At 70.9% G+C, this 55,341-nt stretch carries 56 protein-coding genes (2 of these 56 only partly in view); 23 read left to right on the forward strand and 33 right to left on the reverse strand.

Annotated features, from left to right (window positions below; all coding sequences use genetic code 11):
• A protein-coding gene (gene ychF / locus A6P39_RS16950; protein WP_067047394.1) for a redox-regulated ATPase YchF crosses the window boundary here: on the reverse strand, positions 1-708 show its 5' portion. The gene continues 381 nt to the left of window position 1, outside the view; 708 of the gene's 1,089 nt are visible here — the first part of the coding sequence; it begins with the start codon at positions 706-708; its stop codon lies beyond the left edge, outside the window.
• Positions 709-892: 184 nt separating this feature from the next.
• On the opposite strand from ychF, the gene A6P39_RS16955 reads away from it, so the two are divergent.
• Positions 893-1,429: a DUF6542 domain-containing protein gene (locus A6P39_RS16955; protein WP_067047397.1), complete on the forward strand. Its 537-nt coding sequence runs from the start codon at positions 893-895 to the stop codon at positions 1,427-1,429.
• 33 nt (positions 1,430-1,462) lie between these two features.
• On the opposite strand, the gene ppgK is transcribed toward A6P39_RS16955, so the two are convergent.
• Positions 1,463-2,212: a polyphosphate--glucose phosphotransferase gene (gene ppgK, locus A6P39_RS16960; protein ID WP_067047400.1), complete on the reverse strand. Its 750-nt coding sequence runs from the start codon at positions 2,210-2,212 to the stop codon at positions 1,463-1,465.
• A 29-nt stretch (positions 2,213-2,241) separates the two neighbouring features.
• Positions 2,242-3,267 carry a 4-hydroxy-3-methylbut-2-enyl diphosphate reductase gene (locus A6P39_RS16965; protein WP_107304377.1) on the reverse strand — a complete coding sequence of 342 codons (1,026 nt, stop codon included), beginning with the start codon at positions 3,265-3,267 and terminating at the stop codon, positions 2,242-2,244.
• A gap of 119 nt (positions 3,268-3,386) precedes the next feature.
• On the opposite strand from A6P39_RS16965, the gene xseA reads away from it, so the two are divergent.
• From xseA to A6P39_RS16980, 3 genes are all read left to right on the forward strand, one after another.
• Entirely contained in the window at positions 3,387-4,592 is a 1,206-nt protein-coding gene (gene xseA, locus A6P39_RS16970; RefSeq protein WP_067047403.1) for an exodeoxyribonuclease VII large subunit, read from the forward strand.
• Between the two features lie 14 nt (positions 4,593-4,606).
• A complete protein-coding gene (locus tag A6P39_RS16975; protein WP_067047408.1) occupies positions 4,607-4,849 on the forward strand; it encodes an exodeoxyribonuclease VII small subunit in 243 nt (80 codons plus the stop codon).
• A gap of 135 nt (positions 4,850-4,984) precedes the next feature.
• Positions 4,985-5,575 carry a malonic semialdehyde reductase gene (locus A6P39_RS16980; protein WP_067047411.1) on the forward strand — a complete coding sequence of 197 codons (591 nt, stop codon included), beginning with the start codon at positions 4,985-4,987 and terminating at the stop codon, positions 5,573-5,575.
• Positions 5,576-5,635: 60 nt separating this feature from the next.
• Here A6P39_RS16980 and A6P39_RS16985 read toward each other — a convergent pair whose 3' ends face one another.
• Positions 5,636-6,160: a DUF4245 domain-containing protein gene (locus A6P39_RS16985; protein ID WP_067047414.1), complete on the reverse strand. Its 525-nt coding sequence runs from the start codon at positions 6,158-6,160 to the stop codon at positions 5,636-5,638.
• A gap of 127 nt (positions 6,161-6,287) precedes the next feature.
• On the opposite strand from A6P39_RS16985, the gene glpX reads away from it, so the two are divergent.
• Positions 6,288-7,322 carry a class II fructose-bisphosphatase gene (glpX, locus tag A6P39_RS16990; RefSeq protein ID WP_067047417.1) on the forward strand — a complete coding sequence of 345 codons (1,035 nt, stop codon included), beginning with the start codon at positions 6,288-6,290 and terminating at the stop codon, positions 7,320-7,322.
• Positions 7,323-7,517: 195 nt separating this feature from the next.
• Here glpX and A6P39_RS16995 read toward each other — a convergent pair whose 3' ends face one another.
• Both A6P39_RS16995 and A6P39_RS17000 read right to left on the reverse strand, forming a co-directional pair.
• Positions 7,518-7,895, reverse strand: a complete 378-nt coding sequence (locus A6P39_RS16995) for a WhiB family transcriptional regulator (protein WP_079133472.1) — start codon at positions 7,893-7,895, stop codon at positions 7,518-7,520.
• 175 nt (positions 7,896-8,070) lie between these two features.
• Positions 8,071-8,814 (reverse strand): DUF1707 SHOCT-like domain-containing protein, encoded by a 744-nt coding sequence (locus A6P39_RS17000; protein ID WP_067047423.1) that lies wholly within the window; start codon positions 8,812-8,814, stop codon positions 8,071-8,073.
• Between the two features lie 168 nt (positions 8,815-8,982).
• Here A6P39_RS17000 and A6P39_RS17005 point away from each other — a divergent pair, with 168 nt between their 5' ends.
• The 4 genes from A6P39_RS17005 to A6P39_RS17020 all read left to right on the forward strand — a co-directional run bounded on the left by A6P39_RS17005 (position 8,983) and on the right by A6P39_RS17020 (position 13,838).
• Positions 8,983-10,653, forward strand: a complete 1,671-nt coding sequence (locus A6P39_RS17005; protein ID WP_067047426.1) for a fumarate hydratase — start codon at positions 8,983-8,985, stop codon at positions 10,651-10,653.
• 198 nt (positions 10,654-10,851) lie between these two features.
• Entirely contained in the window at positions 10,852-11,520 is a 669-nt protein-coding gene (locus A6P39_RS17010; protein ID WP_067047429.1) for a hypothetical protein, read from the forward strand.
• A 21-nt stretch (positions 11,521-11,541) separates the two neighbouring features.
• A complete protein-coding gene (locus A6P39_RS17015) occupies positions 11,542-13,146 on the forward strand; it encodes a hypothetical protein (protein WP_067047432.1) in 1,605 nt (534 codons plus the stop codon).
• Positions 13,143-13,838, forward strand: a complete 696-nt coding sequence (locus A6P39_RS17020) for a TIR domain-containing protein (RefSeq protein WP_067047436.1) — start codon at positions 13,143-13,145, stop codon at positions 13,836-13,838. Before A6P39_RS17015 ends, A6P39_RS17020 begins: the two co-directional genes overlap by 4 nt.
• 76 nt (positions 13,839-13,914) lie before the next feature.
• On the opposite strand, the gene A6P39_RS17025 is transcribed toward A6P39_RS17020, so the two are convergent.
• Positions 13,915-14,754, reverse strand: a complete 840-nt coding sequence (locus tag A6P39_RS17025; protein WP_067047438.1) for a macro domain-containing protein — start codon at positions 14,752-14,754, stop codon at positions 13,915-13,917.
• 191 nt (positions 14,755-14,945) lie between these two features.
• Between A6P39_RS17025 and A6P39_RS17030 the strand changes: the two genes are divergently transcribed.
• The 4 genes from A6P39_RS17030 (at position 14,946) to A6P39_RS17045 (ending at position 21,070) form a co-directional block, all read left to right on the forward strand.
• Positions 14,946-16,307, forward strand: coding sequence for a macro domain-containing protein (locus tag A6P39_RS17030; protein ID WP_234378951.1), 1,362 nt, complete (start codon positions 14,946-14,948; stop codon positions 16,305-16,307).
• Positions 16,308-16,440: 133 nt separating this feature from the next.
• Complete coding sequence (locus A6P39_RS17035; RefSeq protein WP_067047441.1) at positions 16,441-17,826, forward strand: class II fumarate hydratase; 1,386 nt, start codon at positions 16,441-16,443, stop codon at positions 17,824-17,826.
• A gap of 84 nt (positions 17,827-17,910) precedes the next feature.
• The gene (gene fomD, locus A6P39_RS17040) at positions 17,911-18,600 is read left to right on the forward strand and encodes a cytidylyl-2-hydroxypropylphosphonate hydrolase (RefSeq protein ID WP_067047444.1); all 690 of its coding nucleotides are present in this window, start codon (positions 17,911-17,913) and stop codon (positions 18,598-18,600) included.
• 280 nt (positions 18,601-18,880) lie between these two features.
• Positions 18,881-21,070, forward strand: coding sequence for an ATP-binding SpoIIE family protein phosphatase (locus tag A6P39_RS17045; RefSeq protein WP_067047447.1), 2,190 nt, complete (start codon positions 18,881-18,883; stop codon positions 21,068-21,070).
• Positions 21,071-21,154: 84 nt separating this feature from the next.
• Here A6P39_RS17045 and A6P39_RS17050 read toward each other — a convergent pair whose 3' ends face one another.
• Positions 21,155-23,530 (reverse strand): transglycosylase domain-containing protein, encoded by a 2,376-nt coding sequence (locus tag A6P39_RS17050; RefSeq protein ID WP_067047450.1) that lies wholly within the window; start codon positions 23,528-23,530, stop codon positions 21,155-21,157.
• Positions 23,531-23,764: 234 nt separating this feature from the next.
• Between A6P39_RS17050 and A6P39_RS17055 the strand changes: the two genes are divergently transcribed.
• The 5 genes from A6P39_RS17055 to A6P39_RS17075 all read left to right on the forward strand — a co-directional run bounded on the left by A6P39_RS17055 (position 23,765) and on the right by A6P39_RS17075 (position 28,568).
• Positions 23,765-24,700: an SPFH domain-containing protein gene (locus A6P39_RS17055; RefSeq protein WP_067047453.1), complete on the forward strand. Its 936-nt coding sequence runs from the start codon at positions 23,765-23,767 to the stop codon at positions 24,698-24,700.
• Complete coding sequence (locus A6P39_RS17060) at positions 24,697-24,930, forward strand: hypothetical protein (RefSeq protein ID WP_107304379.1); 234 nt, start codon at positions 24,697-24,699, stop codon at positions 24,928-24,930. The genes A6P39_RS17055 and A6P39_RS17060 overlap by 4 nt, the downstream gene beginning before the upstream one ends.
• 94 nt (positions 24,931-25,024) lie before the next feature.
• The gene (locus A6P39_RS17065) at positions 25,025-25,549 is read left to right on the forward strand and encodes a PadR family transcriptional regulator (protein WP_067047459.1); all 525 of its coding nucleotides are present in this window, start codon (positions 25,025-25,027) and stop codon (positions 25,547-25,549) included.
• Positions 25,546-26,235 (forward strand): ABC transporter ATP-binding protein, encoded by a 690-nt coding sequence (locus A6P39_RS17070; RefSeq protein ID WP_067047462.1) that lies wholly within the window; start codon positions 25,546-25,548, stop codon positions 26,233-26,235. Before A6P39_RS17065 ends, A6P39_RS17070 begins: the two co-directional genes overlap by 4 nt.
• On the forward strand, positions 26,232-28,568 hold the full coding sequence (locus A6P39_RS17075) for an ABC transporter permease (RefSeq protein ID WP_067047465.1): 2,337 nt from the start codon (positions 26,232-26,234) through the stop codon (positions 28,566-28,568). Before A6P39_RS17070 ends, A6P39_RS17075 begins: the two co-directional genes overlap by 4 nt.
• A gap of 51 nt (positions 28,569-28,619) precedes the next feature.
• On the opposite strand, the gene A6P39_RS17080 is transcribed toward A6P39_RS17075, so the two are convergent.
• Positions 28,620-29,564 carry a LysR substrate-binding domain-containing protein gene (locus A6P39_RS17080; protein ID WP_067047467.1) on the reverse strand — a complete coding sequence of 315 codons (945 nt, stop codon included), beginning with the start codon at positions 29,562-29,564 and terminating at the stop codon, positions 28,620-28,622.
• 136 nt (positions 29,565-29,700) lie between these two features.
• Between A6P39_RS17080 and A6P39_RS17085 the strand changes: the two genes are divergently transcribed.
• Both A6P39_RS17085 and A6P39_RS17090 read left to right on the forward strand, forming a co-directional pair.
• Positions 29,701-30,255 carry a peroxiredoxin gene (locus tag A6P39_RS17085; RefSeq protein WP_067047469.1) on the forward strand — a complete coding sequence of 185 codons (555 nt, stop codon included), beginning with the start codon at positions 29,701-29,703 and terminating at the stop codon, positions 30,253-30,255.
• 3 nt (positions 30,256-30,258) lie between these two features.
• Positions 30,259-30,792, forward strand: a complete 534-nt coding sequence (locus A6P39_RS17090) for an alkyl hydroperoxide reductase (protein ID WP_067047472.1) — start codon at positions 30,259-30,261, stop codon at positions 30,790-30,792.
• A 21-nt stretch (positions 30,793-30,813) separates the two neighbouring features.
• Here A6P39_RS17090 and A6P39_RS17095 read toward each other — a convergent pair whose 3' ends face one another.
• The 6 genes from A6P39_RS17095 to A6P39_RS17120 all read right to left on the reverse strand — a co-directional run bounded on the left by A6P39_RS17095 (position 30,814) and on the right by A6P39_RS17120 (position 38,448).
• Complete coding sequence (locus A6P39_RS17095) at positions 30,814-32,208, reverse strand: AI-2E family transporter (protein WP_067047474.1); 1,395 nt, start codon at positions 32,206-32,208, stop codon at positions 30,814-30,816.
• Between the two features lie 141 nt (positions 32,209-32,349).
• A complete protein-coding gene (locus A6P39_RS17100; RefSeq protein ID WP_275883868.1) occupies positions 32,350-33,054 on the reverse strand; it encodes a transglycosylase SLT domain-containing protein in 705 nt (234 codons plus the stop codon).
• 406 nt (positions 33,055-33,460) lie between these two features.
• Positions 33,461-34,786, reverse strand: a complete 1,326-nt coding sequence (locus A6P39_RS17105) for a PhoH family protein (RefSeq protein ID WP_067042012.1) — start codon at positions 34,784-34,786, stop codon at positions 33,461-33,463.
• A gap of 373 nt (positions 34,787-35,159) precedes the next feature.
• A complete protein-coding gene (locus A6P39_RS17110) occupies positions 35,160-35,933 on the reverse strand; it encodes an isoprenyl transferase (RefSeq protein ID WP_067042010.1) in 774 nt (257 codons plus the stop codon).
• Between the two features lie 726 nt (positions 35,934-36,659).
• The gene (locus A6P39_RS17115; RefSeq protein WP_067042008.1) at positions 36,660-37,445 is read right to left on the reverse strand and encodes a methyltransferase domain-containing protein; all 786 of its coding nucleotides are present in this window, start codon (positions 37,443-37,445) and stop codon (positions 36,660-36,662) included.
• Between the two features lie 112 nt (positions 37,446-37,557).
• The gene (locus A6P39_RS17120; protein WP_067042006.1) at positions 37,558-38,448 is read right to left on the reverse strand and encodes an LLM class flavin-dependent oxidoreductase; all 891 of its coding nucleotides are present in this window, start codon (positions 38,446-38,448) and stop codon (positions 37,558-37,560) included.
• Between the two features lie 76 nt (positions 38,449-38,524).
• On the opposite strand from A6P39_RS17120, the gene A6P39_RS17125 reads away from it, so the two are divergent.
• Positions 38,525-38,908: a DUF192 domain-containing protein gene (locus A6P39_RS17125; protein ID WP_067042004.1), complete on the forward strand. Its 384-nt coding sequence runs from the start codon at positions 38,525-38,527 to the stop codon at positions 38,906-38,908.
• Positions 38,909-38,926: 18 nt separating this feature from the next.
• On the opposite strand, the gene A6P39_RS17130 is transcribed toward A6P39_RS17125, so the two are convergent.
• The 6 genes from A6P39_RS17130 to A6P39_RS17155 all read right to left on the reverse strand — a co-directional run bounded on the left by A6P39_RS17130 (position 38,927) and on the right by A6P39_RS17155 (position 43,159).
• Positions 38,927-39,538 (reverse strand): OmpA family protein, encoded by a 612-nt coding sequence (locus A6P39_RS17130; protein ID WP_067042002.1) that lies wholly within the window; start codon positions 39,536-39,538, stop codon positions 38,927-38,929.
• 7 nt (positions 39,539-39,545) lie between these two features.
• The gene (locus tag A6P39_RS17135; protein ID WP_067041999.1) at positions 39,546-40,127 is read right to left on the reverse strand and encodes a hypothetical protein; all 582 of its coding nucleotides are present in this window, start codon (positions 40,125-40,127) and stop codon (positions 39,546-39,548) included.
• A 34-nt stretch (positions 40,128-40,161) separates the two neighbouring features.
• A complete protein-coding gene (locus tag A6P39_RS17140; protein WP_067042038.1) occupies positions 40,162-40,767 on the reverse strand; it encodes a pilus assembly protein TadG-related protein in 606 nt (201 codons plus the stop codon).
• A complete protein-coding gene (locus tag A6P39_RS17145; protein WP_067041996.1) occupies positions 40,767-40,964 on the reverse strand; it encodes a Flp family type IVb pilin in 198 nt (65 codons plus the stop codon). The genes A6P39_RS17140 and A6P39_RS17145 overlap by 1 nt, the downstream gene beginning before the upstream one ends.
• Before the next feature lie 134 nt (positions 40,965-41,098).
• Positions 41,099-41,839 (reverse strand): response regulator, encoded by a 741-nt coding sequence (locus tag A6P39_RS17150; protein ID WP_067041993.1) that lies wholly within the window; start codon positions 41,837-41,839, stop codon positions 41,099-41,101.
• 12 nt (positions 41,840-41,851) lie between these two features.
• Positions 41,852-43,159, reverse strand: a complete 1,308-nt coding sequence (locus tag A6P39_RS17155) for a sensor histidine kinase (RefSeq protein WP_199840727.1) — start codon at positions 43,157-43,159, stop codon at positions 41,852-41,854.
• On the opposite strand from A6P39_RS17155, the gene A6P39_RS17160 reads away from it, so the two are divergent.
• Positions 43,158-43,364: a hypothetical protein gene (locus tag A6P39_RS17160; protein ID WP_199840726.1), complete on the forward strand. Its 207-nt coding sequence runs from the start codon at positions 43,158-43,160 to the stop codon at positions 43,362-43,364. The genes A6P39_RS17155 and A6P39_RS17160 overlap by 2 nt on opposite strands.
• Here the strand turns inward: A6P39_RS17160 and A6P39_RS17165 are convergent.
• From A6P39_RS17165 to A6P39_RS17200, 8 genes are all read right to left on the reverse strand, one after another.
• On the reverse strand, positions 43,347-44,234 hold the full coding sequence (locus A6P39_RS17165; RefSeq protein ID WP_067041988.1) for a DUF5936 domain-containing protein: 888 nt from the start codon (positions 44,232-44,234) through the stop codon (positions 43,347-43,349). The two genes, A6P39_RS17160 and A6P39_RS17165, sit on opposite strands and share 18 nt — an antisense overlap.
• A 16-nt stretch (positions 44,235-44,250) precedes the next feature.
• Positions 44,251-45,195: a type II secretion system F family protein gene (locus A6P39_RS17170; protein WP_067041985.1), complete on the reverse strand. Its 945-nt coding sequence runs from the start codon at positions 45,193-45,195 to the stop codon at positions 44,251-44,253.
• A gap of 10 nt (positions 45,196-45,205) precedes the next feature.
• Positions 45,206-46,543, reverse strand: a complete 1,338-nt coding sequence (locus A6P39_RS17175; RefSeq protein ID WP_067041981.1) for a CpaF family protein — start codon at positions 46,541-46,543, stop codon at positions 45,206-45,208.
• Between the two features lie 10 nt (positions 46,544-46,553).
• Positions 46,554-46,907: a TadE/TadG family type IV pilus assembly protein gene (locus A6P39_RS17180; RefSeq protein WP_067041979.1), complete on the reverse strand. Its 354-nt coding sequence runs from the start codon at positions 46,905-46,907 to the stop codon at positions 46,554-46,556.
• Between the two features lies 1 nt (position 46,908).
• Complete coding sequence (locus tag A6P39_RS17185; RefSeq protein ID WP_067041967.1) at positions 46,909-47,286, reverse strand: TadE/TadG family type IV pilus assembly protein; 378 nt, start codon at positions 47,284-47,286, stop codon at positions 46,909-46,911.
• A gap of 7 nt (positions 47,287-47,293) precedes the next feature.
• Positions 47,294-48,526 (reverse strand): AAA family ATPase, encoded by a 1,233-nt coding sequence (locus A6P39_RS17190; RefSeq protein WP_067041964.1) that lies wholly within the window; start codon positions 48,524-48,526, stop codon positions 47,294-47,296.
• A 12-nt stretch (positions 48,527-48,538) separates the two neighbouring features.
• Positions 48,539-49,246, reverse strand: a complete 708-nt coding sequence (gene cpaB / locus A6P39_RS17195; RefSeq protein WP_067041961.1) for a Flp pilus assembly protein CpaB — start codon at positions 49,244-49,246, stop codon at positions 48,539-48,541.
• A gap of 114 nt (positions 49,247-49,360) precedes the next feature.
• Entirely contained in the window at positions 49,361-50,188 is an 828-nt protein-coding gene (locus A6P39_RS17200) for a hypothetical protein (RefSeq protein WP_234378791.1), read from the reverse strand.
• Positions 50,189-50,565: 377 nt separating this feature from the next.
• Here A6P39_RS17200 and A6P39_RS17205 point away from each other — a divergent pair, with 377 nt between their 5' ends.
• A complete protein-coding gene (locus A6P39_RS17205) occupies positions 50,566-52,305 on the forward strand; it encodes a glycoside hydrolase family 18 protein (protein ID WP_067041957.1) in 1,740 nt (579 codons plus the stop codon).
• A 60-nt stretch (positions 52,306-52,365) separates the two neighbouring features.
• Here the strand turns inward: A6P39_RS17205 and A6P39_RS17210 are convergent, their stop codons facing one another.
• The 4 genes from A6P39_RS17210 to A6P39_RS17225 form a co-directional block, all read right to left on the reverse strand.
• The gene (locus tag A6P39_RS17210) at positions 52,366-52,944 is read right to left on the reverse strand and encodes a hypothetical protein (RefSeq protein WP_067041954.1); all 579 of its coding nucleotides are present in this window, start codon (positions 52,942-52,944) and stop codon (positions 52,366-52,368) included.
• A gap of 73 nt (positions 52,945-53,017) precedes the next feature.
• Complete coding sequence (locus tag A6P39_RS17215) at positions 53,018-54,502, reverse strand: GntP family permease (protein WP_067041951.1); 1,485 nt, start codon at positions 54,500-54,502, stop codon at positions 53,018-53,020.
• A gap of 126 nt (positions 54,503-54,628) precedes the next feature.
• Positions 54,629-55,039: a RidA family protein gene (locus A6P39_RS17220; RefSeq protein WP_067041944.1), complete on the reverse strand. Its 411-nt coding sequence runs from the start codon at positions 55,037-55,039 to the stop codon at positions 54,629-54,631.
• Between the two features lie 25 nt (positions 55,040-55,064).
• A protein-coding gene (locus A6P39_RS17225; protein WP_067041942.1) for an IclR family transcriptional regulator crosses the window boundary here: on the reverse strand, positions 55,065-55,341 show its final stretch. Its footprint extends 497 nt past the window's final position; the window shows 277 of its 774 coding nt (coding positions 498-774); the start codon falls outside the window, past its right edge; its stop codon occupies positions 55,065-55,067.

Here is a 55,341-nt window from a genome sequence, read left to right on the forward strand (position 1 = left end):
GTTGAGGAAGATCGCTTCGGCGGGGGCGACCAGGGCGCGCTGCTCGTTCTTGAAGTCCTCGTCGATCAGCTCGTCCTCGTCGACGTTGAAGACGTAGAGGAAGGGCTTCGTCGTGAGCAGGTGCAGGTCGTGCAGGAGTTCGTTGCGCTCGGTGCCCTGGACGATGCCGTGCGCGAAGAGCGTGTCGCCCTTCTCCAGGATCTCCTTGGCCTCCTCGACCGCCTTGACCTTGGGCGCGACGTCCTTCTTGATCCGCGACTCCTTCTGGAGGCGCGGGAGGACCTTCTCGATCGTCTGCAGGTCGGCGAGGATCAGCTCGGTATTGATCGTCTCGATGTCGTTCTTCGGCGAGACCTTGCCGTCGACGTGGACGACGTTCTCGTCCTTGAAGGCGCGGATGACCTGGCAGATCGCGTCGGACTCGCGGATGTTCGCGAGGAACTTGTTGCCGAGGCCCTCGCCCTCGGAGGCGCCGCGCACGATGCCGGCGATGTCGACGAAGTCGACCGTGGCCGGGAGGATGCGCTCCGAGCCGAAGATCGACGCCAGCTGTGCGAGGCGGCCGTCGGGGACGCCCACGACGCCGACGTTCGGCTCGATCGTGGCGAACGGGTAGTTGGCCGCCAGCACGTCGTTCTTGGTCAGGGCGTTGAACAGGGTCGACTTGCCGACATTGGGCAGGCCGACGATTCCGATCGTGAGCGACACGTTGCGACTTCCCGTAGATGAGTGGGCCAGGGGGTGCCAGGGGCCGGAGACCGACACTGGCCGATCCCCCAGTTTACGGCGTCGACGGCGGCTGCCCCTCGGGAGCGTCGAACGTCCGGCCAAGCTCCGCTCATCGGCGTGTCTGATGGGCGATTCGGCACATAAACAGACCTAAGTTGGTCCAGTGGAGCAACACAGATGGCGACCCCCGAACGACGGACCGCGACGCGGGAGGCCGCCGTCCGCGCGGTTGCCCCCGCAGGCCCGGCGCCCGCCGGGTGGGGGTGAGCACGGACCAGGGGCGGGGCGGCCCCCGCGGTCGTCGGCATCGGGGGCGCAGCCGGCGAACCTCCGGCTCACCGGACTCGGCAGCGGACTGTTCTGCATAGTCTCGATGTTCCTGCTCGGCTGCCTGGACACGCTGCTGTTCGGGTCGTCCATGACGGTGTACGCCGTGCTGTTCCTGCTGGTGTGCGCGGTGACCGCGCTGTGGGTGCGCGACGGGGACCTGCTGACCGCTCCCGTGGTCCTGCCGATCGCGTTCCTCGGCGGGCTGTTTCCCGTCGCCGACGGGAAGGCAGGGCTGCTCGGGAGGCTGATGGGGGTGTTCACGGGGCTCGCCACCCAGGCCGGCTGGCTGTACGGCGGGACGCTCGTGGCCGGGGTGATCGTGCTCGTACGCCGGGTGCGGTGGGTACGGCGGCGCCGGCGCCGGAGCTGAGCCCGTGCGAGCGCCGGGCCCCCGCCCCGGCCGCTACCGCTGAAGCTCGGCCGCCCTCATCGCCGCCCCGACGATCCCCGCGTTGTTCTGCAGCTGCGCGGGGACGATCTCGGCTCTGATGCCCTCGATGAGGTGCAGGAACTTGTCCGCCTTGCGGCTGACCCCGCCGCCGATGATGAACAGCCCGGGCGAGAAGAGCATCTCCACATGGGCCAGGTACTTCTGGACCCGGCGTGCCCAGTGCTCCCAGGTCAGGTCGTGGTCCTCCTTGGCCTTGCTGGAGGCGCGCGACTCGGCGTCGTGGCCGCTCAGCTCGAGGTGGCCCAGCTCCGTGTTCGGCACCAGGGCGCCGTCGACGAAGACGGCGCTGCCGATGCCCGTGCCGAAGGTGAGCAGGATGACCGTGCCCCTGCGGTCGCGGCCGGCGCCGAAGCGCATCTCGGCGACGCCCGCGGCGTCCGCGTCGTTGACCACCGTCACCGGCAGCCCGCCGAGTCTGCCGCCGAACAGCGCGCCCGCGTCCGTGTCGATCCAGCCCTTGTCGACGTTCGCCGCCGTACGGACCATGGCGCCGCCCGTGACCACTCCGGGGAAGGTCAGGCCGACCGGGCCGGTCCAGCCGAAGTGGTCCACGACCTGCTTCACCCCGTCGGCCACGCCGTCCGGTGTCGCCGGATGCGGGGTGAGCACCTTGCAGCGCTCCTGGGCCAGATCGCCCCTGTCCAGGTCCACAGGGGCGCCCTTGATGCCGGATCCGCCGATGTCCACGCCGAAGATCTGCATGGCACCACGTTACGACGGACGACTGACAGTCACGCCCCGGCGCCGTCCGCGGCACCGGATCCGCCGCGCTCAGCGACCAGCGCGGCCGCCTCTTCGCGCAGGTCACGGCGGAGTTCCTTGGGCAGCGAGAAGGTGATGGACTCCTCGGCCGCCCTGACCAGCTCCACGTCGCCGTAGCCGCGCTCGGCGAGCCACTGGAGCACCTGCTCGACCAGGACCTCGGGGACGGAGGCACCGGAGGTGACACCGACGGTCGTCACGCCCTCCAGCCAGGCCTCGTCGATCTCGTCGGCGAAGTCGACCAGGTAGGCCTCGCGGGCGCCGGCGAGCTTGGCGACCTCGACCAGCCGCTTGGAGTTGGAGGAGTTGCGCGAGCCGACGACGATGACCAGCTCGGCCTCGGCACCCATCTGCTTCACGGCGAGCTGGCGGTTCTGCGTGGCGTAGCAGATGTCGTCGCTGGGCGGCGAGACGAGCCCCGGGAACTTGGTCTTCAGGGCGTCGACGGTCTCCATGGTCTCGTCCACGGAGAGGGTGGTCTGCGACAGCCAGACGACCTTGGACGGGTCGCGGACCTCGACCTTGGCGACGTCCTCGGGGCCGTCGACGAGCTGGATGTGGTCGGGGGCCTCGCCGGAGGTGCCGATGACCTCCTCGTGACCCTCGTGGCCGATCAGGAGGATGTCGTAGTCCTCCTTGGCGTACCGGACGGCTTCCTTGTGGACCTTGGTGACCAGGGGGCAGGTGGCGTCGATGGTGGCGAGCCGGCCCCGCTCGGCCTCCTCGTGCACCACCGGGGCGACACCGTGCGCCGAGAACATCACGATGTTGCCGGCCGGCACCTCCTCCGTGCGCTCGACGAAGACGGCACCCTTCTTCTCCAGGGTCTGCACGACGTACTTGTTGTGGACGATCTCGTGCCGGACGTAGATCGGGGCCCCGTACTGCTCGAGGGCCTTCTCGACGGCGATCACGGCGCGGTCCACACCCGCGCAGTAGCCACGGGGTGCGGCGAGCAGGACACGGCGGCCAGTCGAAGAGGTCATGCGTCCCATCGTAAGGCCGCGTCCGGCCGCGTCCGGCCGCACGGCGACCGCCTGCCGACGGGCCAGGCGGGGCGCGTCCCGGACGGCTGACGACCGCGCTGTCAGTACGCCCCGTTACTCTCGGGCGCATGGCTGTGAACACCTCCCCCGGAGCCCCGCTTCCCGTCGGCGAGGTCTCCCGGATGATCGGGGGCTGGATCGACCGGCTCGGCGCGGTGTGGGTCGAGGGGCAGATCACGCAGTTGTCGCGGCGGCCCGGCGCCGGGGTCGTGTTCCTGACGCTGCGGGATCCGTCGTACGACGTCTCCGTGAGCGTGACCTGTTACCGGCAGGTGTTCGACGCCGTCGCCGATGTCGTCGGGGAGGGCGCCCGCGTCGTCGTCCTCGCCAAGCCGGAGTGGTACGCGCCCCGGGGGCAGCTGTCCCTGCGCGCCGCCGAGATCAGGCCGGTGGGCGTCGGGGAGCTGCTGGCCCGGCTGGAGCAGCTGAAGAAGGCGCTGGCGGCGGAGGGTCTGTTCGCGCCGGAGCGGAAGAAGCCGCTGCCGTTCCTGCCGCAGCTGATCGGGCTGGTGTGCGGGCGGGCGTCCGCCGCGGAGCGGGACGTGCTGGAGAACGCCCGACACCGCTGGCCGGCGGTCCGCTTCGAGGTGCGCAACGTCCCCGTGCAGGGTGTGCACGCGGTCCCGCAGGTCGTGCAGGCGGTGAAGGAGCTGGACGCGCTCGGTGACGTGGACGTCATCATCGTCGCGCGGGGCGGCGGCAGCGTGGAGGACCTGCTGCCCTTCTCCGACGAGCAGCTCGTGCGGGCGGTCGCGCAGTGCCGTACGCCGGTCGTCTCGGCCATCGGCCACGAACCCGACACCCCGCTGCTGGACTACGTCGCCGATCTGCGCGCCTCCACCCCGACCGACGCGGCCAAGAAGGTCGTACCGGACGTGGGCGAGGAGTTCGAGCGGGTGCGGATGCTGCGTGACCGGGCCCGGCGGTGTGCGCACGCGTTCGTGGAGCGCGAGGAGCGGGGGCTGGCGCACGCGCTGGCCCGGCCCGCGATAGAGGATCCGCACCGGATGATCGACGAGCGCGCCGACCACGTGGCCGCCCTCGTCGAGCGCGGCCGGCGCACCCTCGGCCATCTCCTGGACCGCGCGGACTCGGAGCTGGCGCACACGCACGCGCGCGTGGTGGCCCTCTCCCCCGCGGCCACGCTCAAGCGTGGCTACGCGGTGCTGCAGAAGGCCGACGGGCACGTGGTGCGGGATCCGGCCGAGGTGACCGGCGGCGAGGCGCTGCGCGCGCGGGTCGCCGAGGGCGAGCTGACGGTTCGAGTCGACTGACTGGGGATGGGTGGATGACCGGCAAGGTGGACGAGGCGCTCTCCTACGAGCAGGCGCGGGACGAGTTGATCGAGGTCGTACGGCGCCTGGAGGCGGGCGGTACGTCGCTGGAGGAGTCCCTGGCGCTGTGGGAGCGCGGCGAGGAGCTGGCCAAGGTGTGCCGGCGCTGGCTGCAGGGGGCGCGGGCCCGGCTGGACGCGGCGCTCGCGGAGGAAGAGGAAGGAGAAGGGGAAGAAGCGGCGGAAGAGGGCGAGTAGCGCGAGCCCCGTGTTGTGAAGCGGGTCACCACGCCCCCCATTTTGGTTGAAGGTTAAACCTCGTCGGGCGTAGGGTCGATCCCGTCAGCCGGTCCCGCACCACGGGGCCGGACACGCACGTGAGGAAGTCCACGCATGTCTCTCGTTCTTGACCCCGCCGCCCAGGACCTGCTGTTCCGCGAGGCCCGCACCGCGAACACCTTCACCGACGAGCCGGTGACCGACGAGCAGGTCCAGGCGATCTACGACCTGGTCAAGTACGGCCCCACCGCCTTCAACCAGTCGCCGCTGCGCATCACCCTGGTCCGCTCCGCCGAGGCCCGCGAGCGCCTGGTGAAGCACATGGCCGAGGGCAACCAGCCCAAGACGGCCACCGCCCCGCTGGTCGCGATCCTCTCCGCGGACAACGAGTTCCACGAGGAGCTGCCGACCCTCTTCCCGCACTTCCCGCAGGCCAAGGACGTCTTCTTCGCCGAGCGCCCCGCCCGCGAGGGTGCCGCCGCCCTCAACGCCGCCCTCCAGGCCGCGTACTTCATCATCGGCGTCCGCGCCGCCGGCCTCGCCGCAGGCCCGATGACCGGTCTCGACTTCGCGGGTGTCCAGAAGGAGTTCCTGGACGACGACCACACCCCGCTCATGGTCGTCAACATCGGCAAGCCGGGCGAGGACGCCTGGTTCCCGCGCTCGCCGCGCCTGGCGTACGAGGACGTCATCACGACCGTCTGAGTCACCCCGGACATGACACAGGCCCCCGGCACTGCCGGGGGCCTGTGGCGTATGCGCGGGTCACTTGGTCTTCAGCGCCGCCACCATCTTCGTCAGCTCGTCGAAGGACGCCGTGCCCGCCACCACCGTCGTGGAGCCGCGCGTGCCGTTCAGCACGAGGGCGTCGTAGCGGCCTCCGGTGTAGCGGGTCCATGTGTGACCGTCGATCTTCTCGGTCTTGCTCGTCGCCGACGCGCCCTGGCTGGCGTCGTCGATGAAGTCGGCCGGCTTCTGCGTGGACTGCTCGACCTGCACGTACTGGCCGTCCGGGGTCTGGAAGCCCAGGTGCCAGCGCTCGTTCTCGCCGGCGTAGGTCACGGAGGTCGCCTTCCAGGTGCCCGGCAGACCCTCGGGCGCCGCGACCGGGTAGCTCGCCGCACGCCGGGCCGTGATCAGCTCGACCCGGTAGTCGACCCGCTTGAGGTCGGGCGCGTGATCGTCGTGCGGGATCGCGACGAAGTACACGATCACCGCCGCGATGCCCACCACGCCCAGGGAGAGAATCATGTCCCGGGCGCTCTTCTGCTTGCCTTTGGAACCTGCCACGCCCCCTATCGTCGCAGGTGCCCCATGCGCTCATCCGTGGGGCCCCCTGCTCATTTTGTCTGCCTAACGATAGAGTCAAGTCCAATACCCTCATCCGGCCGTCGTCGTATCAGAAAGGTGCGCTCCGATGACCGAAAATCATCACCTTCCGTCCGAGCTCGATGTTCCCTCCGAGGCTCCCGACCGCAACCTCGCCCTGGAACTCGTCCGGGTGACCGAGGCCGCCGCCATGGCCGCGGGCCGCTGGGTGGGGCGTGGCGACAAGAACGGCGCCGACGGTGCCGCGGTGCGTGCCATGCGGACCCTCGTCTCCACCGTGTCGATGAACGGCGTCGTCGTCATCGGCGAGGGCGAGAAGGACGAGGCCCCGATGCTCTTCAACGGGGAGCACGTGGGCGACGGCACCGGTCCCGAGGTCGACATCGCCGTCGACCCGATCGACGGCACCACGCTGACGGCCAAGGGCATGCCGAACGCGATCGCCGTCCTCGCCGCCGCCGAGCGCGGCGCCATGTTCGACCCGTCCGCCGTGTTCTACATGGACAAGCTGGTCACCGGCCCCGAGGCCGCGGACTTCGTCGACATCAACGCGCCCGTCGCCGTGAACATCCGGCGCATCGCCAAGGCCAAGCGGTCCGCGCCCGAGGACGTCACCGTCGTCATCCTCGACCGGCCCCGGCACGAGGGCCTGATCAAGGAGGTCCGGGAGGCCGGCGCGCGCATCAAGCTGATCTCCGACGGCGATGTCGCCGGCTCGGTGTACGCGCTGCGCGAGGGCACCGGTGTCGACCTGCTGCTCGGCATCGGCGGCACGCCCGAGGGCATCATCTCGGCCTGCGCCGTGAAGTGCCTGGGCGGCACCATTCAGGGCAAGCTGTGGCCCAAGGACGACCAGGAGCGGCAGCGGGCCATCGACGCCGGGCACGATCTGGACCGGGTGCTCACCACCGACGACCTGGTCTCGGGTGAGAACGTGTTCTTCGTCGCCACCGGGATCACCGACGGCGAGTTGCTGCGGGGTGTTCAGTACCGCTCGGAGACCGCGCTGACCGAGTCGATCGTGATGCGGTCGAAGTCGGGGACGGTGCGGAGGATCTACTCCGAGCACCGGCTGAGCAAGCTGCGGGCCTACAGCGCGATCGACTTCGACAGGGCCAAGTAGGCCTGTCGCCGGGTGCGCCTGCCCAAGGCGAGTGCGCCGGTTCAGGGCGGGTGCGCCGTCCAAGGCGGGTGCGCCTGTTCAGAAGGGGTGCGGGTCATCGTGCGCGTGCGGGTCCGTGTGGCTTGTCACGCTGTCCCCGCGCCCCTTCAGGCCGGCAGGCGCCCCGGTGCGGACAGGGCGCCCGTTCCGACGCGCCTAACCCGCCATCCTGTTCGCAGCCGCCGCCCGCGCCGCCTTCTTCAGCTCCATCTCCCTGCGGCGGCGCCTGGCGAGGACCACACGGCGCTCCGCCGCCGTGAGGCCGCCCCAGACGCCGTAGGGCTCGGGCTGCAGGAGGGCGTGCTCGCGGCACTCGACCATCACCGGACAGCGTGCACAGACACGCTTGGCCGCCTCCTCACGCGACAGCCGGGCGGCGGTCGGCTCCTTGGACGGCGCGAAGAACAGGCCGGCCTCGTCGCGCCGGCACACCGCCTCGGTGTGCCAGGGTGCGTCTTGATCCCTGTCCCGCGCTGGCGTCCGCTGGGCCGGAACGGCAGCGACCTGCAGGGACGAATGGGGCGGTTGCAGCACGGTCTACTCCTGACGACGGCTTCGCGAGCGAGAGACGATGCAGCAAGGCCTACCCGCTGTGCGCGCGCCTATGCACTGCGTTCCCAACCGCGGGCGCACGACGGCTCGTTCACGCCCCCCTGGTGCGCGCCGCGGGAGGACCAGCCCCTTCCGATCACCGGCGGATTCGCGACTGTCAACGCTCCAGGTGTTTGCGCAGCTTCCGGTCGACCTTGTCCTGGACCCGCTCCAGCTTGCGGTCGACCTTGCTCTGGACCCGGTCCAGGATGTCGCCTATCCGCTTGCCGCGCTTCGGCCGCGCCTCCACGTTGCCGAGAACGGCCCAGCCGTCGACGTAGACGACCGGGGCGTCGGACTCGACCGAGTCCAGCGTGTCCACCTCGAAGTTGCCGAGGACACCGCCGCCGGTGCCGCGCAGCGACACGTTCTCCGGGACGCGGATCTGGACGTCGCCGAAGACCGAGACGGCCTTGATCACGACCTGCTGGTACTCGAATATCGCCTCGCTGAGGTCGATCTCGACACTGCCGAAGACCGAGTACGCGTGCAGGCGGCGACCCGCGCGCCAGCGGCCGCGGCGCACGGCACTGCTGAAGACGGCGACCACGTTGGCGTCCGCCTCGTGCGGGATCGCGCCCGGGGTGGGGCGGGGCGGGACGGGGGTGTAGGCAGGGGCGGCCGGCTGCTGGTGGGCGGCGGGCAGGTCCCGGATGAAGACCTCCAGCTCGCCCACCGTCTTGGCGTGCAGCACTCCCTCGACGCGCTCGGCGTGCTCGTCGGCGGTCAGCCGGCCCTCGGCCAGGGCTTCGCGGAGGATGTCGGCGACCCGGTCGCGGTCGGCGTCCGAGGCGCGCAGTTCGGTGACGCTCGGTGCGGCGGCGTCGTTGTCATGGGCACGGGCGGGCTTCTGAAGGTCCACACAAGCAGCGTACCGAAACGCGATAGATCGCGACTAGGGGTATGGACAACCCCGGGCGTGTCGAACTGAGCCCTACCTCACAGGTTCCGTGTCGGTGGCAGGTTCTACGCTGGTGAGGCCCGCCAGCGTCGGCGGGCGGCCGTCCGTCAGAGTGAGGAATGGGCTGAGATGCCTGAGTTCGCGTACACCGATCTGCTCCCCCAGGGAGAGGACACCACCCCCTACCGGCTGGTGACCTCCGAGGGCGTGTCCACCGTCGAGGGACCGGACGGCCGTACGTTCCTCAAGGTGGAGCCGGAGGCGCTGCGCAAGCTGGCCGAGGAGGCCATCCACGACATCCAGCACTACCTCCGCCCGGCCCACCTCGCCCAGCTGCGCCGCATCATCGACGACCCCGAGGCGTCGAGCAACGACAAGTTCGTCGCGCTGGACCTGCTGAAGAACGCGAACATCGCGGCGGCCGGCGTGCTGCCGATGTGCCAGGACACCGGCACCGCGATCGTCATGGGCAAGCGCGGCCAGAACGTGCTGACGCAGGGCCGCGACGAGGAGGCGCTCAGCCGCGGCATCTACGACGCCTACACCAAGCTCAACCTGCGCTACTCGCAGATGGCTCCGCTCACCATGTGGGAGGAGAAGAACACCGGCTCCAACCTGCCCGCGCAGATCGAGCTGTACGCGACCGACGGCGGCGCCTACAAGTTCCTCTTCATGGCGAAGGGCGGCGGCAGCGCCAACAAGTCCTTCCTGTACCAGGAGACGAAGGCCGTCCTGAACGAGGCCTCCATGATGAAGTTCCTGGAGGAGAAGATCCGTTCGCTCGGTACGGCCGCCTGCCCGCCGTACCACCTGGCGATCGTCGTCGGCGGCACCAGCGCCGAGTACGCGCTGAAGACCGCCAAGTACGCCTCCGCGCACTACCTGGACGAGATCCCGGCGGAGGGCTCGGAGCTGGGCCACGGCTTCAGGGACAAGGAGCTGGAGCAGAAGGTCTTCGAGCTGACCCAGAAGATCGGCATCGGCGCGCAGTTCGGCGGCAAGTACTTCTGCCACGACGTCCGCGTGGTCCGGCTCCCCCGGCACGGCGCGTCCTGCCCGGTCGCCATCGCCGTCTCCTGCTCGGCCGACCGCCAGGCGGTCGCGAAGATCACCGCCGAGGGCGTCTTCCTGGAGCAGCTGGAGACCGACCCGGCGCGCTTCCTGCCGGAGACGACCGACGCGCACCTGGACGAGTCCTCCGACGTCGTGGAGATCGACCTCAACCAGCCGATGGACACGATCCTCGCCGAGCTGACGAAGTACCCGGTGAAGACGCGCCTGTCCCTGACCGGCCCGCTCGTCGTCGCCCGGGACATCGCGCACGCCAAGATCAAGGAGCGGCTGGACGCGGGCGAGGAGATGCCGCAGTACCTGAAGGACCACCCCGTGTACTACGCGGGCCCGGCCAAGACCCCCGAGGGCTACGCCTCCGGTTCCTTCGGCCCGACGACCGCCGGGCGCATGGACTCCTACGTGGAGCAGTTCCAGGCGGCGGGCGGCTCGAAGGTGATGCTGGCGAAGGGCAACCGCAGCAAGCAGGTCACCGACGCGTGCGACACCCACGGCGGCTTCTACCTCGGCTCCATCGGCGGCCCCGCCGCCCGCCTCGCCCAGGACTGCATCAAGAAGGTCGAGGTCCTCGAGTACGAGGAACTGGGCATGGAGGCCGTCTGGAAGATCGAGGTCGAGGACTTCCCGGCGTTCATCGTGGTGGACGACAAGGGCAACGACTTCTTCCAGGACCCGGCCCCGCAGCCGACGTTCACGACGATCCCTGTCCGGGGTCCCGGCCTGGCCTGACCCCTGACCCCGTAGGACACCGAAGGAGCCCCCGGCCGACGGCCGGGGGCTCTCGTGCGGCCGGAGGCCGGGCCGGGATCGGAAGCGCTTCGGAAGCGGCGAAACCGGCTCATCCCTGGTGGGAGTCGGGCAAGGTAGCTGCGTTCGTACCGAAGAGACGAGCGAGACCCGGCGGTCTGCCGGGAGCTGCGAGGAACCATGAACCACACCTACAAGCCGCCGAGCTTGTTACCCGCCGCCGGCCAGGAACGGACCTACGCGCTGATCATCGCCGGTGTCCCCCTCCTGCTGATCCTGCTGACCGGCGTCCTGCCCCAACTGGGCTCCGGCAGCGGCGGATCCACGGGGACCTCCGTGACCGGCAGCGGCGGCTACTCCTACCAGCCGTCCCTGACGGATCCGGCGGCACCCGGCATCTCCGCCCCGGACATCTCCACCCCGGACATCTCCACGACGGCCACCTCCACGACGTACGGCACGGATCCGCAGGCGCCCGCCCCGGGCACCGAGGCCACCGGCCTCTCCCCGAGCCCGGCCGACACGCAGGCCACGGACAGCGCGTCCGGCACGCCGGGTGCGGGGGATCCCGCCTCGACGGTCACCCGTTACTTCGCGGCCATCAACAACCGTGATTTCCACACCGCTTGGGACCTGGGCGGCAAGAACCTCGACTCGTCCTACTCCTCCTTCGTCTCGGGCTTCGAGGGCACCGAACGCGACGACGTCACCGTCGGCACCGTCGACGGCACGGCCGTCTCGGTGAGTCTCGTCGCCCAGCAGACCGACGGCACACAGAAGTCGTACAGCGGCCGGTACACCGTGGTGGACGGGGTCATCACCGCCGCCTCGATAACTCCTGCCGGCTGAGCAGAGCGGAGCAGCGAAGACATGGCCAACGACATCCTTTCCCGCTCCGCTCCGCCGCCGGAGCCGACCGGACCCGCCCCGGGCCGCCCGTCCGGGGACACCACGAGCGACGCCACCCGGCTGCTGTGCGCCGGCACCTACCTGGACCCGGTCTACCGGGCCACCGTCATCCGCGAGCTGCTGACCAACCGGTTCCGGTTCGTGGCACCGTCGTACGGGTACGACGCGGTTCCCGTGCTCGCGCACGCCCTGGCGGCGCGCCGGCTGCATCGTGCCCGGCTGGCCGTCCTCGGCGCGGGCCTCGTGGTCACGTTCGTGCTCATGGGTGCCGGCGTCCTGAACGCATACGCCGGGTGGCTGACGGCGCTGTGGCTGGTGTGGGTCACCGCGTATCTGCGCCGGGTCGTCACCCTGCAGACCCTGATCACCCGGCTGCGCGGCCGCAGCGGCCCGGCGGGCCAAGCGGGCGCCTTCGACGGCTCCTACCCCGAGCACCCCCGGCTGACGGCCGAGCTGGTGGCCAAGATCGACCGGGAGCAGCTGGCGGACGGCAGTCTGGTCCGCTACGGCGGGTACAAACCGTTCGTCGGCGCGGGCGAGCCGGTGCGCCGGTGGTCCACCGCCGAGTTGCTGATCGGGGCGCCGGGCCCCGCGTTCGAGCAGCACAATTTCCAGCACGGGCCGGGCGCCCACCAGGCCACCGTCGCCGGCGGCCAGGAGCCGGCGCGCAAGGAGGTCATCCCCTTCACGGCCGGCGAGATCACCGCCTATGTCGCCGACCGCATGACCGCGGACCTGCGTGACCGGGCACGCGAGCCGGAGCGGATCGCCGGACTCGCGGTCGAGCGCTCCACCTTCACCACGGCCGTCACCACCCGGCTCGGGATGTGGCAGCCGGACCCGGAGATGCCGCAGAAGGGTGACGGCGCCTGGGACGACGCCTACGGCTCACAGCGCGCGTATCTGTGCGTGCGGGTGGGCACGTGGAACCAGGAGCTGGTCACCACGGCGTTCGTCGGCTTCGACCTCAAGGGAAACACCCTGCACACCGAGTTCTACTCGTATGTGCTGGCGCCGATCCAGGCGAGTTTCCACCTGGTGGACCGGCTCCCCGCCGCCCTGAGCGGCCGGCTGTTGCTGAAGGTCGCGTGGCACACGCTGCGGGCCACGCCCGAGGCGGCGTTGCGCCCCGTCCTCTCCCGGCTGCGCGCCCTGCTGCCGGGCCTCATGCCCTGGCGGTGGGGAAAGACCCGGATCCTGGTGCTGCAGCCGCCCGACAGCAGTGAGTTCCGCCTGGGCCGCTACGCGGACACCGTGCTGAACCGCGGGGCGCTCACCAGCATCCGGGAGATGGCGACCAGCGACGACTTCCACGTCTTCTTCCAGGAGACGGACACGATCAAGTACACGCAGATCGTGGAGCGCCAACTGCTCCAGGTCGTCCGTGACTTCCTGCACGAGCACAACGTGGACCTGGCGGAGCACGAGGCCCGCCAGACCAACATCCTCAACAGCTACGGGGACAACAACAACTTCGTGAACAACAACAACGGCGGCACCGTCAACTCCGGGACGCAGAACTTCCATCGCGGCTCCGACGGCGGCCAGGGGGCGGGATCCTCATGAGCGGGACCGGGCACCACAACAACTACGTGAACAACAACAACGGCGGCAGCGTCAACTCGGGGACCCAGAACTTCTACGACGGTCCCCCGGCCGGTCCGGACCGGTCCGGCCCCCGGCCCGGTCCCTCCCCGGAGCGCGGCCGCAACGTGTTCGTCGTCCACGGGCGGGACGAGGAGGCGCGGCTGAAGGTGTTCGACCTGCTGCGCCTGCTCGATCTGCGTCCGCTGGAGTGGGAGGACCTGGTCAGAGCCACCGGCAGGACGGCGCCGTTCCTGGGTGAGGTCGTCGCGCAGGCGCCCGCGCAGGCCCAGGCGGCGCTGGTGCTGCTCACTCCGGACGACATCGTCCAGCTGCACCCGGACCTGCAGGGGCCGGGCGAGCCGTCGTACGAGAGCGAACCGACCGGTCAGCCCCGGCCGAACGTGCTGATCGAGCTGGGCATGGTGCTGATGGCCTACCCGGAGCGCACGCTGCTGGTGGAGATCGGCTCGCTGCGCACGATCTCCGACATCGCGGGCATGAACGTCATCCGGTTCGACGGCTCGGCGACCGCCCTGGGCAAGGTCGTCGAGCGGCTGAAGCTGGCGGGCTGCAAGGTCAACGACACCGGCTCGGACTGGCGCCAGACCTGGCCGTACCGCCATCTGTCGGCGTACGACCGCTCGGGGCGGGGAGCGTCGCCGGCCCACTGAGCCGCGGTACGGGCCCGATGACAGGGGGAGGGGCCCGTACCGCACCGGCACCCCGCCTCGCGGCGGGTGCCCGGCGTCAGACGTGACGCCGGGCGCCCGCCGCGAGGCCGGCCAGGAACGCGGCGGTCTCCGGCAGGTCGATCAGGGCCAGCTCGCCGGGGCGGACCACCACCCGCAGTTCGCGGCAGACCATCCGCTCCCAGGAGTGCGCGACGAACGACAGCAGGATCAGCCGCAGCAGGCTGTCCTCGTCGAGGTCGTGCAGCCGGGCGAGTCCCGCCCCGGTCAACGGCATGGTGACCCGTTCCAGCTGGGCGTGGCGGTGGACGGCGTCCCACAGCCGGTCCAGGCCGAACCACAGGTCGTGCACGCTGGAGGCGGCGACGCAGTCGTTGCCCATGCGGCTGTAGGCGACGGCGAAGACCAGCTGCGGCCGGCTGCCGAGGGTGGCGACGGTCCCGATCGGATACCGCTCCCGCTTGCCCCGCGGCTTGTCCCGCGCGCTCTCCCGCGCCACCGGGGCGACGTCGTCCAGTGCGGCGGCCAGGTCCGCGTCCAGCCGCCGGGCGTCGCCCGCGTAGCGGCGGGCGAGCAACTGCCCTTGCACGCTGCCGTCGTTGATGACGGTCCCGTCGTCCACGAGGGTGTCGAAGGTGTCGGTGAAGCCCACCACCAGATGACCCGGCTGGTCGAAGAGGTCGCCCTCCTCGACCACCACCGTCATGCCGGGGCGGCCGAACTCCTGCCGTACCGCGGTCTGCGGGCGGGCGCGGGCGAGCCCCCAGGCCAGGCACAGGGCGAGGGAGGCGGCCAGGACCGGTCCGGGACGGGACACGGCGCGGGGGAAGAGCTGCCCGACGAACTGCACGACGGCCGACACGGCGCCGAAGGCCGCCAGCACGCTGCCCGCGAACATCCGCCGTGCGCGCCGCGACCCGGGAAACCGCGGCCGCGGCCGTGCTCGCGCGGGGCGGAACGACGGGCCCGAACCGGTCCATCGCAAACCGGACAATCGCATGATTCCCTCCATGCTCCCTTGGTACGCTGACGCACAGTCACGCGGCAGAGGGGGCGAGGCGCGTGCAGACCCGCACATCGTGCGTACGCGTGAGCGTCCTGGGCCCTGTGCGGCTGGATGTGAACGGCACTTCGGTGCGCCTCACCCCGCTGACGGCCCGTCTGCTGGTCCGTCTGGTCGCCGCCGGCGGCGAGGCGGTGACGGCGCGCCGGCTCTACCGGGACGTCTGGCAGCAGACCGTCGAACTGCCGCGCCAGGAGCCGCGCAACCGCAACGAGGTGCAGAAGCGGATCCTGGAGCTGCGGCGCGCGTTCGACCTCGCCGGTCCGGGTCACGGCGCCCGGATCATCCGTACGGGGCAGCTGCCGTCCGGCCACGGCACCCAGAGCACCTACCAGCTGAATCTGTCCGACGACGAGCTGGACAGCGCGGAGTTCACCCGCCTGGTGGGCGAGGCGCTGCGTGCGGCACCGGCCTCGGCCGTCCGGCTGCTCGCGGAGGCGCTGCGGCTGTGGCGCGGCCGGCCTCTGACCGAGGTGCACGACGAGGAGTTCGCGCTCGCCCCGGTGCGGCGGCTGGTCCAGCTCCGGGAGACCGCGCTGCGCGAGCTGGTCGGCGGGCACACCGCGCTGGGCCGCTACGACCTCGCCCTGCCGGTGGCCGAACAGACCGCCCTGGAGCGGCCCGGCGACCTCGAGGCCGCCGCCGTGCTCGCGCGGCTGAACGCCCGGCTGCGCGAGCGGCACGGCGCCGAGCTGCTGCGCCACTCGCTGCGCGGGCTGCGGGTGGACGTCGTCGTGATGCGCGGCGACCTGTTCGACCAGGCGGACGCCAACCTGGTCGTGGGGTTCTCCGACACCTTCGACACCCACCCCGACGACGTCGTGATCAGCCGGGAGAGCGTGCAGGGCCAGCTGGTCGACCGCCTCTTCGGGGGCCGGCACCGGCTCCTGGACGACAAGCTGCGCCGGGGCCTCGGCGGGTTCACCCCGCTGGTCACGGAGAGCGTCCGGGCGAAGCGGCGCGGCCGGCGCGTGCGCTATCCCATCGGCACGGTGGTGGCGGTGCCCGTCGGCAGGCGGCGCGTCTTCGCCCTGGCCTACTCCCGCCTCGGCAACGACCTGCGGGCCCGGTCCGGCCCGGCGGACCTGCGGCTGAGCCTGGAGCGGCTGTGGCCGGCGGTCGCCCTGCACGGCCTGTTCAAACCGGTGGCGATACCGCTGATCGGCATGGGCCTGTCCCGCATCGTCGAACTCGACCGGACCCAGCTCCTGCTGCTGGTCGTCGAGACCTTCACCGAGAGCCTCAGGCAGGATCCCGCCGTCTGTCCGGAGCTGCGCATCGTCATCCGCGCCGACGACCTCGAGCGGACCGACCTGTCGGCGGTCGAGGCGTTCTTGCGTGGTGCGGACGAGCGGGGTCCCGCATCCCCGCCGGCCACGGTGCCGTGAGCTGTGCACTCCCCCAGCAAAGGCCCGCCGGTGCTTCCGACGACAGCCGTCATCCGCTTCCGGATCGCTTCCGGTGCCACCCGGCCGGCCCAGGCCCCGGAACAACCCCGCCCCCCAGGCCGCTGTACCCGGCATGAGCGAATACCGCATCGAGCACGACTCCATGGGTGAGGTCCGGGTCCCGGCGCATGCCAAGTGGCGGGCGCAGACACAGCGGGCCGTGGAGAACTTTCCCGTCTCCGGGCAGCGGATCGAGCGGGCGCACATCGAGGCGCTGGCGCGGATCAAGGCGGCGGCGGCGAAGGTGAACGCCGCGCTCGGGGTGCTGGACGAGGACGTCGCACAGGCCATCCAGGAGGCGGCCGGGGAGGTGGCGGAGGGGAAGTGGGACGAGCACTTCCCCGTCGACGTGTTCCAGACCGGGTCCGGGACGTCGTCCAACATGAACACGAACGAGGTCGTCGCGACGCTGGCCGGTGAGCGGCTCGGGCGGGACGTGCATCCCAACGATCACGTCAACGCCTCCCAGTCGTCGAACGACGTGTTCCCCTCCTCCATCCACATCGCCGCGACCGCCGCCGTCACCCGCGACCTGATCCCGGCGCTGGAGCACCTCGCCGCATCCCTCGCCCGCAAGTCCGAGGAGTTCGCCGATGTGGTGAAGTCGGGGCGGACGCACCTGATGGACGCCACGCCGGTGACGCTGGGGCAGGAGTTCGGCGGGTACGCCGCCCAGGTGCGGTACGGCGTCGAGCGTCTGAAGGCCTCCCTGCCCCGCCTCGCGGAGCTGCCGCTCGGCGGTACCGCGGTCGGCACCGGGATCAACACCCCGCCCGGGTTCTCCGCCGCCGTGATCGAGGAGGTCGCCCGGGTCACCGGGCTGCCGCTCACCGAGGCCCGCGACCACTTCGAGGCACAGGGGGCCCGGGACGGGATCGTGGAGACCAGCGGGCAGCTGCGGACCATCGCCGTCGGACTGACCAAGATCGCCAATGATCTGCGCTGGATGTCCTCCGGGCCGCGCACCGGGCTCGCCGAGATCCGGCTGCCCGACCTCCAGCCGGGGTCGTCCATCATGCCGGGCAAGGTCAACCCGGTGGTGCCGGAGGCCGTGCTGATGGTCGCCGCCCAGGTGATCGGCAACGACGCCACCGTCGCCACCGCGGGCGCCGCCGGGAACTTCGAGCTGAACGTCATGCTCCCGGTCATCGCCAAGAACGTGCTGGAGTCGGTCCGGCTGCTCGCCAACGTGTCCCGGCTGCTGGCCGACCGGACGGTCGACGGCATCACCGCCGACCGGGAACGGGCCCGGGAGTACGCCGAGTCCTCCCCGTCCGTGGTCACCCCGCTCAACAAGTACATCGGCTACGAGGAGGCCGCCAAGGTCGCCAAGAAGTCGCTCGCCGAGCGGAGGACCATCCGGGAGGTCGTCCTCGAGGGCGGGTACGTCGAGCGCGGTGATCTGACGCTGGAACAGCTCGACGAGGCGCTGGATGTCCTGAAGATGACGCGCCCGTAACCGCGGGCGAACCTTTCCGGCCACCGGCGCGGAACCGTGACGTGCACCGCAGCGTCGTGTGCCTACGGCACCTAATATCTGTCCATGACGGACGGCGGAGCGATGACGAGCACGGCAGCGGGACCTGCGAGCCACTGGGATCCCGGGACGCAGATCCTGTGGCGCTACCGGGAGAACGCGGGCGAGCACGTCCACATCGCCCGGCCCGTCACCGTGGTCCGCGACGACGCCGAGCTGCTCGCCGTGTGGCTGGCCCCCGGCACCGAGTGCGTGAAGCCGGTCCTGGCCGACGGCACGCCCGTGCACACGGAGCCGCTCGAGTCCCGCTACACCAAGCCGCGCACGGTGCAGCGGGACCGGTGGTTCGGCACGGGCGTGCTGAAGCTGGCCCAGCCCGGCCGGCCCTGGTCGGTGTGGCTGTTCTGGGAGCCGGGCTGGCGGTTCAAGAACTGGTACGTCAACCTCGAGCAGCCGCTTGTCCGTTGGGCGGGCGGGGTGGACTCCGAGGACTACTTCCTGGACATCTCCGTCCACCCGGACCGCAGCTGGCACTGGCGTGACGAGGACGAGTTCGCGCAGGCCCAGCGGGACGGGCTGATGGACACGGCCACCGCCGAGCGGGTGCGGGCGGCGGGGCGGGACGCGGTGGAGGTCATCGGCTCCTGGGGGGCGCCGTTCTCGGAGGGCTGGCAGCACTGGCGACCGAACCCGTCCTGGGCGGTACCTTCTCTCCCCGAGGACTGGGACCGTACGCCCGCGCACGTGTCCTCATGAGACCCTTGATGCGCCCCCGGGCAAGAAACGTAGGATCGTCCTCCGCAAGGGCGCACAAGTGCAACTCCCGGGGCATGCGCCGGGCCTGACCGATCGTCACCGAGGGGCGGCAGCACGTGAGCGAGGGGTACGACGGCGTCACCACCGCGATCGGAGGCGGCACAGAAACCGCTGAGCACGCGGAAATTCCGTTCCTGGGGCACGTATTGCGGGTATCGGGACTTCTGCGGGACCAACTGCGCGCCCGGCGCGCAGCCCCGGACGGATGGATGCGACACGCGTGACGGAGCAGCCCACCTCCTTCGAGCGCCCTCAGGGCGCCGACCCCGCGGAGGCCCGCGGGGCGCTCCTGCGTACCCCGGAGCCGCCCGGCGCTCCTGCCTTACCGGTGCAGGCCCGGGCCGACGGCACTGCGTCCGCACCGGGGACGGCCGCGCCCTGCGGCAAGGCGAGGGATGGTGCGGGGTCCCAGTCCCCGGCCGGCAAGGGAAAGGACGGCAAGGGGACGCAGCCCCCGGTCGGCAAGGGGAAGGAGACCCCAGTCAACGGCCCCGAGCACTCCCAGCCCGCAGCCGACGAGCCCGTGGGGGCATCTCCCGCGCGAGCAGAGCAGAGCGTGGGGGAACACCGCCCGCGCCCGGCGCCGGAGGGCATTCCGCCCCAGCCCGGTGCCGAGCAGGAGCGGACACCCGGCGTCGAGGAGCGCCGTACCGGACGCGGACTGCCGCCGGGCCGGCCGATGCCGATGCGGCGCGACGGGGACCGGCTCAGGTTCGTGGGCGCGGCCACCCGGCGGATCGCGCGCGGCCTCGATCTGGACGAGATCGTGATGGGCCTGTGCCGGGCGACCGTGCCGACGTTCTCGGACGCGATCCTGGTCTATCTGCGCGACCCGCTGCCGGTCGGCGACGAGCGGCCCACCGGTCCGGTGGTGCTGCGGCTGCGCCGCAGTGACCGCATACCGGAGGAGCGGGACACCGACGGTGTGCTGCTGCCCTCGGCCTTCGACACGGAGCCGGAGCCGAGCGCGCTGGCCGAGCTGTCCTCGCTCACCACCGAGCTGTGCGAGGTACGGCCCGGCGGCGCGCTGAACGAGGTGCTGCGCGGGGTGCGGCCGGTGTTCGCCGACGCGCCCGCCGCCCGGGCCGCGCTGCCCGAACTGCTCGGCGACGGCGGCGAGACGCTCGTACCGTCCGGGCAGCACGCGATCCTCGCCCCGCTGCGCGGCCGGCGCCGGGTGATCGGCGCGGCCCTGTTCCTGCGCCGCCCGGAACGGCTCGCGTTCGAGGGCGACGACCTGCTGGTGGCGGCCCAGCTGGCCACGCACAGCGCGCTCGGCATCGACAAGGCGGTGCTGTACGGCCGGGAGGCGTACATCGCCGACGAGCTGCAGCGCACCATGCTGCCCGAGACCCTGCCCCGTCCGACCGGGGTCCGGCTGGCCTCGCGCTATCTGCCGGCCGCCGAGACCGCGCGGGTCGGCGGCGACTGGTACGACGCGATCCCGCTGCCGGGCAGCCGGGTGGCCCTCGTCGTCGGCGACGTCATGGGCCACTCCATGACCTCGGCGGCGATCATGGGCCAGCTGCGCACGACCGCGCAGACGCTGGCCGGGCTCGACCTGCCGCCGCAGGAGGTGCTGCACCACCTGGACGAGCAGGCGCAGCGGCTCGGCACGGACCGTATGGCGACCTGTCTGTACGCCGTCTACGACCCGGTCACGCACCGCATCACGATCGCCAACGCCGGTCATCCGCCGCCGGTGCTGCTGCACCTGGGCGGCCGGGCCGAGGTGCTGCGGGTGCCGCCGGGCGCGCCGATCGGCGTCGGCGGTGTCGACTTCGAGGCGGTCGAGCTGGACGCGCCCGCCGGGGCCACGCTGCTCCTCTACACCGACGGCCTGGTGGAGTCCCGGCTGCGGGACGTGTGGACGGGCATAGAGCAGCTGCGGGAAAAGCTCGCCGCCACCGCCCGGCTGACCGGTCCGGACCATCCGCCGCCCCTCGAGGCGCTGTGCGACGAGGTGCTGGACATGCTCGGGCCGGGCGACCGGGACGACGACATCGCGCTGCTGGCGGCCCGCTTCGACGGGATCGCGCCGAGCGATGTGGCCTACTGGCGGCTGGAGCCGGAGGAGACGGCCCCCGGCCAGGCCCGCCGCCTCGCCCGCCGCGCGCTCGCCCGCTGGGACCTGGAGGACCTGACGGACTCGGTGGAGCTGCTGGTCAGCGAGGTCGTGACGAACGCCGTACGGTACGCGTCCCGGCCGGTGACGCTGCGGCTGCTGCGCACGGACGTGCTGCGCTGTGAGGTCGGCGACGACGTGCCGCAGCTGCCGCGCCTGCGGCAGGCCCGGGCCACGGACGAGGGCGGGCGCGGCCTGTACCTGGTCAACCGGCTGGCCCGGCGCTGGGGCGCGACCCGGCTGTCCACCGGCAAGGTGGTCTGGTTCGAGCTGAACCGGAGCTGAGCCGCTTTCCGGCCGTACGACGCGAAGGGCGCCCGGGGACTTCCCGGGCGCCCTTCGTCTGTGCTCGTCCGTGCTGCGGCCGGCCTACTGGCCGAAGTTCTGGCCGCCGCCCGGATCGAGCGGGTTGTCCGTGACGCCGCCCGTCGGCGACTGCGTCGGCGGCTGGGACGGCGGCGTGGACGTCGGCGGCTGGGACGGCGGCGTGGACGTAGGCGGCTTGCTGGTCGCCGGGTGCGACGGCGGCGTGGACGTCGGCGGCTTGCTGGTCGGCGGCTGCGACGGCGTGTTGGACGGCGACGCGGGGGCCGTCGGCGTGTAGCTCGGCTGGACCGCCGCGCCCATCGTGGTGTCCAGGTCGAACTTGCTGATGTCGCCCATCGCCCCGAAGGTGTAGGCGGCCCAGATCTTCGCCGGATAGCTGCCGCCGTTGATACGGCCGCCGCCCGCGGTGATGAGGCCCGTGGCGCCCGTCAGCGGAACCTGGGCGTGGGACTTGGCGGACTCGCCGAACAGGCCGACCGAGGTGACCAGGCCGGGCGTGTAGCCGGTGAACCAGGCCGACTTGTTGTTGTCGGACGTACCCGTCTTGCCGGCGACCTGCTGGCCGTTGCGCGCCGGGTTCTGCGCCACCGAGTCGCTGGCCGTACCGTCGTCGACCACGCCGGTGAGCACCGAGGTGACCGTGTCGGCGGCGGTCCGGCTGATCACCTGGTCGCCGACCGGGTCCGGGAGGGTGACCGTGCTGTCCTTGTGCTCGGCCGACTTGATGATCGCCGGGGTGACCTTCTTGCCGTGGTTGTCGAGGGTCGCGTAGATGCCGGCCATCTCCAGCGGGCTCGCGCCCATGGAGCCCAGCGTCTGCGCGGGCACCGCCTCCATGCCCTTGGTGTCCATGCCGAGCTTGCCGGCCGTGGCCATCACCTTGTCCATGCCGACGTCGACGCCCATCTGCGCGAAGACGGAGTTGACGGACTTGTTCATCGCCGTCTGGACAGTGATGTCGCCGTAGTCCTGGTCGTCCTCGTTCGGCGGGCCGAAGCCGACCTTGGCGCCGCCCGACACGACCTGACGGCCGCTGGTGCCGTCGTAGATCGTGTTCGGGGTGATCACCCGGCCGTCCTGCGTCTTGGCGCCCTCGTCCATGGCGGCGGCGAGGATCACCGGCTTGAAGGTGGAGGCGGGCTGGTAGTCCGTGCGTGTGGCGTTGTTGAGGAAGTGCTTGAAGTAGTCCGTGCCGCCGTACATGGCGAGGACCTTGCCCGTGGTCGGGTCGACGGAGACGGCACCGGGCTGGACGTCGCCGTCGACGGAGCGCCGCTTCGCGTTCAGCTTGCTGGTCAGCTGCTCCGTGACGGCTTGCTCCAGCTGGCGCTGCTTCTTCTTGTCGATGTTGAGCGTGATGGTCCAGCCGCCCTTTTTCACCAGTGCCTCGGCGTCACCGATGCTGGCGGCGCTGCCCTGGGCGACCAGCTGCTTCTCCAGGGAGGCGTTGGCCGCGTCGACCAGGTAGCCGGTCTGTCCCTTCATGCCGGGCGCCGCCTTGGGCGATTTGGGCACCGGGAAGGTCATGGCCTGGCGCTTGCCGGCGTCCAGCCAGTGCTGCTTGACCATGTTGTCCAGGACGTAGTTCCAGCGGGCCTGCGCCAGCTTCTTGCCCGTGTCGCTGGCGATCGCCCAGTCGTACTGGTTCGGTGCCTGCAGCAGCGCGGCGAGGTAGGCGCCCTCCTGGACCGTGAGGTTCTTGGCGTCCTTGTGGTAGTACGCCTGTGCCGCGGCCTGGATGCCGTAGGCGCCGCGGCCGTAGTAGCTGGTGTTGATGTAGCCCGCGAGGATGTAGTCCTTGGACTTCTGGCGGTCCAGCTTCAGCGAGATGACCAGTTCCTTCAGCTTGCGCGTGACGGTCTGGTTCTGGTCCAGGTAGTAGTTCTTGACGTACTGCTGGGTGATCGTCGAACCGCCCTGCGTGCCGTGCCCCATGACGGTGTTGAGCAGGCCGCGGGCGGTGCCCCTCAGGTCGACACCGGCGTCCTGGTAGAAGGTCTTGTTCTCGGCCGCGACGAAGGTGCGCTGGACGTCCTTGGGGACCTCGGCGAGGTCGACGCTCTCCCGGTTGAGTTCGCCGGTGCGGGCGAGGATCGTGCCGTCGCTGTACTTGTAGATGTTGCTCTGCAGCTGGGCGGTGGCGTTGCCCGCGGGGATGTCGATCGTCATGTACAGCGCGATGAACGCGCCGATGACGAGCAGCACGAGGCCGAAGAAGGTTCCGAGGATCTTCTTCCAGGTGAACAGCCGGCGTATTCGGCCCTTGGGGGGCTTGGCGCCGCGTCCCCTGGGGGGTTTTGCGCCGGCCGGGGCGGAGGGGGAGCCGGTGGCGGCCGACGTGGGCTGCGAGCGGCGGCCCCTGGGCGCCGCGCGGTGGCCGCCGCGCTGTCGCGCTCGTCTCTCTTCCGCTCGTCCCATGGGTCCCTACGCTCCGCTTCCGTCTCGGGGTCAGCTCCGAAAGCTAACACCCGCCTATATGACAAAGGACGTCCGATCCGCTCTTTTACGGACGTGACAATCAGCACCCGTCCCAAGGGAACCGACGGGTAACGAGGCCACAGGGTTGCTTCCGCCGCGAAAAGTGATATCACTTAGATAGACCCAAGCTAAGCGTTACCCACAGCTCAGCGTTACCAGAACGGGGGACCCTCCATGTCCACGACCGACCCGGCCGTCGCCGTCGACGTACCCGAGATGCCCGCGCCACGCGTGCGGGAGTTCACCGCGCACAGCATCGGCGGCGGACTCGCCCTGCTGCTCGGCCTGCTCGGGCTCGGCGCGACCGCCGCGCTGCTCGCCACCGCCTCGGCCGTCTCGGCCGCCGGCGCCAAGGCCGGGCTCATCGTCGCCGGGATCATCGTCTTCCTCGCCGCGGTCATCTCGCTGCGCGGCCTGAACACGGTCGCGCCCGGCGAGGCCCGGGTGGTCCAGCTCTTCGGGCGCTACCGGGGCACGATCCGGCAGGACGGACTGCGCTGGGTGAACCCCTTCACCTCGCGGACCCGTATCTCCACCCGGGTGCGCAACCACGAGACGGCCGTACTGAAGGTCAACGACGCCTACGGCAACCCGATCGAGCTGGCGGCCGTCGTGGTCTGGAAGGTCCAGGACACCGCACAGGCCACGTTCGAGGTGGACGACTTCGCGGAGTTCGTCGCCACGCAGACCGAGACGGCCGTGCGGCACATCGCGATCGAGTACCCCTACGACGCCCACGACGAGGACGGCCTGTCGCTGCGCGGCAACGCCGAGGAGATCACCGAGAAGCTGGCCGTCGAACTCCAGGTGCGGGTGGAGGCGGCCGGAGTCGAGATCATCGAGTCCCGCTTCACGCATCTCGCGTACGCTCCCGAGATCGCCTCGGCGATGCTGCAGCGCCAGCAGGCCGGTGCGGTCGTGGCCGCACGGCGGCAGATCGTGGACGGCGCGGTCGGCATGGTCGAGGCGGCGCTCGCCCGCATCGCGGAGGCGGACATCGTGGAACTGGACGAGGAGCGGAAGGCGGCGATGGTGTCCAACCTGATGGTCGTGCTGTGCGGGGACCGTGCCCCGCAGCCGGTCCTCAACACCGGGTCCCTCTACCAGTGACGGACTCCCCGGAGAGCCCGAAGCAACGGCCGCAGCAGCGCAAGCAGGTGCTGCTGCGGCTGGACCCGTCGGTGTACGAGGCACTGGCCCGCTGGGCCGGGGACGAACTGCGCTCGGCCAACGCGCAGATCGAGTTCCTGCTGCGCCGCGCCCTCGCGGAGGCGGGCCGGCTGCCGAAGGAGACCGGACCGATGCCGCGCAGAGGCAGGCCACCCGTTTCGGAACCGTGACATTCGGCTCCCACCTGCACCGCCGTACCCGGCGCCATGATCTGTACACCCTGCGTATACATACCGCGTATACACCGTGTGTAGAGTGCTTCTCATGTCCATCGGTCACACCCTCCTAGGGCTCCTGGAGTCCGGCCCGCGCCATGGCTACGACCTGAAGCGGGCCTTCGACGAGAAGTTCGGTCACGACCGGCCGCTGCACTACGGCCAGGTCTACTCCACGATGTCGAGGCTGCTGAAGCACGGCCTCGTGGAAGTCGACGGGATCGAGGCGGGCGGCGGCCCCGAGCGCAAGCGGTACGCCATCACCGACGCCGGCATCACCGACGTCGAGCGCTGGCTCGCGACCCCGGAGAAGCCGGAGGAGTACCTCCAGTCGACCCTGTACACCAAGGTCGTCCTCGCGCTGCTGACCCACCGCGACGCGGCCGACATCCTCGACGCCCAGCGCGCCGAGCACCTGCGCAGCATGCGGATCCTGACCGACCGCAAGCGCAAGGGCGACCTCACGGACCAGCTGATCTGCGACCACGCGCTGTTCCACCTGGAGGCCGACCTGCGCTGGCTGGAGCTGACGGCCGCCCGCCTGGACAAGCTCCGTGCGGCGGTGGCCCGATGACCGCACCCGCGGGCTCCCTGCTCGCCGCCGAGAACCTGCGCAAGGCCTACGGCCCCACGCTCGCGCTCGACGGCGCCGAGTTCTCCATCCACCCCGGCGAGGTCGTCGCCGTCATGGGCCCCTCCGGCTCCGGCAAGTCGACGCTGCTGCACTGCCTCGCCGGCATCGTCCCGCCGGACTCCGGCTCCATCGTCTACGACGGCCGCGAGCTGGCCGGCATGAGCGACGCCGAGCGCAGCGCCCTCAGGCGTTCCGAGTTCGGGTTCGTCTTCCAGTTCGGCCAGCTGGTGCCCGAGTTGACCTGCGTGGAGAACGTGGCCCTCCCGCTGCGGCTGAACGGCACCTCGCGCAAGCAGGCCGAGCGGGCCGCGCTCGGCTGGATGGAGCGCCTGGAGGTGGACGACCTCAAGGGCAAGCGGCCCGGCGAGGTCTCCGGCGGCCAGGGCCAGCGCGTCGCGGTGGCGCGGGCACTGGTCACCGAGCCCCGGGTGGTCTTCGCCGACGAGCCGACCGGCGCGCTGGACTCCCTCAACGGCGAGCGCGTGATGGAGCTGCTGACCGACGCGGCCCGCTCCGCCAACTCGGCCGTCGTCCTCGTCACGCACGAGGCCCGGGTGGCCGCCTACTCCGACCGCGAGATCGTCGTACGCGACGGCAGGTCCCGGGACATGGAGCGGATCGCATGAACGTCCGTCAATGGGGGCGGGATCTGGGCCTGGGGATCAAGTTCGCCTTCACGGGCGGGCGCGAGGGCTGGGTCCGGGTGCTGCTGACGGCGGTCGGGGTCGGGCTCGGCGTGGCCGTGCTGCTGCTGACGGCCGCGATCCCCAGCGCGCTGACGGCGCGGCACGCCCGCGACAACGCCCGCGAGGACTACACCTACGGCCCGAAGCGGCCGAAGGCCGTCAACACCCTGGTGATCTCCGACGCCGACACGACGTACCGCGGTGAGGACGTCCGCGGCCGGCTGGTGGAACCCGAGGGGCCGCGGGCGCCGGTCGCACCCGGCCTGTCGAAGTACCCCGCGCCGGGCGAGATGGTCGTCTCCCCCGCGCTGGAGAAGCTGCTCGGCTCCGGGGAAGGCAAGCTGCTGCGCGAGCGGCTGCCGTACCGGGTCGTCGGGACGATCGGCGAGAGCGGACTCATCGGCTCGCAGGAACTCGCCTACTACGCCGGTGCGAAGAACCTGGCCCCGCACATCAACGGCTGGCAGACGGCCCGGATCACCGAGTTCGGGCCGCAGCACAAGCCGACGTCGGACGGGCTGGACCCGGTCCTGATCCTGCTGATCCTGGTCGTCTTCGCGGTGCTGCTGACGCCGGTCGCCGTGTTCATCGGCGCGGCCGTGCGGTTCGGCGGCGAGCGGCGCGACCGCAGGCTGGCCGCGCTGCGGCTGGTGGGCTCCGACAGCCGGATGACCCGGCGGATCGCGGCGGGCGAGGCGCTCGCCGGATCACTGGTCGGTCTCGTCCTCGGCGCCGGGTTCTTCCTGCTGGGCCGGCAGCTCGCCGGCTCGGTCGAGATCATGAACATCAGTGTGTTCCCCGATTACCTCAGCCCCGCACCCGCGCTGGCCGCCCTGGTCACGGTCGCCGTACCGGCGGCGGCCGTGCTGGTCACACTGTTCGCGCTGCGCGGCGTGGTCATCGAGCCGCTGGGCGTGGTGCGTACGGCCAGGCCCGCGCGCCGCAGGCTGTGGTGGCGGCTGCTGCTGCCGGTGGGCGGTCTGGCGATGCTCGCCCCGATGATCGGCCAGGGCCGGCAGAACGGCGACTTCAACCCGTACCTGGTGATCGGCGGTGTCGTGCTGCTGCTCATCGGCGTGACCGCGCTGCTGCCGTGGATCGTCGAAGCCGTGGTGAATCGGCTCGGCGGCGGCGCGGTCTCCTGGCAACTGGCCGTTCGGCGGCTGCAGTTGAGCAGCGGCACGGCGGCCCGCATGGTGAACGGCATCGCGGTCGCGGTCGCCGGGGCGGTCGCGATGCAGATGCTGTTCGCGGGCGTCGAGGGTGACTACACCAAGGTCACCGGGCAGGACACCACCCGGGCGCAGATGCAGGTCAACCTGGAGCGAGGCGTGGAGTTCCTGCCGACCGTGGCCAGGTTCGCCGCCACCGAGGGGGTACGGAAGGCCACCGCGCTGGGCAGCACCGAACTGGGTGACCGGGACTGGAACCACGGCCCCGACACCACGGCCGGCCTGACCGTCGGCGACTGTGCCTCGCTGCGCGAGGTGGCCCGGCTGACGTCCTGCCGCGACGGTGACGTCTTCGTGGCGACGGGCGGGGACGCCGACGGCGACGTGACGAAGCTGGCGCGTCCGGGGCGCACGCTGCACATCGACACGAGTGACGGCAGGGGCAGCGGCCCGGACGTCACCTGGACGGTGCCGGGCGGTCTGAAGAAGGTCCGCGCGATCACCGGGCCGGCCGGGACCACGCAGAGCGGCCTGCTGATGACTCCGGGCGCCGCGCCCGACCGGGTGCGTCGTGCACTGAACGGAGCGGTGTACATCTCGCTCGACAGGTCGGTGCCCGACGTGCAGGAGTACGTCCGCAACACGGCCGCCGCCGTCGATCCGCTGGCGGACGTGATGCTGTGGTCGTCCACCGAGCAGGCGAAGAAGTTCACCTCCATCGGCACCGGTACGTCCGTCGGGGCCATCTGTGTGCTGGCGCTGATCGGCGCGAGCCTGCTGGTCTCCCAGCTGGAGCAGCTGCGCGAACGCCGCAAGCTGTTGTCGGCGCTGGTCGCCTTCGGCACCCGGCGCCGCACCCTGGGCCTGTCGGTGCTGTGGCAGACCGCGATCCCGGTCGCCCTCGGCCTGCTGCTCGCCTCGGCCGTGGGGCTGACGCTGGGCGCGGTGCTGCTGAAGATGACCGGGGCGACGGTCGGCGTGGACTGGCCGAGCTTCCTGGCGATGACCGGCGCCGGCGCGGCGGTGGTCCTCACCGTCACACTGCTGAGCCTGCCGCCGCTGCTGAGGCTGATGCGGCCGGAGGGCCTGCGCACGGAGTAGCCCGGCCCGGGAACCACCCTCGCCGGAACGTCCCGCAGTTCCCCGCGGCCGTCAGTCCAGCACCCGCACCGGCAGCGCGCTGAGCGCACCGCGCAGGGCCGCGGCCAGCGATTCGTACTCCGCGGAGCGCGCCGCGCCCGCCCGCATCGCGAAGGCGACCCGGCGGCTCGGGGCGGGCTCGGCGAAGGAACCGGTGAGGAGCTGGCTGCTGCGGGCGGTCTCCAGCCTCAGCGCCGTACGCGGCAGCAGGGTGCAGCCGAGGCCGCCCGCGACCAGCTGGACGAGGGTGGACAGGCCGGCGGCCGTGGTGGTGACCGGTGCGTCCTCGCGGCCGGCCTCCCGGCAGATGTCCAGGGCCTGGTCGCGCAGGCAGTGGCCCTCGTCCAGCAACAGCAGGTTCAGCTCCTTCAGCGCCTCGCGCGGGATGCCCTCGCGCCCGCCGAGCCAGTGGTCGAGCGGGGTGACGAGCACGAAGTCCTCGTCGAACAAAGGGAGTTCGACGACGCCCGGCACCCCGAGCGGCACGGCCAGCAACAGCAGGTCCAGGCGGCCGGAGTTCAGGCCCTCGAGCAGGCTGGCGGTCTGCTCCTCGTGCACCTGCAGGTCGAGCTGTGGGTAGCGCTCGTGCACGAGCCGCAGCACGGCGGGCAGGAGGTACGGCGCGACGGTCGGGATCACCCCGAGGCGCAGGACTCCCGTGAACGGCGCCCGGACCGCCTCGGCCTCCTCCAGCAGCGCGCCGACCGCCTCCAGCACGGCCTTCGCCCGCACCGCGAGGCGCTCGCCGGCGGGCGAGAGCAGCACCTTGCGCGTCGTACGCTCGAGGAGGGTCACCCCGAGGGTCTCCTCCAGTGCCGAGACCGCACCCGACAGGGCGGGCTGGCTCATCCCGATCGCGGCCGCCGCGTCCCTGAAGTGCAGATGCTCGGCGACGGCGGCGAAGGCACGCAGCTGGGCGAGGCTCGGCTGCTTCCGCTTGCCGTTACTGATGGTCACTGATAACTACCTCCGATCAACATGACCGAGTGTAGCTATTTCACTAATCAATGCACCCTGTGGCACGATCACCAGCGTCCAACCCCCAACGGGAAACTCCCTCAAAAGGGGAGTTTCTTCGCTGCAAGGAGAGCGTGTGCTCACTGTCGGTGACAAGTTCCCCGAGTTCGAACTGACCGCCTGCGTCTCGCTGGAGAAGGGCAAGGAGTTCGAGCAGATCCACCACAAGTCCTACGAGGGCAAGTGGCTGGTCGTCTTCGCGTGGCCGAAGGACTTCACCTTCGTCTGCCCGACCGAGATCGCCGCGTTCGGGAAGCTGAACGACGAGTTCGCCGACCGCGACGCCCAGATCCTCGGCTTCTCCGGTGACTCCGAGTTCGTCCACCACGCCTGGCGCAAGGACCACCCGGACCTGACCGACCTGCCGTTCCCGATGATGGCCGACTCCAAGCACGAGCTGATGCGCGACCTGGGCATCGAGGGCGAGGACGGCTTCGCGCAGCGCGCCGTCTTCATCGTCGACCCGAACCGCGAGATCCAGTTCACCATGGTCACCGCCGGTTCCGTGGGCCGTAACCCCAAGGAGGTCCTGCGGGTCCTGGACGCCCTGCAGACGGACGAGCTGTGCCCGTGCAACTGGACCAAGGGCGAGAACACCCTCGACCCGGTCGCGCTGCTGGCCGGTGAGTGACCCATGTCGCTCGACTCGCTGAAGTCCCGCGTCCCGGACTACGCCAAGGACCTGAAGCTCAACCTGGGCTCGGTCATCGGCAACTCCGACCTGCCCGCGCAGCAGCTGTGGGGCACGGTGCTGGCGACCGCCATCGCCTCCCGTTCCCCGATCGTGCTGCGTGAGCTGGAGCCGGAGGCGAAGGCGAACCTGACGCCCGAGGCGTACACGGCCGCCAAGTCGGCCGCCGCCGTCATGGCGATGAACAACGTCTTCTACCGCACGCGTCACCTGCTGTCGGACCACGAGTACGGCACCCTGCGCGCGGGCCTGCGGATGAACGTCATCGGCAACCCGGGCGTGGAGAAGGTCGACTTCGAGCTGTGGTCGTTCGCGGTCTCCGCGATCAACGGTTGTGGCATGTGCCTGGACTCGCACGAGCAGGTGCTGCGCAAGGCCGGCATGGAGCGTGACGTGATCCAGGAGGCGTTCAAGATCGCCTCCGTGGTGCAGGCCGTGGCCGTCACCCTCGAGGCAGAGGCCGTCCTGGCCGAGTAGGCCGCTTCCCGAAGACCCCGTTCACTCCGCGTGGACGGGGTCTTCGGCCGTCTCCGCCACCGGCTCGCCCTCGGGCTCCGCGGCGGCCTCCTGCTGTTGCTGGAGTTCCTGCGCGTACTGCCGCAGATATCCCACCACCGTGTTCGTCACCGCCACGAGCGGTACGGCCACCACCGCGCCGCCGATGCCGGCCACCATGCCGCCGGCCGCGACCGTGAGGACGACCGCCAGCGGGTGGACGCGCACCGCGCGGCCGAGGATGAACGGCTGCAGCACATGGCCCTCGATCTGCTGGACGGCGAGGACCACGACCAGTGTCATGACGGCCGTGAAGACGCCCTGGGTGACCAGCGCCACGATCACCGCGAGCGCGCCGGAGGCGACGGCGCCGACGAGCGGGATGAACGAGAACAGGAAGATGAAGACGGCCAGCGGGACGGCCATCGGCACGTTGAGGAAGTAGATGCCCATGCCGATGAAGGTGGCGTCTATGAGGGCGACCAGGACCGTGCCGCGGACGTACGCGGTCAGGGTGCGCCAGGCGCGCGGGCCTGCGCCGGCCACGCCCGGGCGGGCCGCGGCGGGCACCAGCTTCAGGAACCACTCCCAGATGCGCTTGCCGTCGTAGAGCAGGAACAGCGTCGAGAAGAACACCAGCAGGAGGCCGGTGAGGAAGTCGACGATGACCTGGACGCCCTCCAGACCGGCGGACGTTATCTGGTCGGTGTTGGCACCGATCGCCTCGCGCAGGTTCTTGGCGATCTGGTTGATCTGCTTGTCGGTGACGTGGAAGGGGCTCTTCAGCAGCCAGTTGCGCAGGTCGTCGATGCCTGACTGGATCTGGCTGGAGAGCGTGTCGATGTTCTCCATGACCTGCCAGGTCACGAACCAGCCCATCAGCCCTATGACGACGAAGCCGCTGATGGCGGTGAGCGCGGTGGCGAGGCCGCGCGGCACCCCGCGGCGGGTGAGCCGGGCGACGGTCGGCTGGAGCAGCGCGGTGACGAGCAGGGCGATGACGAAGGCGAAGACCACCAGCTGGACCGCGCTGATGACCTTCATCAGGATCCAGACCGTGCCGGCGAGGACCAGCAGCCGCCAGCCCGCCTCGGCCGCGACCCGTACACCCCAGGGCACGGCCTCGGCGGGGTCGGGGCGGGGACCGGCCGACGCCGGTGCGGTCCGGCGGGCGGGGGGCGCTGCCTTGGCCGCGGGGGCCGGTGCCTCGGGCGGGGCGGGGGCCGGTGCCTCGGTGGCGGGGGGCGGTGCCTTGGTGGCGGGGGCCGGGGCGGGAGGTTCGGGCGCGGCGAGCGGGTCGCTGTCCTGCTCCACCTCCGCGCGGCGCTCGTCCAGGCGCTCGCTCATCTCGGTGAGGCCGGCGCCCAGCCGGCCGAGCCACCCTGGCACTCGCGACATGATTCGTCCTCTTCCCCCGCGTCCCCGCGTGCTCGCCACCTCTCCTCCCCTGGAGGTATGCCGGGTACGACCGTACAGGGCGAAAGCCCCTCCCCTAAGGACGGGGAGGGGCTTCGCGAGGTTGAGAGCGGCGGCCCGGCGTCAGTAGTTGCCGTTCGCCTGCCAGTACGACCAGGCGTCACACGGACTGCCGTAACGCTGGTTCATGTAGTTCAGGCCCCACTTGATCTGGGTGGCCGGGTTGGTCCGCCAGTCGGCGCCCGCGGAGGCCATCTTGCCGGCGGGCAGGGCCTGCACGAGGCCGTAGGCGCCGGAGGCCGCGTTGACCGCCTGGTAGTTCCAGGTGGACTCGTGGTCCACGATGTTGCTGAAGCACTGGAACTGACCGGCCGGCACGATCTGCCGTGCGATGGCCTGGACCTGCGCCACCGTGTACGAGGACTGGACGGGGAAGCTGGCGTCGCTGCCGCTCGGGTCGGTGCTGCGGCTGGCCGCAGCCTTCGTCTCGGCGCGCTGCTTGGCTTCGTCCGCCGCCTTCTGGGCGGCTGCCTTCTTCGCGTACGCGGTCTCGGCGGCTGCCTTGCGGGCTGCTGCCTCGGCGTCCTTCTTGGCGCTCGCGTCCGCGGCGATGGCCTGTGCGTCGGCCTGCTGCGTCAGCGACGCGGACTGGACCTGCGCCTGCTGACCCGCGGGTATGTCTGCGAGGAGCGTGGTGTCGGCAGCCGTCGCCTCGGCGTCGTTGTTGTTCTGCGCGACGCTGCCCGAGGCAACTCCGACGACGCTTCCGACGGCGGTGACCGCGGTGGCCGAGGCCACTGCGAATCCCCGGACCGAAATCCGGCTCACACGTTTTCCTTCCAGCATCGCCCGCTTCGGTGACCCTGGCGGACGCAATCGTGCCCCTGGCACTGGCCTCCCAACTGCGGGGTCACGGGAGGCACGGGCCCGGTGGGCAACTCCCCCGAGGGGAGCGCCGCGTGGTGCTCGGGCGGCATACGACGAACTCTATGGAGTTGGTGGTGCTTCTGTGGTGCCGTACCGCTGGGGGTACAGGTGTGTCGTATGCGGGGCCTGACAGGACTGAGACTCTGCCGTAACCGGACGCCGGGTGGCAATTCTGTGTTGCGTGTGAAAGCTCACATCCCGTTTGGCCCAGGGGATTTCCGGAAAGCTCTACATGCCAAGGCGCCGCCCGGCTAGGCTCTTGGCCTTTGCCGGACGGCGCCAACGGGGCTGGATCAGCGCAGATTTATCATACGTGACCCTCTTCGAGCATTTCGGTCACAAGGGCGGCGATCTGGGACCTCTCGGACCGGGTCAGCGTGACGTGGGCGAAGAGCGGATGCCCCTTCAGTTTCTCCACGACGGCGACCACTCCGTCGTAGCGACCGACTCGCAGATTGTCCCTTTGCGCCACATCGTGGGTCAGAACGACCCGCGAATTGGCGCCGATCCGGGACAGAACGGTCAGCAGGACGTTCCGTTCGAGCGACTGTGCCTCGTCCACGATCACGAACGCGTCGTGCAGCGAGCGGCCCCGGATGTGGGTGAGCGGGAGCACCTCGAGCATGCCGCGCGCGGTGACCTCCTCGATGACCTCGCGGCTGGTGACCGCCGAGAGCGTGTCGAAGACGGCCTGCGCCCACGGGCTCATCTTCTCCGCCTCGGAGCCGGGCAGATAGCCCAACTCCTGCCCGCCGACGGCGTACAGCGGCCGGAAGACCATCACCTTCTGGTGCTGCCGGCGCTCCAGGACCGCCTCCAGGCCCGCGCACAGCGCCAGCGCCGACTTGCCGGTGCCGGCCCGGCCGCCCATCGAGACGATCCCGACGTCCGGGTCGAGCAGCAGGTCCAGCGCGATGCGCTGCTCGGCGCTGCGGCCCTTGATGCCGAACGCCTCCCGGTCGCCGCGCACCAGCCGGACGTTGCCCTCGGCGGTGACCCGGCCGAGGGCCTTGCCGCGCTCGGACTGGATGGTCAGGCCAGTGTGCACCGGAAGGCCGGAGACCTCCGGGACGTACACGTGCCCTTCCTCGAAGAGGATGTCCACCTGCTCGGCGGGCAGGGTGACTTCGCTCATCCCGGTCCAGCCGGAGTTCTCCGTGATGGCGAGTTCGGCGCGGTACTCCTCGGCGATCAGTCCGACCGAGGACGCCTTGATCCGCAGCGGCAGGTCCTTCGACACGACGGTGACGTCGTACCCCTCGGCCTGCAGGTTCCGGGCCACCGCGAGGATGCGGGAGTCGTTGTCCCCCAGGCGGTAGCCGGTGGGCAGCACGCTGGGGTCCGAGTGGTTGAGCTCGACACGGACGGTCCCGCCCAGCTCCCCGATCGGGATGGGGGCGTCGAGGCGACCGTTCTTCACCCGGTAGTCGTCCAGCAGGCGCAGGGCCTGGCGGGCGAAGTAGCCGAGTTCGGGATGGTGCCGCTTGGCCTCCAGCTCCGTGACCACGACGATCGGGAGCACGACCTCGTGCTCGTCGAAGCGGGTCAGGGCGTTCGGGTCGGCCAGCAGGACGCTGGTGTCGAGAACATAGGTGCGCCGGTCTGGCTTGTGGCGCTTTGTGCTGGTCACCACGGAAGGACGTACCCCCTCGGATGAGGTCGGGGAGCGACGAGGTGGAAGCAGGGCCGGGAGGATGGGGTTGACCAGGCCGGTCGGCGGCCCCCGCGCGCGGCGGGCCGAGAACCGGCCCTCCACGGCTGCTTCCGTGCAGTGACCGCACGGTCGGGCTGGTGCAAAGGGCCTCCCGGGCGGACGGCCCCGTGCCGCCCGCTGAGATCCGACGCCCGTGGTTCGGGTGTCGGCCTGTCTGGCTTATGCCCTCGAACATGCGCCGCCATGCAAATGCGGCCAACAGCGCGCCGGTGAACTCCTCGTTACGTCCTGCCGAACCGGGACATACGACGACGCCCCGTCACCGGGCGGCGACGGGGCGTGCGACGGGGGTTCAGCCGCCGTAGCGGCGGTGACGTGCGGCGTAGTCGCGCAGCGCGCGCAGGAAGTCGACCTTCCGGAACGCCGGCCAGAAGACCTCGCAGAAGTAGTACTCCGAGTGCGCGGTCTGCCAGAGCATGAATCCGGACAGCCGCTGTTCGCCGCTGGTGCGGATGACGAGGTCCGGGTCGGGCTGGGCGCTGGTGTAGAGGTGACGGCCGATCATGTCGATGTCGACGGATTCGGCGAGGTCCTCCATGGACACGCCCCGGTCGTGCGCGTCGAGCATCATGGAGCGCACGGCGTCGGCGATCTCCTGCCGGCCGCCGTAGCCGATGGCCACGTTGACGAGTATGCCGTCGACGTGGGCGGTGGCCTCCTCGGCCTCCTTCAGGGCGATCCGCATCTGGTGGGGCAGCAGGTCGGTCGCGCCGACGTGGTGCACACGCCAGCGGCCGTCGGCGGCGAGGGTGCGGACGACGTCCTCGATGATGCCGAGCAGGGGGACGAGTTCGTCCTGCGGGCGGTCGAAGTTGTCCGTGGACAGCAGCCACAGGGTGACGACCTCGACGTCCGTCTCGCTGCACCAGCCGAGGAACTCCTCGATCTTCTCGGCGCCGGCGCGGTGGCCGTGGACGGTGGTGGAGCCGGACGCCTTCGCCCAGCGGCGGTTGCCGTCCATGATCACGCCGATGTGCTTGGGCACCTGATCGTGGTCCAGGTGACCTTCCACCCGGCGTGCGTAGAGCCTGACGAGCAGGCTGCGCAGGTTGTCGCGCAGGTTCACGTGGCCCTCCGGGGGATTGGCGGGGGATGGCGAGTGCCGGAGCCGCTGAGCCTACCGTTGCTCGAGGCTTGCTATGGGTCCGGGGTTTGGGGGCTCGGGGGTTCGTGCGGGTTCGCCGCCGGGTGCGGTCCCGCGCCCCTACAGGTGGGGACGGCTGCCCTTCGCCGAGAGGTTCCGGGGTCCGGGCAGAAAAAACGGGCCGGTCCGTGGGGGGGAGACGGACCGGCCCGAGGGGGGGTTTCCACCATAACCCTTCGTAAGGGTTCGTGGGTGCATCGGCGTGCCACAACTACTCTCCGAAGTCACCCGGAGACGCCCCGGTGAGCGCGGAGGATTGGATTCAGGGGTGATGCATGGCCGGTTCACAGCCGAATCCCAGGGAAAACCGGCCGGATAGGTAAGGATTCGGAGGACTCCGGGTGATTTACCCCACCTTGTTGAGCTTTCGGCGATTCGCCCCGGGGGTCCCTCCGACGGACTACCCGACCGGCGAACGGTGACTTGACGGTTCCGCTACCGGGCCGCCCGGTGCCGAACAGGCTCACAGCACCGCGCAGCCCCCTCCACTGCGCGGTACCGGCCCGCGCAGCTTTGCTCACGCGAATTACCTTGGTCTGAACTTACGGGACGGGTGAGGCTGGTGTGAACCGGAGCCCATAACAATGTGGAAACTCCAGGTGAACCTCAGGCGAACAGAGCCCGCTTCTTCCCGGTTCGCCCGGTTGGTCAACGTGCCGGCTTGCGGACGTCGAAGAGGTGCCGGGCGCTGTGCGCCACGAAGGGCCCCTCCTTCTCGATCCGCTCGTGCAGCGCGCGGAGTTGGGGCTCGTACGCCTGCACCGTGAAGTCCGGGACCATCCAGACCACCTTGCGCAGGAAATGGACAACGGCGGCGATGTCGTGGAACTCCACCCGCAGCCGCTCCGCCCGCAGCCCGGCCACCTGAAGACCCGCCGCCTCGGCCTCGGCCCGCTCCCGCCCGGGGTCCCGGCCGGCGCGCACCTCGGCGGGCAGCGGCCCGAGGAAGTGCTCGACGAGTTCGAAGACGCTGGCCGGCCCGACGTGCTGGGCGAAGTACGCGCCGCCGGGCCGCAGTACCCGCGCGATCTCCCCCCAGCAGGGACGCACCGGATGCCGGCTGAGCACCAGGTCGAACGCCCCGTCGGAGAACGGCAGCGGCGCGTCGTCCGGTGCGGTGACGACCACGGCCCCGCGCGGCCGCAGCAGGGCGGTGGCCCTGGCCGCGTTCGGCGGCCAGCCCTCCGTCGCGGCGAGCAGCACCGGGCGGGCGGGCTCGGCCCTGCGCAGCGCGAAGTCCAGCACCTCGCCGCCACCGGTCTGGATGTCGAGCGCCGCGTGAGCCCGGGCCAGCCGCTCCCCCGCGGACACGGCGTACCCCCACGACGGCCGTTCCTCGGTGGCCCGCCCCTCGAACCACGAGAAGTCCCACCCCTCAGTCGGTACGGCGGCACCCTCGGCCACGAGGTCCTCGAAGGAACGGTTCCCTGCCATGCCCTCGATGTTCGCAGGACACGGCGGACGGGTCCTGTCATTTTCCGTCCGGCCGCGCGCTGTCCGTACGGCGTCCGACCCGCCCGTCGGCCGCCGGGGGGCCGGGCATCGGTCAGGGGCTGGGGTCGGGCGGCAGCAGGGGGCGGACCTCGTCGGCGGTGAAGTGCACGAAGCGCTCGGGGTCGCCTTCGTCGGCGGTCGGTTGCAGGACGACCGTGTCGGCACCGGCCCCGGCCAGGCGGCGTACGGCCTCGGCCACGGTGGCCGCGTCACCCGCGACCCCGAGGTCCGGCACCGACTGAAGCCCTTCGGCGACGAGTTCGGCCCGCAGCCGGGCTTCGGCGTCGGCGCCCGTGGCGGTGAGCAGGTAGACGACGACCCGGTGCGGCTCGCCGCCGAGTCCTGCCTCCCGTCGGCACTCCTCGATGAGGCGCCGGGCGTGCCGTACGCCGTCGGGGGAGGTGGCCGCGGTGAGGACCGTGCCGTCGGCCCGGGCGCCGGACAGGCGGAGGGTGCGCGGCCCGGTGGCGCCGGTGAGGACGGGCACGGCCGACTTCGGCGGCCAGTCGAGGGCGACGTCGTCCAGGGTCACGTACCGCCCGCGCACGCTGAGCCGTTCACCGCGCAGCAGCGCGCGCAGGGCGTCGAGGTGCTCGCCGAGGAGGGTCAGGGGGGAGGCGGGGCGGGCGCCGACCTGCCCCATCCAGTCCTGCACGCCGTGCCCGACGACGAGGGTGGCGCGGCCCGGGAACATCCGGTGCAGGGACGCGGCCTCCATCGCGGTGAGCGCCACGTTCCTGAGCGGGACGGGCAGCAGCCCGACCCCGATGCGCACCCGCTCGGTCCAGGCCAGCGCAGCGGCGGCCGTGGCGATGCCGCCCTCCCGGAAACAGTCCTCCCACAACCACAGCTCTTCGAGCCCCGCCGCGTCCGCGGCACGGGCGACGGCCCGCAGACGCTCGGGCGGAAGCTGGGGCCGGAACACGACACCGAGTCCAGTCATGTCGGCCTTCCTAGTGGGGAGGAAGGAGCGGCAACGTGTTTACGAACCAGACGGGTTGAGCGAAGGGGCGGGCCGGGTGAGCGGACGAGGGCGCTGGCGGGACGGGCGGGGCACACTGGTCGTGGGGGCGGGCTCCGGTGAGCCGGTCGTCTCCGTCCCCTTGGAGATCGCGGCCTCCTACCGGGCCCGGACCAAGGGGCTGCTCGGCCGGGACACGGTGGACGGGGCGATGCTGCTGACGCCGGCGAGCGGGGTGCACACGTTCGGGATGCGCATGCCGATCGACGTCGCCTATCTGAACCGCCGGCTGACCGTCGTCGCCGTCCGCACGATGCGGCCCGGCCGCCTGGGCCTGCCCCGGCTGGGCGCCCGGCATGTGCTGGAGGCGAAGGCGGGGGCGATGGCCGGGTGGGGGCTGCGGGCGGGGGTGCGGGTGGCCGTGGAGCAGACGGGAATGTGACGACAGGGCCTGGCCGGGTCACCCCTGGGTGCGGGGGAAGGTGACCTCGACGCGGCGGTTCTTCCTGCGGCCCTCTTCGGTGGAGTTGTCGGCGATCGGGTACTGCTCGCCGTAGCCGCGGACCTCGAAGGTGACGTTCGGGTCGTTCAGGTCCTGGCCCAGGACGGCCTGTACGGCGTTGGCGCGCTGCTTGGACAGGATGATGCCGTGCGCGGAGGAGCCGAGGTTGTCGGTGAAGCCGAAGACACGGATCTGGGTCGCGTTCTGCTTCTTGATCTCGTCGGCGATGGTGCTGATGCGGGCCTTCGCCTCGTCGCTCAGCTTCGCGCTGTCCTTGCCGAACAGCACCTCGGCCTGGAGGGCGAAGGTCACGTCCGCGTTGGTGTCCTCGCGGCGTTCGTCCCCGCTCTGGTCCTCCACGACCGACTTGATGTCCAGCACCTTGGGCGCGGCGAGGGTGGCTCCTTCGGGGAGCTTGAGGTCCGGGTCCGTGGGGTCGATCTTCACGGGGGCGCCGGCGGAAGGCGCGGTGTCGGGGGGCTCGGTGGGGTTGTCGTCGGCGTGGGCCTGGGTGGTGGCGAGCAGGAGCGTGGCGGCGGCGAGGGTGAGCGCGAGGCGGGTGACGGTCACGGCTGCCTCACCCGGAGATCTGGATGGTGGCGGAGGAGAAGGTGGGGAGTTGGAGCGTCATCTCGGTGACGTCCGTGGGCGGTGACGGGAACTGCATGAAGACCGGCAGCGTCTCCCCTCCCCGGAGTGTGCCGAGGCCGGTCGTGGTGAGCGGACGGCCTTCCGTGTCGCGCAGTACGTAGTAGCGCTTCTTGCCCTTGGAGTCGACGAGGGTGGCCCCGCCCAGTGACGGGCCGTTCTTGGTGATCTCGGTTTCGTTGCCGCTGAGAGCGGCCGGGATGAGCAGGTTCTGGGACCCGTCGTTCTTCAGGGTGCCGTTCACCGTGACGAAGCCACCGGAATCGCGTTGCGCCGAGGTGACCTGAAGGAGCAGGCCGTCCTGCCCTTTCAGTTCGGCCAGCGGTTGGTCCGACTGTCCCTCTTGGGGGCTCGGCGCGGAGGTGCCGCCCTTGGAGGCAGACGCGGAACTCTGTGGCTTCTTGTCGTTGCCGGTACTCCCGCCGCAGCCGGCCACACCGACGGCCAGACCGACCGCGAGAGCCCATGCGGCCAACCCCCTGCGGGCCTTCGCAGTGAACCGAATGCTCATCGCTCCGCTTCCTTCGTCAGTCGTCGTTCGCTCGTCAGCCGGCTGAGTCGGCCAGGTGGACGTCGAAGAGGTCTTCGGGCTTCGGGAGCCCTGTGGGATCGTCCGGCTTCGGCTGCCAGACCTTGTTGTCCCTGCAAGTGAGTTGGGGCAGATCGGCGCCTTTGGCACCCACGCCCGGGGGCTTGAACGTGCAGAGGGGTTCGATCTCGGCAACGGCGTGCGCCTTCGACCTGACGTTCTCCGTCCCGGGTACGACGGACCGGCCAACGGACTTGTTCGTCTCCACGTCGGCCCGGTACTTCCTCAACTCCGGGAAGCAGCCGCTCAGCTGGGCGTCATTCTGTGTGGCGAGCTGCTCGGCCCGTCCGCACGGGGCATCCGGGTTGTCGATCCCCGCCTTACCCTCGAGAATGAGCTGCCACTTCGTCGGGTCGAGCAGGACTTTCACCCATGCGCCCGCGAGCTGGTCACGCGCGTTCTGGGCGGCCGCGAGGGCCGCCGCGTCCGCGGCTGTCTGCGCTCCGCTCCGGTTTACCGAGGCCTGACCGACCGCGAGGTAGGCGAGAGCAAGAAAGAGCAGGCCCGCCACCACCGTGATGTAGATGGGGAAGGCCTGCCCCGCGTCGCGGCGTGGAGGAATCAGCCGCCGGTGACCTGGCTGATCTTCGTCCTGATCGCATCGAAGATCGTCTGCCCGATACTCGTACCGGTGATCGCCAACACGATCGCCACGACCACCGCGATGATGCCGAGGTACTCCACCGCGGTCTGCCCACGGTCGCTGCGGGCGGCGCGGGTCTGCAGATACGCGACGGTGGTGTTGAACCATTTGCTCACGGTTTTCCCCTCCAGCTTCGCCTCCGATCCGGGCACCGTACGGCCGCACGCGGCGGTCGCCGAAGGGTCCCTGGGCCCAACTCCAGACCCATTGCGCACCTTTCCCGCCCCGGCCGCTCCCCCTCGCTCCCATCTCAGGCCACCCCCAGCCACTTCGCCGCCGCCTGGGACCTGGTCGTGCTGTGGAGTTTGGCGAAGATGCGGTTGATGTGGTTCTTGACCGTCTTCTCGGAGATGAAGCAGGCGGCGGCGATCTGCTGGTTGGTCATACCGGACGCGATGAGGTCCATGATCTCCGCCTCCCTCGTACTCAGCCGGTACCGGGACCGGGACGACTGTCCCATAGATGGTTGCATATGCGAAAGAGATTGGGGCTCACTTTCCCCGAAAATAGGGGGGAGTTGGCCACTCTCGTGTGCAGATGCATTTGAGTGGAGCGTTTCCAGCAGTGCCTTCGCCGCCCCCGGTGTCACATGCGGGCGACCCTCCCGCACGTCCCGCACGGCCCGCACCAACTGCTCCGTCGTGAACTCGCCGTGGACCAGGTATCCGCCCGCCCCCAGCCGCAGCGCCTCCCGTACGGTCTCCGTCTCGTGGCTGTAGGTCAGCATCATGACCGGGGCCAGCCGTACCAGGTGCGGCAACGCCGAGATTCCGTCGGCTCCCGGCATGCGGACGTCGAGGAGGATGACGTCCGGACGGTGCCGTACCGCCGCCTCGTACGCCTCGCGGCCGTCCGCCGCCTGGGCCACCACCGTGGTGTCCGCGCGCCCGGACAGCAGGGCCGTCAGGCCGGCCCGCACCACCGGGTTGTCGTCGGCCACCAGCAGCCGCAGCGGCGGGGCGGCGGGCCCGTGCGGAGGGAAGTGGGCCATCGGTGCCACCTCTCAGGCTTCCCGGGATGCGGGGTCTGGATCGGGATGTGGAGCGGGGTCCGGACCGTGGTCCGGGCCGGGGTCCGGGTCGGTGGCGGGGCGGCTCGGTGCCGGGAACGGGAGTTCCACGCGCACCTCCGTGCCGTGTTCCCGGCTGCCCCGGCCGATGCGGATGCGGGCGCCCGCCTGGGCCGCCCGCTCGACCATGCCGAGCAGGCCGAAGTGGCCGCACGAGCGGAGCCGGTCCAGCGTGGTGCCGGGCGGCAGGCCCCGGCCGTCGTCGCGGACCGACAGCCGCAGCAGCCCGCCGTGGACCGCCGCGCGCACCTCCACACGGGTCGCGGAGGCGTGCCGGTGGGCGTTCTCCAGAGCCTCCGCCGTGATGGCGAGGAGGGAGCGGGCCTGGCGGGCGGGCAGGGCGGGGGCGTCCGGCGGCGGCAGCGGCGCGCACGTGACCCGTAATGCCGTACGGGTGGTGAAGTCCCGTATCTGGAGCTGCAGTTCGTGCCAGAAGTCCGGGTCGGCCGTCCCGTCCGGTGCCGTCTCCCGGCGCAGGTCCCGCAGCAGTTCCCGGGACTCGGCCGCTGCTCTGCGTGCCGAGCGGGACACCAGGTCCGCCTGGTCCCTGATCCGGGCCGGGTCGGGGGCGTCCGCCGAGGCGGTGGCGGCCAGGCCGTCCGCCGCCAGGGCCACGCCGTACAGGGTCTTGGCCACGGAGTCGTGCATCTCGCGGGCCAGCCGGGCGCGTTCCGCGCTCACCGCCTCCGCCGCCGCGAGGCGCGCCTGGACCGTCGTCAGGGCCTGCGTCGCCGCGCCGAAGCGGAGCATCAGGCCCCGCAGCGTCGAGCCCATGGCACCGGCGATGACACACAGGCCGGGCAGCAGCAGGGCCTCGGCGACCGGTGCGTGCCGGTCGGCCTTCAAGGTGGCGTGGACCAGCAGCAGGATCAGGCCCTGGAGCGAGGCGAAGCAGGCCGCGCCCCGCCAGCTGTAGACCAGGCCCGCGAGGAGCGGGGTGCAGACGCTGACGTAGGCGAGGGTGGTGTCGGGGCCCGCCGAGATCAGCAGGAGGGAGACGACGAGGGTGTCGGCGGCGAGCAGGCTGGGGTGGCGCAGGAGGAGGGGGCCGAAGCGCTCCCAGTCGCGGAAGAGGACGTAGGACACCATGAAGCTGACGACCACCGCCGCGCCGACCAGACGGACGCCCAGCCCGGGGGCGGCGTGGAGCAGGGCCGCGGGGGCCGCCAGGGCGATCATGGCCAGCCGGAAGCCGAAGACCTGTCGGCACATCGCCTGCAACGCGCTGACCTGGATCTTCATGGAGGGCTCGGTTGAGGTGACCGTCGCGGCCGCCGCGACCGTCGTGGCCGTCGTGGCCGATGTCGTGGCCGCCCTCGCACGGCCCGCCGTCCGCACTCGGCGTACGAAACGGCCGGTGACCCCCTTCAGCCACTGGCCGGGAGATCCCCCGCCGCGCCCCGTCACGCCCGCCACCGCCATCCCCGCCTCACTTCCCCGTGAGTGAGCCGAAGTCCACCCCGGAGCCCAGCAGGAGGCCCGCGGCCAGCAGGAGCATCGTCGCCGGGACCATGAACGTGGTGATCATCAGCGTGGCCTTCGGCACCGCGCGGGCGGCCTTGCGGCGGGCGTTCTGGGCGTCGGTGCGGCGCATGTCCTTGGCCAGGGAGACCAGCGTGTCCACGATGGGGGCGCCCAGTTCCTCGCCCTGCTGCAACGCGGTCACGAACATCGCCACCTGCTCGGAGTCGTTGCGCCGGCGCAGTTCCGCGAAGGCCTGCCGGCGGCTCATGCCGAGGTCCATCTGGCGCAGGGTGATGCGCAGTTCGTCGGCCCACGGGCCCTCGTAGTGGGAGGCCACCCGGTCCAGCGCCTGGCGGAACCCGAGCCCGGCGCTGACCACCACCGCGAGGACGTCCAGGAAGTCCGGCAGGGTGCGCTCGATGACGTCCTTGCGGACGCGGATCGCCGACCAGATGCCGACCTCCGTCCAGAACGCGCCGAACAGCAGGAGCAGTACGGCCACGAACCACTGGCCGCGCAGCAGGAACACCAGGCAGCCCACGCCGCCCAGCGCGCCGTAGACCGCCCGGCGGGCCGCGTAGCGGTCTATGGTCAGGCCGCCGGGGTTGCCCGCGAGGTCGATCCTGCGGCGGTACTTGGCGACCAGGCGCGGGCCCATGAGGCGCAGCACGGCGGGGGCGTAGCGCATGCCCATGCGGTCGATGACCGAGCCGACCGCGCCGGTGCGGGTGGCGCCGACCTCCAGGGCCACGGCGAGGTCGCCGGGGAGCCTCGCGTCCGCGCGGTACATGCGGATGCCGGTGAAGGCGCCCCAGACGCCGAGGCCCATCAGCAGGGCGAGCAGGAATGCCATCGGATCGCCGCCTCCCTCAGACGTCGATGCGGCTCAGGCGCCGGATGAGGACGAAGCCGACCGCGTACAGCGCGAAGGCGATGATCACGCAGGCCTGGCCGACCGGTGAGCCGGTCATCCGGGCCAGCGCGCCGTCCTTGACGCCGTTCATGAGGAAGAGCGCGCCGACACCGAGGACGGGGACGGCGTACGACGTCATGGTCACCTGGGAGAGCTGGGTACGGATCTCGCGCCGGGTCTCCTTGCGTTCCTCCAGGGTCTCGGTCAGGTTCCGCAGGGCCGAGACCACCTGGCCGCCCGCCTTGTTCGACAGCACCAGCGTCGTGACCAGGACGACCAGTTCACGCGACGGCAGGCGGGCGGCGAGTTCGCCGAGCGCGTCGTCCAGGGACTGCCCGATCGCCAACTGGTCGGCGACCTTGGCCAGTTCCTGGCCCGCCGGGGCCTCCAGCTCCTCGGCCGCCATGCCGATCGCGGTGCGCAGGGCGAGCCCCGCGTGGGTGGCGTTGGCCAGGATGCGGGCCAGTTCGGGGAGCTGGCCGATGAAGCGTTCGATGCGTTTCTGGCGCTGCCAGTTGAGGAACTGCAGCGCGGCCCAGACCCCGAGGAGCCCGGCGATCGGACCGAAGAAGGGGGCCAGGGTGGCCTGGCCGATCAGCCAGAGCGCGGCGACCATGGCGAGCATGCAGGCGAAGAACTCGCCCGGGGTGACGTCCAGTCCGGTCGCCGCGAGGCGCAGTTCCAGCCAGCGGCCGAAGCGGGTGCGGCGCAGTCGCCGGTCGAGGTCGCGGAAGCGGCGCCGGCGGCCGCCCGCCGGGAGTGGGCCGGTGTGGGTGAGCCGGTCCACGAGGGCGGCGCGCTGGGCCCGTCCCGAGGCGAAGGCGTGCAGTCCGGCCACCGCGAGGACGCAGGCCAGCAGTGTCACGCCGGTGGTGAGCTGGACGAGGGTGCGCAGTTCCATGGTCCTGGTCCTACCTGGCTTCTCGGGTGGTGAGCTGGGCCGCCGTGTGGGCGACGCCGAAGGCCTGTGGGAGGGGCTGGCTCGCCATGTAGAGGCGGTCGGCGGTGCGGCGCGGGAGCGGGAAGTACTGGAAGCTGCCGTGGACGCGGCCCTCGGCGGTCATGGGCTGGGCGTCGAACCGGGCCACGGTCGCGAGCCGGTACGGCTCCCCGCCGTGGCTGTCGAGCAGGGCGATCTCGGTGATGCGGCGGGCGCCGTCGGCGAACCGGGTGAGCTGGACGATGACGTCGACGGCACTGTTGATCTGGTCGTGCAGCGCGACGAAGGGGACCTCCACGTCGGACATCGACGCCAGGGTCTGCAGCCGTGTCAGCGCGTCCTCGGCGCTGTTCGCGTGCACGGTCGCCAGCGATCCGTCGTGGCCGGTGGACATCGCCTGGAGCATGTCGAGGGACTCGCCGCCGCGGACCTCGCCGACCACGATCCGGTCGGGCCGCATGCGCAGCGAGTTGCGGACCAGGTCGCGGATGGTGACCTGGCCCTTGCCCTCGACGTTCGGCGGGCGCGACTCCAGGCGGACCACGTGGGTCTGCTGGAGCTGGAGTTCGGCGGAGTCCTCGATGGTGATGATGCGCTCGTGGCGCGGGATCAGCCCGGACAGGGCGTTCAGGAGGGTCGTCTTCCCGGTGCCGGTGGCGCCCGAGACGATGATGTTGAACTTGGCCTGCACCAGGCCCGCCAGCAGATACACCATCTGCTCGTCCAGCGAGCCGAAGGAGATCAGCTCCTGGAGGGTGAAGGAGCGCGGGAAGCGGCGGATGGTGAGGATCGGGCCGGACAGCGACAGCGGCGGGATGATGACGTTGACGCGCTCGCCGGAGGGCAGGCGGGCGTCCACCATCGGGTTGGACTCGTCCACCCGGCGGTTGACCGTGGACACGATCCGTTCGATGGTCTGCATGAGCTGGTCGGCGGAGACGAACCGCAGGGGCAGCTGCTCGACGCGGCCGCCCCGTTCGACGAAGATCGCGTCGGGGCCGTTCACCATGATCTCGGTGATCGACGCGTCCTCGAGCAGCGGCTCCAGGATGCCGAGGCCGAGTGCCTCGTCCACGACCCGGCGGATCAGCTGTGAGCGCTCGACCGTCGACAGCACCGGGCCCTCACGGCTGATGATGTGCCCGAGCACCCGCTCGAGACGCGCCCGGCGCTCGGCCGCCGCGAGCGAACCCATCTCGGCGAGGTCGATCTCCTCGAGCAGTTTGGCCCGGTAGGAGGCGACCAGATGCCCGTCCTCGCCCCGGCTGCCGTGCTCCTCGGGAGTGCTGATGCGTGCCCGCAGACTCATGGGTCCTCGCTTAGTGGTCGAGCGGCATGGTGGCGGACTTGGTGGCGTAGCCGAAGTCCCAGACGATCTTCGGGATCTTCACCTTGGCGGTGACGGTCACGGAGTCACCCGCGCCGCCGGACGAGCAGGACACCGAGATCCCGCCGCTCACGGCGTCCGCGCAGGCCTGCGTGTACGACTGCCGCAGGGACGCGGCCCGCGCCCCCGCCCGGGCCGCCGTACCGGCCTGCTCGGCGGCGTAGGCGACCGCGCCGATCTGGATGCCGGCCAGTCCGACGATCAGCAGGACGGGGATGAACCCCAGGTACTCGATGGCCACTTGGCCCTTGTCTCCACTGTCTCCACGTCCGCGCCGGTACGGCATCTCAGCGCTTCACCTCCTCGACGGCACCGGCGTGGCCGGTCACCGTGGCCGGGAAGTCGATCAGGCCCGGGAAGAGGACAGGGACGTGCAGCTTGACGTCGGCCGTCACATAGCCGCTCCCGCCACAGGACACTTCGGCACTCCCCCTCCACGCCGCCGACAGGTCCTTGAGCCCTGCCGCCGAGCAGGCCGCCTGCCGCGCGCCCGGCGCCACCGCCGTACCCGCCCGAACCGCTTCGTCGGCAGCATTCCCGGCGAGCGTGAAGGTGTACCCCACGAGCACGGCCTGCCACACCAGCACCAAGGTCAGGACGATCAGCGGAGTCATCCCGAGGAACTCGATGCTTACCTGTCCCCGGTCCCCGTCCGGCCTTCTCATGGAGCGCTCACTCCTTCCGTCGCCGGAATCCGACCGAGCCGCGCCCGCCCCCGCGATGGGTGCCCTCGGCCGCCTTCGCCAGCCCCAGCTCCCCGGCGAGCGCCCACAGCGCCTGTTTCACCGTGCTCCTGCTGTCGAGTTCATGCACGCGGCCGGCGTCGACGACCGCCTGAAGCTCCTTGAAGTTGGCGGGAACGGCGGTGCGCGCCAGCGCCGTTCCCGTGATGCGCTGCACCAGCGCCGGCTGGATCTCGGCGCCGCGGCTGTGCCGGTTGACGACGACGGTCGTCTCCTCGGCCTTGCGGATCTGCAGTCGGTCCCACATCCGCACCGTCCGCTTGGCCCCGCGCACCGCGATGACGTCCGGGGTGGTGACGAGCAGCGCGGTGTCGGCCATCTCCACCGCGGCGGCGCCCGCACCGCTCAGCTGGGCGCCGCAGTCCACCACGACCACCTCGTAGCGCGAGCGCAGGGCGCTGACGATCTGCCGGGCCGCGCGGTCGGTGACCTCCTCGCCGCGCTCGCCCTCGGCGGGGGCGAGCAGCAGGACCAGGCCGGAGTCGTGGCGGAAGACGGCGTCGGCGAGGACACGCGGGGAGATGTCGGTGATGGTGGCGAGGTCGACGACGGACCGGCGGAACTGGATGTCCAGGTAGGAGGCCACGTCGCCGCTCTGGAGGTCCAGGTCGACCAGGGCGGTGGGGCGGCCGGAGGCCTGCGCGGCGAGGGCGAGCTGAACGGCCGTGAGCGTGGCACCCACTCCGCCCTTGGCGCCGCTGACCGTGACGACGGTACCGCCGACGCCGCCGAACACGTCGGCCCCGTGGCCGAGATGGCGGCGTACGCCCGTGGACCACTGGGCGACGGCCTGGACGCGGCTGGCGAGTTCCTCGTACGACAGCGGGAGCGCGACCAGGCCGCGGGCGCCGGAGTCCATGGCGGCGGCGAACAGGCCGGGGCTCGCGTCGGTGGTGACGAGGATGACGCCTACGGCGGGGAAGCGGAGCGCGACCTCGCGGACCAGCTCCAGGGCCGGTACGGGCCCGATCCGCTCATGGACGACGACGACTTCCGGCAGCTCGTCCACGGAGTCGGCGGCGAGCCGGGCGAGGCTGTCGACGAGCTGGGTGGAGTCGGCCACCGGCGGCTGTGGTTCGGCGTCGGGGAGCTGGCTGAGGAGGGTGACGAGGGAGCGGACGGCGTCGGGGTCCGCGCCGGCCGGCAGGATCCTGGTGGGCATGCGGGCCGCCTCTCACTTGTCCGTCGCGAGTTCGTAGGTGCGTTCCTTGTCGGGGACGCTGGTCTCGCCGCCGGGGGCCACCAGCGCGAGCCGGACGCGCTGGGCGAAGGACTCGGCGTAGGTGATGCGCTGGGCGTCGAGGGTGGACAGCGCGAAGGTGATGGGGACTGCCTCGCTGGGCTGCTGCTGGTTCTTGCTGCTGTCGGGGTCGAGGGCGGTGATCCGGCCGACGTCGAGGACGCGGGCGTTGGTCACGATGATCTTCGACTGGTCGGGTTCGCCGTTGTTCTTCCCGGCGAAGGTGGCGTAGACATTGACGCGGGACCCCGGAGTGATCTTCCCTGCCACCCCCGTCGCCGCGTCGATCATGATGGCGACCTCCTGCTCCCCGGGCTGCAGGGCGGGCTGGTCCACGATCATGTCCGTCTGCAGCAGGGAGCCGGCGCGCAGGGTGGTGACGGCGATCTTGCCCTGGATCTGGCGCAGATCGGTCACGGCGTTGCCGGACAGCCACCGCTTGGGCATCTCGATCTTCTCGAACTGGTCGGTGTCCAGCGCGGTGTACGGCTTCACGTCGGACCTGACCCGGTAGGCGGTGACCTCGGGCCCGACCTTGGAATCGGCGTCGTGGACGACGGAGAGCACGCCGGCGAACGCGCCGAGGGCGCACAGGACCGACAGGATCAGCAGTATCACGCCGCGGCGCTGACGGGAGTTCATGAACCGTGCAACCTCATTGGGGGAATCGGTCGAGCGGGCTGTGGACGTACGGGGTGTACGGGCCGTGCGGGCTGTGCAGGTCGTACAGGGGGGTACGGGTCGTGCGGGGTCTGGTCAGGCGGGCGTGCCCCGTTCCAGGGCGCGGGGCGCGGAGGGTTCGTGGACGGGCGGGGTCGCGGAGCAGAAGACGCAGCGGTCACCGATGACGTCCAGGCCGCACCAGTGACAGCTGGTCTGCCGTACGGAGGTGACCAGTTGGTAGAGGACCGACAGATCGGCGAGGTAGGCGCAGAACTCGACGACGCGGCCGGTGCCCCACCACACCGCGGACTCGGCGGGCAGCGGGACCTCGCGCAGCCCGTGCACACTCCACTGCCCGCCCAGGCCGCCGAGCCAGTCGCTCTGCAACTGCCCCTTGGCGACGAGCATCCAGGTGTTGAACTCGGGTCCCTTGAGGGCGGCGCCGGGGACGATCTTGACGAGCTGCGGCTCCGGGTGGGCGAGCACGGCGAACTGACTGCCCGGCACCCACGATCTGGCATGCGCCTTGAGCCCGACCGGCACCCGGTCCAGCCGCGCGACCGAGCCCAGCACCGCCCCGGCGTGCAGGTAGTGGGTGAGCAGGCGCCCGGCCGAGGCGAGCACCCCCGGGCTCAGATCGCAGGAGGCGAGCTGCCGCAGCTGCCGGGCGAGCACGGCGATGCCCAGGGGCGGCAGCTCGGGCCGGAAGAAGGCGATGCGGTCGCTCTCGAGCAGCGCGCGCAGGGTGTGCAGCCGCCGCACGACGGGCTCCGGTGTGGCGCCCGAGCAGACCACGACCAGATAGCCGTACTGCTCGACCAGGGTGTGGAGTTCGGTCAGCGCCTGCTCCAGGGGCTTCAGCTCGAGGCCGCTCAGCACGACGGCCGGCATGGTCCGTTCGTCCTGCGCCGGCAGCGCCATGTCGGCACTGGTCACGGCAATGGCAGTTGGCACGCGCAGCTCCCCGCTCTTCACACCCGCCGGCCGTGCGGGGTAACTCCCGTACGCCGGGACGACTTCACTGCGTGACTACCTGAGCACTGTATCCACGGCCGTATGACCGGAGAACAGCGTTTGTGAAGCTCGCGTGGAACTCCCTGGGCACAGGTTCCGTGCAAGTCCCGCCAAATCAGGACAGGTTGAGCGACCACACGAAGAGAACTTTGGTCTGGACCTCTTGACACCCGAATTGGTCTGGACCAACTTGTACGCACGACGATGGCCACCGCCCCTCTCCCCTCTTCTCCCCTCTTCTCCCCTCTTCCCCCCCTCTTCTCTCCCCTTCCCCGGAGGCCCCAGTGGACCGCGCACCAGACACAGGCATACCCAGACCGCGATCCGGCAGACGGCGCGCCACCCTGTGGTCGGCCGCCACGGCTCTGGCCCTCTCGGTCGCGGGCCTCACGGCGGCCGCCGCCCCCGCCTCCGCGGCGGACGTGAACAACGTCCAGAACGCGGGCTTCGAGTCGGGCCTGACCGGCTGGACGTGCACGGCCGGCAGCGGCGCGACCGTCTCCTCCCCGGTGCACGGCGGCACCGCGGCCCTGAAGGCGACCCCGGCCGGCCAGGACGACGCCCAGTGCACCCAGTCGGTCGCGGTCCAGCCGAACTCGACGTACACGCTCAGCGCGTGGGTGCAGGGCGGCTACTCGTACCTGGGCGTGACGGGCACGGGCACGACGGACGTCTCGACATGGACCCCCGACACGACGGCCTGGAAGCAACTGTCGACGACCTTCACCACGGGCGCGTCAACGACGTCGGTCACGGTGTACACGCACGGGTGGTACGGCCAGGCGGCCTACTACGCCGACGACGTCTCGGTCTACGGCCCCGACGGCGGCTCGGGCGGCGGCCCGACACCGACGGTCCCGGCGGCCCCGACGGGCCTCGCGGTCTCGGGTACGACCTCCTCCTCGGCCTCCCTGTCCTGGTCCCCGGTGTCGGGCGCCACGGGCTACAGCGTCTACCAGGACGGCACGAAGGCCACGGCGGTGACCGGAACGTCGGCGACGCTGACGGGCCTGTCGGCGTCCACGTCGTACACCTTCCAGGTGACGGCGACGAACGCGGCGGGCGAGTCGGCGAAGTCGGCGGCGGTGACGGCGACGACGGCGGCCACGGGCACGGGCGGTGGCGGTGGCGGTGGTGCACTGCCCAGGCACGCGGTGACGGGCTACTGGCAGAACTTCAACAACGGCGCCACGGTCCAGAAGCTGTCCAACGTCCCGTCGTCGTACGACATCATCGCGGTGGCCTTCGCGGACGCGGCGTCGACGCCGGGCGCGGTGACCTTCAACCTGGACTCCTCCGGCCTCGGCGGCTACACGGTCGACCAGTTCAAGGCGGACATCAAGGCGAAGCAGGCGGCCGGCAAGAAGGTCGTCATCTCGATCGGCGGCCAGAACGGCACGGTGTCCATCAGCGACTCCGCCTCGGCGACGAACTTCGCGAACTCGGTGTACTCCCTGATGCAGACGTACGGCTTCGACGGCGTGGACATCGACCTGGAGAACGGCCTCAACGCGACGTACATGACACAGGCGCTGCGCGCACTGTCGGCGAAGGCGGGCTCGTCCCTGATCATCACGATGGCCCCGCAGACGATCGACATGCAGTCGACGTCGAACTCGTACTTCCAGACGGCCCTGAACGTGAAGGACATCCTCACGGTCGTCAACATGCAGTACTACAACAGCGGTTCCATGCTGGGCTGCGACGGCAAGGTCTACAGCCAGGGCTCGGTCGACTTCCTCACGGCCCTGGCCTGCATCCAGCTCCAGGGCGGCCTCTCCCCGTCCCAGGTGGGCCTCGGCCTCCCGGCCTCGACGAGCGCGGCGGGCAGCGGGTACGTCTCGCCGACGGTGGTGAACAACGCCCTGGACTGTCTGACGGCGGGCACGAACTGCGGCTCGTTCAAGCCTTCCAAGACCTACCCCGACCTGCGGGGCGCGATGACCTGGTCGACCAACTGGGACGCGTCGGCGGGGAACGCGTGGTCCAACTCGGTGGGCGCGCATGTGCACGCGCTGCCGTGAGGTGAGACACGGCTGACGACCTGGCGAGCGCGCCCGGCCCCGAGGGGTCCGGGCGCGCTGTCAGTCGCCCTGCTCGGCCTTCTCGCCTTCCTCGAAGTACGCGTCCAGCACCGCGTCGATCTGCTCGTCCCACTCCTTGAAGAGGGACTTCGCCGTCGCCTCGATCTCGATCGGGTACCAGCGGCGGTCGGGCGTGTGGACCGTGATCGTGTAGCGCTTGCCGAAGCGGGGGGACTCCGTCTCCACCGCCGCGATCTCGTCCCAGCGGAACTCGCAGGACTCCTCGTCCAGCCTGAGCCTGACGCCCTTGCGGTCGGCCACTATCCTCGCGCGGCGGTCGGACGCCTCGAAGACCGGGCCGCCGTCGTCATCCGCGGCCTCGTCCGCCTCCTCGGCCTCCTCGGGCTCCCCGGCCGTCGCCGCCGGCTCCTCCGGGCCCGCCGACGCCTCGGTCTCCACCGCCTTCCCCGGCTCCTCCGGCTCCACCGGTTCCTGCTCGGGGGAAGCCGACGCGTCGGACTTCGCCGGGGCCGTGAGGCCGGGGATGAAGGCCGGGTCGAAGCCGGCGCCCGTGACGGGCTCCGTCTTCAACGGCTCGGCCTTCGACGGCTTGCTGCTCGCTCCTGTGCGCTGCTCCACGGCGGAAGTATGGACGACTTTCCTGTGCCGGAACCAGTCAGACCGCTCATCCCACGGTCAACATCCGTCACCTTCACACGAACACGCTCACCGCCGCCGCCATCGCGAACCCGGCCACCGACAGCACCGACTCCAGGACCGTCCAGGTCCTGAGCGTGTCGCGTTCGCTGATGCCGAAGTACTTGGCCACCATCCAGAAGCCGCCGTCGTTGACGTGCGAGGCGAAGATGGAGCCCGCCGAGATGGCCATGATGACCAGCGCCGTGAAGGCCTGGGAGTGGTGGTCCTGCGCCAGCAGCGGCGCCACGATGCCCGCCGTCGTCACGATCGCCACCGTCGCCGAGCCCTGCGCCACCCTGAGGACCAGTGAGATCAGGTACGACAGGACGATCACCGGCAGGCCCACGCCGTGGAACGTGTCCGACAGGGCCTGGGCCACCCCGCTCGCCTTCAGCACGGCGCCGAAGATTCCGCCGGCGCCGACCACCAGCAGGATGTTGCCGACCGGCTTCAGCGATGAAGTGGAGACCGATTCGAGGGACTTGCGGGACCAGCCCCGGCGGATGCCCAGCAGCCAGTACGCCAGGAACAGGGCCAGTGTCAGTGCCACGAAGGGACTGCCGAAGAACTGCAGGACCGAGCGGGTGGGGGACGGGTCCAGGGCGATCGAGGAGAACGTCGCGGCGAGGATCAGGACCAGGGGCGTACCGATGATGCCCAGGACCGTGGCGAGCGGTACCGGACTCTCCTGCGGTGCCACACCCTGCGCGCGCTGTTCGGCCACGACCGCCCGCTTCGCCTCCTCGGCCGCCTCGACCATGTCCTGCGGTACGGCGACGAAGATCCGCCGGCCGATCCAGGCGGAGTAGGCCCATGCGGCCAGGACGGCGGGGAGGCCGCAGACGATGCCCATGAGGATGACCCAGCCGAGCTGGACGTGCAGCAGACCCGCCGCGGCGACCGGGCCGGGGTGCGGGGGCAGGAAGGCGTGCGTCATCGACAGGCCCGCCAGCAGGGGGAGGCAGTAGAGGAGGATCGACTTGCCGCCCCGCTTCGCCGCCGCGTAGACGAGCGGGGCCAGGACGAAGATGCCCACGTCGAAGAAGACCGGTATGCCGAAGATCAGGCCCGTCAGACCCATGGCGAGCGGCGCGCGCTTCTCGCCGAACAGGGTCAGCAGGCGGGAGGCGAGTACCTCCGCCCCGCCGCTGACCTCCAGGATCGCGCCCAGCATCGTGCCGAGGCCGATGATGATCGAGACATGGCCGAGGATGCCGCCCATGCCGGACTCGATGGTGGAGACGGCGCCGGAGTTCTGGACGGTGCCGAAGAGTTCGGTGACCGAGAGGCCCGCCAGCAGGCCCACGGCGATGGAGACGGCCAGGAGGGCCACGAAGGGCTGCAGCCTGACCTTGATGATCAGGAACAGGAGGAGGGCTATGCCGATCCCGGCGATCGTGAGGAGTCCGGGGGTGCCGTCCAGGAGGAGGAGCAGGCCTCCGGTGTGGGGTGGTGGCGGTGGCGCGGTGGGGGCGGCCGCGGCGGCGTAGAAGGACATACGGGGGTCCTCTTCTTGAATGCATCGTGCTTTCGGGCAGGGGGGATCGCGGCACGGCGGCCAGGGGAGGGTGCGGGGCCGGCGTGCCGTGAACGGCGTGCGTGCGGGGGGTGGGGTGAGGGGACGTCAGCTCAGGACGGCGAGCGCGTCGATCTCGATGAGGAGGCCGGCCGGGAGACCGACGTAGACCGTGGTCCGGGCGGCGGGCGGCTGGGTGAGGCCCTGCTCCTCGAAGTAGGCGTTGTAGATCTCGTTCATCTCGGCGAAGTGGTCCACGTCCGTCAGGTAGACACGGATCATCATCGCGTCGTCCCAGCTCGCGCCGCCCTCCTCGAGGATCGCCTTGACGTTGGCCAGGGTCTGGAGGGTCTGCTCGCGCAGGGTCGGGCCGGCGGGCGTGGGAGGCTTGCCCTCCTCGGCGGGCAGGAAGCCGACCTGGCCGGCGACCTGGAGGATGTTGCCCTTCCTGACGCCGTGCGAGAACTTCGCGGGCGGGGTGGTGTGGGTCTTCGGGGTGAGGGCGGTCTTGTCGGTCATGCGGCTTCCTTGTCGGTCTTCCCGGTCATGCGGAGTCCTTCGCGGGGTCCGTCACGGGCGTTCTTCCGGAGTACTCGCCGCTGATCGCGTCCGCGGTACGGCGGACCTGCGGGAGCAGGGTGAGGAGTTCCTCGGCGGTGACGACCACGTTCGGCGCGGACACCGACATCGCGGCGACCACCCGGCCGTCGGCGCCGCGGATGGGGGCGGCGACGCAGTTGATGGACTCCTCGTGGCCACCGAGGTCGGTGGCCCAGCCCTGTTCGCGCACCTGCTCCAACTCCCTGAGGAACGCGGGGGCG

It is taken from the genome of Streptomyces sp. FXJ1.172 (assembly GCF_001636945.3).
Classification (GTDB): domain Bacteria; phylum Actinomycetota; class Actinomycetes; order Streptomycetales; family Streptomycetaceae; genus Streptomyces.

Excerpts from the sequence above, each read along its gene's own strand:
- ppgK (WP_067047400.1), bottom strand. The coding sequence starts at position 2,212 with ATGCAGATCTTCGGCGTGGACATCGGCGGATCCGGCATCAAGGGCGCC.
- A6P39_RS16965 (WP_107304377.1), bottom strand. The coding sequence starts at position 3,267 with ATGGGACGCATGACCTCTTCGACTGGCCGCCGTGTCCTGCTCGCCGCA.
- xseA (WP_067047403.1), top strand. The coding sequence starts at position 3,387 with ATGGCTGTGAACACCTCCCCCGGAGCCCCGCTTCCCGTCGGCGAGGTC.
- A6P39_RS16975 (WP_067047408.1), top strand. The coding sequence starts at position 4,607 with ATGACCGGCAAGGTGGACGAGGCGCTCTCCTACGAGCAGGCGCGGGAC.
- A6P39_RS16980 (WP_067047411.1), top strand. The coding sequence starts at position 4,985 with ATGTCTCTCGTTCTTGACCCCGCCGCCCAGGACCTGCTGTTCCGCGAG.
- glpX (WP_067047417.1), top strand. The coding sequence starts at position 6,288 with ATGACCGAAAATCATCACCTTCCGTCCGAGCTCGATGTTCCCTCCGAG.
- A6P39_RS17005 (WP_067047426.1), top strand. The coding sequence starts at position 8,983 with ATGCCTGAGTTCGCGTACACCGATCTGCTCCCCCAGGGAGAGGACACC.
- A6P39_RS17010 (WP_067047429.1), top strand. The coding sequence starts at position 10,852 with ATGAACCACACCTACAAGCCGCCGAGCTTGTTACCCGCCGCCGGCCAG.
- A6P39_RS17015 (WP_067047432.1), top strand. The coding sequence starts at position 11,542 with ATGGCCAACGACATCCTTTCCCGCTCCGCTCCGCCGCCGGAGCCGACC.
- A6P39_RS17020 (WP_067047436.1), top strand. The coding sequence starts at position 13,143 with ATGAGCGGGACCGGGCACCACAACAACTACGTGAACAACAACAACGGC.
- A6P39_RS17025 (WP_067047438.1), bottom strand. The coding sequence starts at position 14,754 with ATGTTCGCGGGCAGCGTGCTGGCGGCCTTCGGCGCCGTGTCGGCCGTC.
- A6P39_RS17035 (WP_067047441.1), top strand. The coding sequence starts at position 16,441 with ATGAGCGAATACCGCATCGAGCACGACTCCATGGGTGAGGTCCGGGTC.
- fomD (WP_067047444.1), top strand. The coding sequence starts at position 17,911 with ATGACGGACGGCGGAGCGATGACGAGCACGGCAGCGGGACCTGCGAGC.
- A6P39_RS17050 (WP_067047450.1), bottom strand. The coding sequence starts at position 23,530 with ATGGGACGAGCGGAAGAGAGACGAGCGCGACAGCGCGGCGGCCACCGC.
- A6P39_RS17055 (WP_067047453.1), top strand. The coding sequence starts at position 23,765 with ATGTCCACGACCGACCCGGCCGTCGCCGTCGACGTACCCGAGATGCCC.
- A6P39_RS17065 (WP_067047459.1), top strand. The coding sequence starts at position 25,025 with ATGTCCATCGGTCACACCCTCCTAGGGCTCCTGGAGTCCGGCCCGCGC.
- A6P39_RS17070 (WP_067047462.1), top strand. The coding sequence starts at position 25,546 with ATGACCGCACCCGCGGGCTCCCTGCTCGCCGCCGAGAACCTGCGCAAG.
- A6P39_RS17075 (WP_067047465.1), top strand. The coding sequence starts at position 26,232 with ATGAACGTCCGTCAATGGGGGCGGGATCTGGGCCTGGGGATCAAGTTC.
- A6P39_RS17090 (WP_067047472.1), top strand. The coding sequence starts at position 30,259 with ATGTCGCTCGACTCGCTGAAGTCCCGCGTCCCGGACTACGCCAAGGAC.
- A6P39_RS17095 (WP_067047474.1), bottom strand. The coding sequence starts at position 32,208 with ATGTCGCGAGTGCCAGGGTGGCTCGGCCGGCTGGGCGCCGGCCTCACC.
- A6P39_RS17115 (WP_067042008.1), bottom strand. The coding sequence starts at position 37,445 with ATGGCAGGGAACCGTTCCTTCGAGGACCTCGTGGCCGAGGGTGCCGCC.
- A6P39_RS17120 (WP_067042006.1), bottom strand. The coding sequence starts at position 38,448 with ATGACTGGACTCGGTGTCGTGTTCCGGCCCCAGCTTCCGCCCGAGCGT.
- A6P39_RS17135 (WP_067041999.1), bottom strand. The coding sequence starts at position 40,127 with ATGAGCATTCGGTTCACTGCGAAGGCCCGCAGGGGGTTGGCCGCATGG.
- A6P39_RS17150 (WP_067041993.1), bottom strand. The coding sequence starts at position 41,839 with ATGGCCCACTTCCCTCCGCACGGGCCCGCCGCCCCGCCGCTGCGGCTG.
- A6P39_RS17160 (WP_199840726.1), top strand. The coding sequence starts at position 43,158 with ATGGAGGGCTCGGTTGAGGTGACCGTCGCGGCCGCCGCGACCGTCGTG.
- A6P39_RS17155 (WP_199840727.1), bottom strand. The coding sequence starts at position 43,159 with ATGAAGATCCAGGTCAGCGCGTTGCAGGCGATGTGCCGACAGGTCTTC.
- A6P39_RS17165 (WP_067041988.1), bottom strand. The coding sequence starts at position 44,234 with ATGGCATTCCTGCTCGCCCTGCTGATGGGCCTCGGCGTCTGGGGCGCC.
- A6P39_RS17170 (WP_067041985.1), bottom strand. The coding sequence starts at position 45,195 with ATGGAACTGCGCACCCTCGTCCAGCTCACCACCGGCGTGACACTGCTG.
- A6P39_RS17175 (WP_067041981.1), bottom strand. The coding sequence starts at position 46,543 with ATGAGTCTGCGGGCACGCATCAGCACTCCCGAGGAGCACGGCAGCCGG.
- A6P39_RS17180 (WP_067041979.1), bottom strand. The coding sequence starts at position 46,907 with ATGCCGTACCGGCGCGGACGTGGAGACAGTGGAGACAAGGGCCAAGTG.
- A6P39_RS17185 (WP_067041967.1), bottom strand. The coding sequence starts at position 47,286 with ATGAGAAGGCCGGACGGGGACCGGGGACAGGTAAGCATCGAGTTCCTC.
- A6P39_RS17190 (WP_067041964.1), bottom strand. The coding sequence starts at position 48,526 with ATGCCCACCAGGATCCTGCCGGCCGGCGCGGACCCCGACGCCGTCCGC.
- cpaB (WP_067041961.1), bottom strand. The coding sequence starts at position 49,246 with ATGAACTCCCGTCAGCGCCGCGGCGTGATACTGCTGATCCTGTCGGTC.
- A6P39_RS17200 (WP_234378791.1), bottom strand. The coding sequence starts at position 50,188 with ATGGCGCTGCCGGCGCAGGACGAACGGACCATGCCGGCCGTCGTGCTG.
- A6P39_RS17215 (WP_067041951.1), bottom strand. The coding sequence starts at position 54,502 with ATGTCCTTCTACGCCGCCGCGGCCGCCCCCACCGCGCCACCGCCACCA.
- A6P39_RS17220 (WP_067041944.1), bottom strand. The coding sequence starts at position 55,039 with ATGACCGACAAGACCGCCCTCACCCCGAAGACCCACACCACCCCGCCC.